The sequence below is a fragment of the Phaeospirillum tilakii genome, from assembly GCF_042683125.1.
Lineage (GTDB): Bacteria > Pseudomonadota > Alphaproteobacteria > Rhodospirillales > Magnetospirillaceae > Phaeospirillum > Phaeospirillum tilakii.
The window spans coordinates 1-42,758 of the sequence record NZ_JBHUIY010000031.1; the positions used below are offsets into that span (position 1 = coordinate 1).

37 protein-coding genes and 1 pseudogene are annotated in these 42,758 nt (G+C 72.2%); 17 read left to right on the plus strand and 21 right to left on the minus strand.

The annotated features are described in order from the left end of the window. The 4 genes and pseudogenes from ACFSNB_RS13960 to ACFSNB_RS13975 all read right to left on the minus strand — a co-directional run. Nucleotides 1-549: pseudogene (locus ACFSNB_RS13960) on the minus strand (hypothetical protein); the annotation flags it as partial. Nucleotides 550-794: 245 nt separating this feature from the next. Next, complete coding sequence (locus ACFSNB_RS13965; protein ID WP_377317602.1) at nt 795-3,179, minus strand: hypothetical protein; 2,385 nt, start codon at nt 3,177-3,179, stop codon at nt 795-797. Nucleotides 3,180-3,225: 46 nt separating this feature from the next. Beyond that, nucleotides 3,226-3,663 carry a ribbon-helix-helix domain-containing protein gene (locus ACFSNB_RS13970; protein ID WP_377317604.1) on the minus strand — a complete coding sequence of 146 codons (438 nt, stop codon included), beginning with the start codon at nt 3,661-3,663 and terminating at the stop codon, nt 3,226-3,228. A gap of 6 nt (nt 3,664-3,669) precedes the next feature. After that, on the minus strand, nt 3,670-4,281 hold the full coding sequence (locus ACFSNB_RS13975) for a GNAT family N-acetyltransferase (protein ID WP_377317606.1): 612 nt from the start codon (nt 4,279-4,281) through the stop codon (nt 3,670-3,672). A 107-nt stretch (nt 4,282-4,388) separates the two neighbouring features. Between ACFSNB_RS13975 and ACFSNB_RS13980 the strand changes: the two genes are divergently transcribed. Then, on the plus strand, nt 4,389-5,330 hold the full coding sequence (locus ACFSNB_RS13980) for a LysR family transcriptional regulator (protein WP_377317608.1): 942 nt from the start codon (nt 4,389-4,391) through the stop codon (nt 5,328-5,330). Between the two features lie 200 nt (nt 5,331-5,530). Beyond that, complete coding sequence (locus tag ACFSNB_RS13985; protein ID WP_377317610.1) at nt 5,531-6,001, plus strand: helix-turn-helix domain-containing protein; 471 nt, start codon at nt 5,531-5,533, stop codon at nt 5,999-6,001. 189 nt (nt 6,002-6,190) lie between these two features. Here ACFSNB_RS13985 and ACFSNB_RS13990 read toward each other — a convergent pair whose 3' ends face one another. From ACFSNB_RS13990 to ACFSNB_RS14005, 4 genes are all read right to left on the minus strand, one after another. Beyond that, nucleotides 6,191-7,321, minus strand: a complete 1,131-nt coding sequence (locus ACFSNB_RS13990) for a CaiB/BaiF CoA transferase family protein (RefSeq protein ID WP_377317612.1) — start codon at nt 7,319-7,321, stop codon at nt 6,191-6,193. Then, entirely contained in the window at nt 7,318-8,478 is a 1,161-nt protein-coding gene (locus ACFSNB_RS13995; protein WP_377317614.1) for an acyl-CoA dehydrogenase family protein, read from the minus strand. Before ACFSNB_RS13995 ends, ACFSNB_RS13990 begins: the two co-directional genes overlap by 4 nt. Then, nucleotides 8,475-9,665 (minus strand): acetyl-CoA C-acyltransferase, encoded by a 1,191-nt coding sequence (locus ACFSNB_RS14000; protein ID WP_377317616.1) that lies wholly within the window; start codon nt 9,663-9,665, stop codon nt 8,475-8,477. The genes ACFSNB_RS13995 and ACFSNB_RS14000 overlap by 4 nt, the downstream gene beginning before the upstream one ends. A 153-nt stretch (nt 9,666-9,818) precedes the next feature. After that, nucleotides 9,819-10,583, minus strand: a complete 765-nt coding sequence (locus ACFSNB_RS14005; RefSeq protein WP_377317671.1) for an SDR family NAD(P)-dependent oxidoreductase — start codon at nt 10,581-10,583, stop codon at nt 9,819-9,821. Nucleotides 10,584-10,806: 223 nt separating this feature from the next. Here ACFSNB_RS14005 and ACFSNB_RS14010 point away from each other — a divergent pair, with 223 nt between their 5' ends. The 4 genes from ACFSNB_RS14010 to ACFSNB_RS14025 all read left to right on the plus strand — a co-directional run bounded on the left by ACFSNB_RS14010 (nt 10,807) and on the right by ACFSNB_RS14025 (nt 14,444). After that, on the plus strand, nt 10,807-11,163 hold the full coding sequence (locus ACFSNB_RS14010) for a CidA/LrgA family protein (protein WP_377317618.1): 357 nt from the start codon (nt 10,807-10,809) through the stop codon (nt 11,161-11,163). Then, nucleotides 11,160-11,888 carry an LrgB family protein gene (locus ACFSNB_RS14015; protein ID WP_377317620.1) on the plus strand — a complete coding sequence of 243 codons (729 nt, stop codon included), beginning with the start codon at nt 11,160-11,162 and terminating at the stop codon, nt 11,886-11,888. The genes ACFSNB_RS14010 and ACFSNB_RS14015 overlap by 4 nt, the downstream gene beginning before the upstream one ends. 70 nt (nt 11,889-11,958) lie before the next feature. Further along, the gene (locus tag ACFSNB_RS14020) at nt 11,959-13,338 is read left to right on the plus strand and encodes an aspartate aminotransferase family protein (protein ID WP_377317622.1); all 1,380 of its coding nucleotides are present in this window, start codon (nt 11,959-11,961) and stop codon (nt 13,336-13,338) included. A 71-nt stretch (nt 13,339-13,409) separates the two neighbouring features. Further along, a complete protein-coding gene (locus ACFSNB_RS14025) occupies nt 13,410-14,444 on the plus strand; it encodes a DMT family transporter (RefSeq protein WP_377317624.1) in 1,035 nt (344 codons plus the stop codon). Between the two features lie 67 nt (nt 14,445-14,511). Here the strand turns inward: ACFSNB_RS14025 and ACFSNB_RS14030 are convergent, their stop codons facing one another. Further along, nucleotides 14,512-14,967 carry a DNA polymerase III subunit chi gene (locus tag ACFSNB_RS14030; protein WP_377317626.1) on the minus strand — a complete coding sequence of 152 codons (456 nt, stop codon included), beginning with the start codon at nt 14,965-14,967 and terminating at the stop codon, nt 14,512-14,514. A gap of 49 nt (nt 14,968-15,016) precedes the next feature. Here ACFSNB_RS14030 and ACFSNB_RS14035 point away from each other — a divergent pair, with 49 nt between their 5' ends. After that, nucleotides 15,017-15,970 carry a glycosyltransferase family 2 protein gene (locus ACFSNB_RS14035; protein WP_377317628.1) on the plus strand — a complete coding sequence of 318 codons (954 nt, stop codon included), beginning with the start codon at nt 15,017-15,019 and terminating at the stop codon, nt 15,968-15,970. Nucleotides 15,971-15,992: 22 nt separating this feature from the next. Here ACFSNB_RS14035 and ACFSNB_RS14040 read toward each other — a convergent pair whose 3' ends face one another. The 4 genes from ACFSNB_RS14040 to ACFSNB_RS14055 form a co-directional block, all read right to left on the minus strand. Next, nucleotides 15,993-16,244 carry a hypothetical protein gene (locus tag ACFSNB_RS14040; RefSeq protein ID WP_377317630.1) on the minus strand — a complete coding sequence of 84 codons (252 nt, stop codon included), beginning with the start codon at nt 16,242-16,244 and terminating at the stop codon, nt 15,993-15,995. 52 nt (nt 16,245-16,296) lie between these two features. Next, complete coding sequence (locus ACFSNB_RS14045) at nt 16,297-18,228, minus strand: hypothetical protein (RefSeq protein ID WP_377317632.1); 1,932 nt, start codon at nt 18,226-18,228, stop codon at nt 16,297-16,299. Next, nucleotides 18,225-19,019, minus strand: coding sequence for an alpha/beta fold hydrolase (locus ACFSNB_RS14050; protein WP_377317634.1), 795 nt, complete (start codon nt 19,017-19,019; stop codon nt 18,225-18,227). Before ACFSNB_RS14050 ends, ACFSNB_RS14045 begins: the two co-directional genes overlap by 4 nt. A 65-nt stretch (nt 19,020-19,084) precedes the next feature. Next, complete coding sequence (locus tag ACFSNB_RS14055) at nt 19,085-20,359, minus strand: autotransporter outer membrane beta-barrel domain-containing protein (protein ID WP_377317635.1); 1,275 nt, start codon at nt 20,357-20,359, stop codon at nt 19,085-19,087. A gap of 247 nt (nt 20,360-20,606) precedes the next feature. On the opposite strand from ACFSNB_RS14055, the gene ACFSNB_RS14060 reads away from it, so the two are divergent. Beyond that, entirely contained in the window at nt 20,607-21,575 is a 969-nt protein-coding gene (locus tag ACFSNB_RS14060; RefSeq protein WP_377317637.1) for a glycosyltransferase family 2 protein, read from the plus strand. After that, nucleotides 21,575-22,546 (plus strand): glycosyltransferase family 2 protein, encoded by a 972-nt coding sequence (locus ACFSNB_RS14065; protein ID WP_377317639.1) that lies wholly within the window; start codon nt 21,575-21,577, stop codon nt 22,544-22,546. The genes ACFSNB_RS14060 and ACFSNB_RS14065 overlap by 1 nt, the downstream gene beginning before the upstream one ends. Before the next feature lie 88 nt (nt 22,547-22,634). Here the strand turns inward: ACFSNB_RS14065 and ACFSNB_RS14070 are convergent, their stop codons facing one another. From ACFSNB_RS14070 to ACFSNB_RS14080, 3 genes are all read right to left on the minus strand, one after another. Then, nucleotides 22,635-23,090 carry a type II toxin-antitoxin system RatA family toxin gene (locus ACFSNB_RS14070; protein ID WP_377317641.1) on the minus strand — a complete coding sequence of 152 codons (456 nt, stop codon included), beginning with the start codon at nt 23,088-23,090 and terminating at the stop codon, nt 22,635-22,637. A gap of 8 nt (nt 23,091-23,098) precedes the next feature. After that, the gene (gene lipA, locus ACFSNB_RS14075) at nt 23,099-24,034 is read right to left on the minus strand and encodes a lipoyl synthase (RefSeq protein ID WP_377317643.1); all 936 of its coding nucleotides are present in this window, start codon (nt 24,032-24,034) and stop codon (nt 23,099-23,101) included. A gap of 167 nt (nt 24,035-24,201) precedes the next feature. Further along, the gene (locus ACFSNB_RS14080; protein WP_377317645.1) at nt 24,202-25,896 is read right to left on the minus strand and encodes a methyl-accepting chemotaxis protein; all 1,695 of its coding nucleotides are present in this window, start codon (nt 25,894-25,896) and stop codon (nt 24,202-24,204) included. 503 nt (nt 25,897-26,399) lie between these two features. Here ACFSNB_RS14080 and ACFSNB_RS14085 point away from each other — a divergent pair. The 7 genes from ACFSNB_RS14085 (at nt 26,400) to ACFSNB_RS14115 (ending at nt 31,925) form a co-directional block, all read left to right on the plus strand. Next, on the plus strand, nt 26,400-27,365 hold the full coding sequence (locus ACFSNB_RS14085; RefSeq protein WP_377317647.1) for an SLAC1 anion channel family protein: 966 nt from the start codon (nt 26,400-26,402) through the stop codon (nt 27,363-27,365). A 154-nt stretch (nt 27,366-27,519) separates the two neighbouring features. Next, a complete protein-coding gene (gene petA / locus ACFSNB_RS14090; protein WP_377317649.1) occupies nt 27,520-28,062 on the plus strand; it encodes a ubiquinol-cytochrome c reductase iron-sulfur subunit in 543 nt (180 codons plus the stop codon). Nucleotides 28,063-28,167: 105 nt separating this feature from the next. Continuing rightward, complete coding sequence (locus tag ACFSNB_RS14095) at nt 28,168-28,629, plus strand: copper chaperone PCu(A)C (RefSeq protein ID WP_377317651.1); 462 nt, start codon at nt 28,168-28,170, stop codon at nt 28,627-28,629. A gap of 176 nt (nt 28,630-28,805) precedes the next feature. Continuing rightward, entirely contained in the window at nt 28,806-29,774 is a 969-nt protein-coding gene (locus ACFSNB_RS14100) for a Ppx/GppA phosphatase family protein (protein WP_377317653.1), read from the plus strand. Then, entirely contained in the window at nt 29,774-30,529 is a 756-nt protein-coding gene (locus tag ACFSNB_RS14105; protein ID WP_417629372.1) for an RlmE family RNA methyltransferase, read from the plus strand. Before ACFSNB_RS14100 ends, ACFSNB_RS14105 begins: the two co-directional genes overlap by 1 nt. Before the next feature lie 53 nt (nt 30,530-30,582). Then, nucleotides 30,583-30,831, plus strand: a complete 249-nt coding sequence (locus tag ACFSNB_RS14110) for a hypothetical protein (protein ID WP_377317655.1) — start codon at nt 30,583-30,585, stop codon at nt 30,829-30,831. Between the two features lie 59 nt (nt 30,832-30,890). Continuing rightward, nucleotides 30,891-31,925, plus strand: a complete 1,035-nt coding sequence (locus tag ACFSNB_RS14115; protein WP_377317657.1) for a zinc-binding alcohol dehydrogenase family protein — start codon at nt 30,891-30,893, stop codon at nt 31,923-31,925. 187 nt (nt 31,926-32,112) lie between these two features. Here the strand turns inward: ACFSNB_RS14115 and ACFSNB_RS14120 are convergent, their stop codons facing one another. After that, nucleotides 32,113-33,027, minus strand: a complete 915-nt coding sequence (locus ACFSNB_RS14120; protein ID WP_377317659.1) for a LysR family transcriptional regulator — start codon at nt 33,025-33,027, stop codon at nt 32,113-32,115. A gap of 131 nt (nt 33,028-33,158) precedes the next feature. Here ACFSNB_RS14120 and ACFSNB_RS14125 point away from each other — a divergent pair, with 131 nt between their 5' ends. Further along, nucleotides 33,159-34,154, plus strand: coding sequence for an aldo/keto reductase (locus ACFSNB_RS14125; RefSeq protein WP_377317661.1), 996 nt, complete (start codon nt 33,159-33,161; stop codon nt 34,152-34,154). Between the two features lie 187 nt (nt 34,155-34,341). On the opposite strand, the gene ACFSNB_RS14130 is transcribed toward ACFSNB_RS14125, so the two are convergent. The 4 genes from ACFSNB_RS14130 to ACFSNB_RS14145 form a co-directional block, all read right to left on the minus strand. After that, nucleotides 34,342-35,967, minus strand: coding sequence for a sigma 54-interacting transcriptional regulator (locus ACFSNB_RS14130; protein WP_377317663.1), 1,626 nt, complete (start codon nt 35,965-35,967; stop codon nt 34,342-34,344). Between the two features lie 235 nt (nt 35,968-36,202). Then, a complete protein-coding gene (locus ACFSNB_RS14135) occupies nt 36,203-36,991 on the minus strand; it encodes an SDR family NAD(P)-dependent oxidoreductase (RefSeq protein WP_377317665.1) in 789 nt (262 codons plus the stop codon). 41 nt (nt 36,992-37,032) lie between these two features. After that, nucleotides 37,033-39,312 carry a cyclic nucleotide-binding domain-containing protein gene (locus tag ACFSNB_RS14140; protein WP_377317667.1) on the minus strand — a complete coding sequence of 760 codons (2,280 nt, stop codon included), beginning with the start codon at nt 39,310-39,312 and terminating at the stop codon, nt 37,033-37,035. Next, the coding region (locus ACFSNB_RS14145; RefSeq protein WP_377317669.1) for a CHAT domain-containing tetratricopeptide repeat protein at nt 39,312-42,758 on the minus strand (3,447 nt) is incomplete at its 5' end. The genes ACFSNB_RS14140 and ACFSNB_RS14145, both read right to left, overlap by 1 nt.

The following is a 42,758-nucleotide window of genomic DNA, read 5'->3' on the forward strand; positions in this document are numbered from 1 at the left end:
GGCCCGCGCCGCCGGCGCGGGCGCGGGCGCGGCCGGCGGCGGCGCCCCCGCCCCGGTGGCGAGCAGGGCCTGGAGGGCGGCGGCGTCGCGCAGATCGAGCAGGCCGGGGCCGAGATCGCGCAGCAGCGCCACCGGCAGCGGGGCGTAATGCGGCACCAGCGGCACCTGCCATTCATGCAGCAGATAGGCCGAGATCGCCTGATAGAGCCCGCCCGCCCGGCTGGTCGGATCATCGGGATCGCCGCCCAGCGCGCTGCGGAAATGGCGCTTGGCGTGGGTGCGGACGATCATCGCGACGATGTCCTGCAACGAGCGGCCGCAGCGCAGCGGCACCCGCTCGTCATTGACCGGACGGCCCTGGCCATCGACCAGCAGGTCGCGGAAACGCTGCGGATTCTGGCGGAAGACCCGCAGGCAGCCTTCCAGCAGCGACGAATCGTCCATCACCGTGTCGTAGAACCGCTCCTGGCCGATCGCGGCCAGCGCCGGATCGAGATCGATCAGCGCCGCCGCCGCCGGACCCTTGAGGGTCTGGTTGATGAAACGCACCGCGGCTCGATGTTCGGAAACTGTCTGCGACGGCGCCGATAGAGAATGCGTCATGCCGATCCCGCCCCTGGAGCGCGCGGCGACCCGATCGGCCCACCGCCACCACCCGTCACTCCGATCCAGTCTTTAGATATAGGGGATCATCGCCGCAGCCGCAAACGTCAAGTCTTGCCAAGTTGTTACGGCGGAAAACACTTTTCGGCACCATAGCGCGACCGGCCGCAATCCTTCGTACATAAGGCGGTTCAGTCGGTCGCCGGAGGCGACACCGCGACGGCCCGCGCCATCGCCGCCAGCAGCTGGGACGGGGCCAGCGGACGGCCGAGCGCCCCGACCCAGCCGTCCCCGGCCTGCAACACCGCCCGTCGCGGCGGCGGCGTCGCCTCGTCGTCGATCAGCAGCAGCGGCGCCGGCCCGAGCGCGGCCAGCTGGTCGGGCGCCAGCACGGCGGCGGCGGCGATGGCGAGATCGAACGGCGCCCGGCTGAGATTGGCCTTGGCCACCGCCGCGATCGCCTCGCGCCCGCCCGGCACCCGCACCACCGCCGCCCCGGCCTGCTCCGCCACCTGGGCCACCAGCCGGCGCTCGTCGGCATCGGCGGCGACCACCAGCACCCGCGCCCCCATCAGCCGGCCGGCCTCGGCCGGGGCAGCGGCCCCCGGATCGGGCGCGGCCGGCGGCAGCGGCCACAGCGGCAGCAGGCACCAGGACAGGCAGCCGACCCCGCCGGTGGCGGCGGGATCGGCGCTGGCCTCGAACCGGCCGCCAAGACGGCAGGCGAGCTGGCGGGCGACCTCGATCGCCAGATCGGGGCCGGCCTCGGCCGTGGCCGGCGGCCGGCCCTCCCCCACCACCCACAGCCGCAGCAGCGGCGCCTCGTCCGGCCCCAGCCGTTCCGCCGCCAGCCGCACCCGGCCCCCGCCGGCGGCGGCATGGTCGATCAGCAGGCAGACCAGCCGCGACAGCCGGGCCGGATCGAGCAGGCAGCGGCGCGGCAGGCCGGGATCGGCCCAGGCGGTCAGCCGGGCCGGATCGGCCCCCGCCCCGGCCCGCGCCACCGCCAGCGCCGAGACGATCACCGCCTCGGGCTCGGCGGCGACCCGATCGATCACCGCCTCGCCCCGGTCGAGCCGGCAGCAATCGAGCGCGGCCTCGATCCGCTCCAGCAGCGGCCAGGCCGGCTCGCCCCGCTGCAACGGCCCGCGCAGGGCGAGGATCAGGGCCAGCAGCAGCGCCGAGCGGTCGCGCGCCGCCGCCTCGGCCGCCGCCCGCTCGGCGGTCAAGGCGGCAAGGTCGGCGTCGCGGGTCGCGATCTCGGCGCGGGCACGGGCCAGCAGGCGTTCGAAGCTGCGGGCGATGCCGGCCTCGACGCTGTCGGGCACCAGCCCGTCGGGCAGCCCCTGCCCCTCGGCCGCCGCCGCCTCGACCCGGGCCAGCACCTCCTCCAGCAGGTGGCGGCTGGCCGCGGCGACGCGGCTGGCCTCCTCGGCCCGCTGGTCGGCGACGCGGCGCTGTTCGATCCCCTGGCGGCGGACCGCCTCCAGGGCGCGGGCCAGCGCCGCCACCTCGTCGTCACCGTCGAGCGCGATCGGGCCGTCGCCCTCGCCGGCCAGCCCCGCCTCGATCCGCGCCCGCAGCCCGACCAGCGGACGGCGAACGGCGGAATCGAGCCCGCGCACCAGCCAGCCGCCCAGCCCGAGCAGCAGCACCAGCCCGGCCCCGCCCACCGCCAGCACCAGCGCCAGCCGGTCGCCGATCCGCGCGGACAGCGCCGCCTCGCGGGCGCGGCCGCGCTCGATCAGCCGGTCGGCCGCCTGGGCCAGCGCCGCCTGCCCCGGCCCCAGTTCCTGCGCCAGCAGGCGGCGCCGCTCGGCCTGATCGGCGGCCAGCGCCTCGACCCCCGCCGCCAGCTCGGCGGCCCGGGCGCGCAGGGTGGCCAGCCCGTCGCGCTCGACCTCGCGGTTCAGCCGGGGGGCCAGCGGCGCGAACGAGGCGACCAGCCGGGCCAGCCGCTCGCGGGCGGCCTCGGCGCGCCCGGGCCGGCCGTCGCGGGCCAGCGCGTCGATCGCGGTCAGGGCGGCGACGAAGGCCTGATGCGACGGGCCGACCGCCTCGGCCAGACTGGCCCCGCCCGGCATCGCCGCCTCCAGCAGGGCATAGCGGCCGGACATCTCGTCCAGCACCGGGCCGATCCGGCTTTCCAGCAGCCCGGCGATGTCGGCATCGACCCGCCTCACCGCCTGAAACGCGGCGAGGAAGCGGCGGGCGGCGGCCTGCATCGCCGCCACCTCCTCGTCGGGCGCCGCCTCGCTGCCGGCGACGTCGCTGATCGCCACCAGCAGATCCTCGCCGGCGCGGGTGGTCTGCTTCAGCAGATCCTCGTCGGGCACCACCAGATATTGATGGATCTCGGCCTCGACCCGGCCGGCGCGCAGCGACAGCTCGGACAGGGCGGCGGTGCGGGTGCGTTCCTGCCACAGCGCCGCCCGCCCGGCCGCATCGAGTTCCAGCACCACGCCGCCCAGCCCGCCCAGCGCCAGCGCCAGCGTCAGGACGCCGGCCAGCGGCAGCCGTCGGCGCCAGACGCTCGGCAGGGCTCGGATCAGACGATCGGGGCGCGGCACATTCATGCCGGAATGGTGACCCATCCGTGGCCGGCAGGGCAACGCGGGAAAATCATCGCTCGCCCTCTTCCGGCGGCACCGCCGCCTCGACCGCGCTGGCGAGCAGGAACACCCGGATCGCCGAGGCCAGCCCGCCGACCGGATGGCGCCGCCGGGCGGTGCGGCACAGATCGTCGATCGAGCCGCCGGTGCGCGCCGCCAGCCGTTCCAGCGCCTGCCAGAATTCCGGCTCGAGCTTGACGCTGGTGCGGCGGCCGTCGAGACGGATGTTGCGGCAGATCAGCCCGGGCGGCGGACTGGCCGGCGGCGGGTCGCCGCCGGCACCGTAGCTGGCCGGGTCGGCGATCCGGGCATCGAGGCTGCTGATCGCCACCTCGAGAATCGCCGCCAGCGGCCCATTGTCCATCCGCGACGCCTGATCGGCCAGCCGGCGCAATTCGATCCTGAGATTGATGTCGGCGACCAGCCCGACCGCGGCGTCCCAGCCCATCGCCGCCTATTCCGCCGCGGTGAGGTGGGCGGCGGCGGCGCGGACCTTGCTGAAGTCCCACTTGCCCTCGGGCTGGACGATCAGGGCCTCGAAATCGGGATCGCCGAACGCGCCGCCTTCGACCGCGCCGAGATCGGGGCGCCGGGGCAGGTCATGGATGATCGGCACCAGGGTGCCGCGATACATCTCGACCGCCTCGCCCGAGGGACGGCCGCCGAACCGCTTCCAGAAATTGACCGTCTCCAGCCGGGCCCGGCCGGCGACCTGGCGATAGCCCTTCTGCCGGGCCAGCTCCAGCGCGGCGCGGGCCAGCGCCGCCAGCACCTGATAGGAGCGGTAGCGGCGGCGGATGCCGACCCGCTCCAGCAGGGCGAAATCGGCGAACCAGCGCAGGCGGATCACCCCGGCCGGGTCGCCATCGACGAAGGCGAGCAGGTGGGTCGAAACATAATCGTTTCCGTTGAATTCATCGAAATAGGTGATGTTGTCCTCTTCGGCCAGAAACACCGCGGCCCGGATCGCCATCGCCATCGCGTGCTCGTCCGGGGTGCGGACGAGGCGGATCTCGATCGACCGGTTGTGGGGAGCAGATACATCCTTTAGGGGCAGGGCGCTCATGATTGCGTCTCCATGCAAGAAATCCAATGGCCGCCATCTTGCGGCGGTCCGCGCCGACATGGTATGCCGTGAAATGTCGATACCGCGTTGCTGACGGCCGGGACCGGATGTCCTCCTTTCGCCTGCATGACTGGAATGACGCGCGCCTGCTGATCGCCTGCGCCGAATGCGGCAGTTTTGCCCGCGCCGGGGCGCTGCTCGGCATCGACCAGAGCACGGTCAGCCGGCGGGTCTCGGCGCTGGAGGCGGCCATCGGCCGGCCGCTGTTCAACCGGCGCCGTTCGGGAGCGTCGCCGACCCCGGCCGGGCAGGCCCTGCTTGAGCGCGCCCGGCAGATGGAGGCGGCGGCCTCCCAGTTCGAGACCGCGCTGCGCGGCCTGTCGACCCTGCCGGCCTCGCGGGTGACGGTGGCGGCCAGCGAGGGGCTGCTGACCTACACCCTGATCTCGGCCCTGCTCGGCCACGCCAAGGCCGAACTGCCGCTCGACCGCGCCCTGATCCGCTCCCCGCTGCCCGACCTGACCTTCACCACCGCCGCCGATCAGGCCGACATCGCCGTGCTGGCGACCTCGCCCGGCGACCTGCCCCGGGTCAAGGGGGCGATGCGGGTGCGCCGGGTGGGGACGATGCGCTTCATCCCGGTGGCGGCGCGCGATTATCTCAACCGCCAGCCGCCGCCCGGGGATTTCGAGCAATTGATCGAACATCCCCTGCTCGACATCGGCTTCTACCGCCTGCTGCGCGGGCTCGACGACTGGAACGGCCTGATCGCCCGCCGGCGCGAGCGCGGCGCCCTGGTCCCGGTCGCGCCGACCACGCCCCGGCTGCAACAGCCGCTGCTGGCCGGCGAGGGCATCTCGCTGCTGCCCGATTATTCGACCCTGTACGAGCCCAATCTGGTGCCGGTCGACCTGACCGCCTGCCCGTCGCTCGGCGCCTCGCTGTGGCTGGTGTCGCACGAGGACAGCCTGCGCGAGCCGGCGGTGCGCGACCTCTACGACCTGATGGCGACGATGTTCCTCTCCTCCTCCTGGTATCGCGATCGCTGACCGTCCCCCCGCCCGCGACCCCGGCCGTCCGGCGATCCCGTGTTGGCGGGTACGGCTCCCCCCTGGCGTCAGCGTCCCCGCCCTCCCCTAGCCGGTTGATTGCATACCCAGGCATGCATTTGCATACAAAAAACAGTTGCGCCGCCTCCCCCCCGGCCTAAAATGCAACCCGGATCTTAGAATCGTTCAGGGGATTTGTTTTGCTGAAGAAAAACGTGTCGACGCGGGGTCGTCTGGAGAGCGGGGCCCCGAACCCGGTGGACGTGCATGTCGGCGCCCGCATGCGGCTGCGCCGCACGTTGCTGGGGATGAGCCAGGAAAAGCTGGGCGAGGCGATCGGCCTGACCTTCCAGCAGGTCCAGAAGTACGAGCGCGGCGCCAACCGCATCGGCGCCTCCCGTCTGTTCGATCTGGCCCGGGTGCTCGACGTGCCGGTGTCGTATTTCTTCGACGACATGTCCGACGCGGTGCAGAATCTGAGCCCGGTCAACGTGATCAAGGGGTCGAGCGGCCTGTCCGAGGAACCGGCGCCGTTCGAGACCGACCCGATGACCAAGCGCGAGACCCTGGAGCTGGTGCGCGCCTATTACAGCATCACCGATCCGCAGGTGCGCAAGCGGGTCTATGAACTGGCCAAGGCGCTGGCCGCCGTCAGCGACGACCAGGCCTGATCCCGTCCGGCCGGAGCGAGGCCCCGGCCTCTCTTTTGGTCGAAAAGGGGAGGTTTGGGCGTCCGCCCGGCTCATACCGGCCGCCCTTTGAACGGATCCGTTCGGCGGCCGGCCAGCCCGCGCGGCGCTTGAGCGTCACCCGTCTCGGCCTGACCTGACCCAGCGGGTCAGGTCATTGGCCGGGCGGCATCAAGCTGAAGCCGCGCCGAGCAGCCGCTCGATCTCGGCAGCGCTGAAACCGGCCTCGGCCAGCACCGCGCTTCCGTCGCCACCGGGATCCCCCGGCGGGGCCCCGGCGCGGGCCGGAGTGCGGCTGAAGCGCGGCGCCGGCGCCGGCATCACCATCCCGTCCTGTTCGACGAAACTGCCCCGGGCGCGATTGTGGGGGTGCAACGGCGCCTCGTCGAGGTCGAGCACCGGGGCGACGCAGGCATCGCTGCCCTCGACCCGTTCCAGCCATTCGCCGCGCGGCCGGGTCGCCAGCCAGGCGGCGAGGCGGTCCCGCGCCGCCGGCCAGTCGGCCTTGGCGATGGGCGGCGCCAGCGCCGGATCGTCGAGGCCGATGCGATCGAGGAACAGGCGGAGGAACCGTTCCTCCAGCGGGCCGATCGCCAGCCATTTGCCGTCGGCGCAGCGATAGGTGCCGTAGAACGGATAGCCGCCATCGATCAGATTGTCGGTCCGCGCCCCGCTCCACAGGCCGTTGCCCTTGAGGCCATAGACCATCGCCATCATCAGGGCGGCGCCGTCGGTCATCGCCGCGTCGATCACCTGCCCCCGGCCGGAACGGGACGCCTCCCACAGCGCCGCGACCAGCCCGAACGCCAGCACCATCCCGCCGCCGCCGAGATCGGCGACCAGATTGAGCGGCACCACCGGCGCCCCGGCCGGGCCGATCGCATGCAGCGCCCCCGACAGGGCGGTGTAGGTGATGTCGTGGCCGGCGCGCTCGGCCAGCGGCCCGGTCTGGCCCCAACCGGTCATCCGTCCATAGACCAGCCGGGGATTGCGGGCGAGGCAGAGATCCGGGCCGAGCCCGAGCCGCTCCATCACCCCGGGGCGGAAGCCCTCGATCAGGGCATCGGCGCCGTCGATCAGCCGCAGCGCCGCCGCCACCGCCTCCGGCCGCTTGAGGTCGAGCGCCAGCGAACGCCGGCCCCGGGTCAGCGGGTCGCGGCGCTGGCCGAGCGGGTCCTCGGCCCCCGGCCGGTCGATCCGCACCACCTCGGCGCCGCAATCGGCCAGCAGCATCGCGCAGAACGGGGCCGGGCCGAGTCCGGCGAACTCGATCACCCGGAGGCCGGTCAGGGGCCCGCTCATGGCCGCAGACTCCGGGCGATCAGCATCCGCTGGATCTCGCTGGCGCCCTCGTAGATCTGGGTGACGCGGACGTCGCGGCAGATCCGCTCGACCGGGAAATCGGCGAGATAGCCATAGCCGCCCATCGCCTGCATCGCCGCCGAACAGACCGCCTCGGCGGTTTCCGAGGCGAACAGCTTGGCCATCGACGCCTCGGTCAGGCAGGGCAGCCCGGCATCGCGCAGCCGGGCGGCGTGATGGACCATCAGCCGCGCCGCCACCAGCCGGGTGGCGGCGTCGGCGAGGCGGAAGCCGACCGCCTGATGCTCGATCACCGGCCGGCCGAAACTCTCCCGCTCGGCGGCATAGGCGCAGGCGACCTGGAGCGCCGCCCGCGCCATCCCCACCGCCTGGGCGGCGATGCCGATCCGGCCGCCTTCGAGATTGGCCAGGGCGATCCTGTAGCCCTCGCCCTCGGCCCCCAGCCGCAGATCCGCCGGCAGGCGCAAATCGTCGAACTGGACCTGACAGGTATCGGAGGCATGCTGGCCCATCTTGTCCTCGACCCGCGCCACCTGATAGCCGGGGCTGTCGGTGGGGACGATGAAGGCGGAAATGCCCTTCTTGCCGGCGGCGGGATCGGTCACCGCGAAGGCGATCAGCAGGTCGGCGGAGCGGCCCGAGGTGACGAACTGCTTGGTGCCGGACAGAACGTAATGGTCGCCGTCGCGCACCGCCCGGGTGCGGATCGCGGCGGCATCGGAGCCCGCCCCCGGCTCGGTCAAAGCGAAGCCGCCGAGCAGACGCCCCGCCGCCATTTCCGGCAGGAAGCGGCGCCGCTGCGCCGCGTCGCCATAGGCGAGGATCGGCCGGCAGGCGACCGAATTATGGACGCTCATCACCGTCGAGACCGCGCCGTCGCCGGCGGCGATCTCCTCGATCGCCAGCACGTAGGCCAGCGTGCTGGCCCCCGCCCCGCCCCATTCCTCCGGCAGCATCATGCCGAGGAAGCCGAGATCGCCCATCTCGGCCAGCAGGGCGCGCGGGATGCTGCCGGCCCGGTCGCGTTCGGCGGCGGTGGGGGCCAGCCGGTCGCGGGCGAAGGCGCGGGCGGTGTCGCGGATCAGCGCCTCTTCCGGCCCGATCAGCTCGGCCCCGGCCTGATCGGGCCCGCTCACGCCACCAGCTCCACCGCCAGGGCGGTGGCCTCGCCGCCGCCGATGCACAAGGCGGCGACGCCGCGCTTGAGCCCATGGCGTTGCAAGGCCGCCAGCAGGGTGACGATGATCCGCGCCCCCGAGGCGCCGAGCGGATGGCCCAGCGCGCAGGCGCCGCCATGGATGTTGACCCGGTCAGGGGCGAGGCCGAGGGCGCGGATCGCCGCCAGCGTCACCACCGCGAACGCCTCGTTGATCTCGAACAGATCGACCTCGGCCGCCCGCCAGCCGACCCGGTCGAGCAGGGTCCGCACCGCCCCGATCGGCGCCAGCGGGAACAGGGCCGGCCGGTCGGCGTGGGTGGCGTGGCCGTGGATCACCGCCAGCGGGGCCAGCCCCTGCTTTTCTGCCGCGCTGCGCCGCATCAGCACCAAGGCCGCCGCCCCGTCGGAAATCGAGCTGGCATTGGCGGCGGTGACGGTGCCGCCCTCGCGGAAGGCCGGGCGCAGGGTCCGGATCTTGTCGAGGTTGGCCTTGCCCGGCTGCTCGTCGGTGGCGACCACCCGCTCGCTCCTGCCGGCCTTGACCGTCAGCGGGACGATCTCGGCGGCGAAGGCGCCGGCGGCGATCGCCGTCTGGGCCCGGGTCAGCGAGGTCACCGCCCATTCGTCCTGGGCCTCGCGGCCGATCCCCTCGGCGGCGGCGCAATCCTCGGCGTAGGTCCCCATCAGCCGGCCCGGCTCGTAGGCGTCCTCCAGCCCGTCGAGGAACATGTGGTCGAGCACCCGCCCATGCCCCATCCGCAGCCCGCCGCGCGCCTTGTCGAGCAGATAGGGGGCGTTGCTCATGCTCTCGAACCCGCCGGCCACCACCCGCGCGGCGCTGCCGACCCGGATCAGGTCATGGGCCAGCATCACCGTCTTCATCCCCGAGCCGCACATCTTGTTGAGGGTGGTGCAGCCGGCGGCGGCCGGCAGCCCGGCCGCCAGCGCCGCCTGCCGCGCCGGGGCCTGCCCCTGCCCGGCCGGCAGCACGCAGCCCATCAGCACCTCGTCCACCGCCTCGGCCGCCAGCCCGGAGCGGGCCAGCGCGGCGCCGATCGCCGCCGCCCCCAGCGCCGGGGCCGCCAGCGGGGCGAGGTCGCCCTGAAACCCGCCCAAGGCGGTCCGCGCCGCGCCGACGATCACCACCGGATCAGAGTCACCCATGCCATGCCTCCCTGTTGTTTTTTTCGCGGGCTCTGCCCGCACCCGCCAGGAGCCGGCGGCTCCTGGACCTGCTTCGGTGGGCGTTGCCCCTCCCATCGAGGGGATCCAGGGGCCTCGCGGCCCTTGGCGGGTGCGGGCGGAGCCCGCCTCTTGTTACGTCCCGCCCATCCGCACCGCGCCGTCGAGGCGGATGGTGGTGCCGTTGAGCATCGGATTGACGATGATGGCGTGGCACAGCTCGGCGAATTCGTCCGGCTGGCCGAGGCGGCGCGGGAACGGCGGCTGGGCGGCGAGCGATTGCTGGACCGCCTCGGGCATCGCCTCGACCATCGGGGTGGCGAAGATGCCGGGGGCGACGCTCATCACCCGGATGCCGAAGCGGGCCAGCTCGCGCGCCGCCGGCAGGGTCAGGCCGATCACCCCGGCCTTCGAGGCGGCATAGGCGGTCTGGCCGATCTGGCCGTCGCTGGCGGCGATCGAGGCGGTGTTGACGATCACCCCGCGCTCGCCATCCGCTTCCGCCGGCTGTTCGGCGATGGCGGCGGCGGCGAGGCGCATCATGTTGAAGCTGCCGATCAGGTTGATCCCGACCACCCGGGCGAAACTGTCGAGCCGGTGCGGCCCGTCACGGCCGACCACCTTCTCGGCCGGGCAGATGCCGGCGCAGTTGATCAGCCCGCGCAGCGGCCCGGGCTGGGCGCCGGCCAGCGCCACCGCCCCGGCGGCGGCGGCCTCATCGGTGACGTCGGTCCGGTGGAAACAGGCCCGGGGGCCGAGTGTTTCGGCCAGCGCCGCGCCGGAAGCGGCAATGTCGGCGATCACCACCCGGCCGCCCTCGGCCACCAGCCGCCGCGCCACCGCCGCGCCCAGGCCCGAGCCGCCGCCGGCGACGATGAACGTGTTTCCCTCGATCCGCATCATCACGCCCTTCCGTTGCAACCGGCGGCAGGGTAAAGCGGGATGGCGGCAGGGTCGATGTCGGCAACGGCCAAACCCCGTGAGCGTTTTTGTCAAAAAGCGGGCGCGGGGGGCGCCGGCGCCGCAACCGCCCCGGCGGATCAAGCCGCTTGACCCCCGGGAACCGGCGAGGGAGAATCCGCCGATCCGCCCCCCCCTTCCCTCCTCCGACGAAGGCGGAACGATGCTCGGTTCCATCACCCTGATCCTGGTCTGCCAACTGGCGGGCGAGGCGATCGTCCATCTGTTCGATTGGCCGCTGCCCGGGCCGGTGCTGGGAATGCTGCTGCTGTTCCTGGTGCTGCTGGTCCGGGGCCGGGTCGACAAGCCGCTCGATCGGGTCACCCGGGGCATCCTGTCCAATCTCGGCCTGCTGTTCGTTCCGGTCGCGGTGGGGGTGATGACCCAGACCGATGCCCTGGCGGCCGAGGCCATCCCGATCGCCGTCGCCGTGCTGGCCAGCACGGTGGTGACGATGCTGGTCACCGGCTGGGTGATGCAGGCGCTCGACCGCCGTGGCCGCAAGGATCCGCCGTCATGAGTTTCGATCCCGCCGCCGCCTGGGCCGCCCTGGTCGGCTCGCCGATCTTCGGCCTCGGCCTGACCCTGCTGGTCTATCAGGCGGCGATGGCGCTGTACGAGCGCACCGGCCGCCATCCGGTGCTCAATCCGGTGCTGCTGACCATGCTGGTGATCATCGGCCTGCTGCTGCTCGCCGGGATCTCCTACGACACCTATTTCACCGGGGCGCGGATGGTCTATCTGCTGCTCGGACCGGCGACGGTGGCGCTGGCGGTGCCGCTTTACCGCCAATTGCCGGCGCTGCTGCGCGCCTGGCCGGCGGTGCTGGCCGGGATCCTGGCCGGCTCGGCGGTGGCGATGGCCAGCGCGGTGCTGATCGCGCGCGGGCTTGGCGCCAGCCGGCTGACCCAGTTGAGCCTCGCCCCCAAATCGGTCACCACCCCGATCGCGATGGCGGTGTCCGAGCATATCGGCGGCCATCCGGCGCTGACCGCGGTGCTGGTGGTGCTGACCGGGGTGTTCGGGGCGATGGCCGGCGGCTGGATCCTCGACCTTGCCCGCATTCGCGCCCCGGCGGCGCGCGGGCTGGCGCTCGGCACCGCCGCCCACGCCTTCGGCACCACCCGCGCCTTGCAGGAAGGCGAGACCCAGGGAGCCTTCTCCGGCCTCGCCATCGGTCTGGCCGGTCTGGTCACCGCCCTGCTCACCCCTCTGGCGGTCGGATGGCTGGTCAGCGGAAAATGACGCCCGCCCGCCATCGAATCGCCCCAATCCGGCCTATGGTCGGTCCTTCTGTCCTGACGATGGAGCGATGATGTCCTCCCTGTCCCACAACCGTACCCTGTCCGAGCGCGACCGCGACGCCGTGCTGCATCCCTACACCAACCCGATCCGCCACCAGGAGACCGGGCCGCTGGTGATCAGCCGTGGCGAGGGGGTGCGGGTGTTTGACGACAGCGGCAAGGATTACATCGAGGGTCTGGCCGGGCTGTGGTGTACCGCGCTGGGCTGGGGCGAGGAACGGCTGGTCGCCGCCGCCAGCGAGCAGATGCGGCGGCTGCCGTTCTATCACCTGTTCGGCCACAAGGCCCACGACCCGGCGATCGAGCTGTGCGAGCGGCTGCTGGCGCTGGCTCCGGTGCCGATGAGCAAGGTGTTCCTGACCGGCTCGGGCTCCGAAGCCAACGACACCGCCCTCAAGCTGATCCGCTACCGCGCCAACGCGCTGGGCCAGCCGCAGAAGAAGAAGGTGATCGCCCGCGACCGCGCCTATCACGGCGTCACCCTCGCCACCTCGTCGCTGACCGGGCTGGCGGTCAACCACCGCTCGTTCGACCTGCCCGACCCCGCCGTGCTGCGCGCCGCCTGTCCGCATCATTACCGCAACGCCCGCCCGGGCGAGAGCGAGGAGGATTTTTCCACCCGCCTCGCCGCCGAGCTGGAGGCGCTGATCCTGGCCGAGGGGCCGGACACTGTCGCCGCCTTCTTCGCCGAGCCGGTGATGGGCGCCGGCGGGGTGATCGTGCCGCCGGCCGGCTATTTCGCCAAGATCCAGGCGGTGCTCGACAAATACGACGTGCTGCTGGTCGCCGACGAGGTGATCTGCGGCTTCGGCCGTACCGGGAAGATGTTCGGCACCGAGACCTTCGGGCTGCGCCCCGACATCATCACCGTCGCCAAGGGGCTGTCCTCGGGCTATCTGCCGATCTCGGCGGTGCTGCTGTCGGAAAAGATGGTCGCGCCGATCGTCGCCGAGGCCGGGCGGATCGGCACGCTCGGGCATGGCTTCACCTATGGCGGCCATCCGGTGTCGGCGGCGGTGGCGGTCGAGACCCTCAAGATCTACGCCGAGCGCGACATCCTCGCCCATGTCGGCCGGGTCGGGCCGCGTCTCCAGGACGGGCTGCGCGGCTTCGCCAACCATCCGCTGGTCGGCGAGGTGCGCGGCGTGGGCCTGATCGGCGCGGTTGAACTGGTCGCCGACAAGGCCACCAAGGCCGCGTTCGATCCCGCCCGTGGCGTCGGCGCCGCCCTGGTCGCCCGCGCCCAGCAGCACGGCCTGATCCTGCGCGCGATGGGTGATGCCGTCGCCTTCGCCCCGCCGCTGGTGATCAGCGAGGATGAAATCGCCGAGATGCTGACCCGGTTCGCCCGCGCCCTGGCCGATGTCACCGCCGAGGTGATCAAAATATAAAAAACGCGCGGGCGCTGCCCGCACCCGCCAAGGGCCGCAAGGCCCTTGGAACCCTTCGATGGTCGGGAGAGATGAGCCAGCAGCCCGGGATCCTCGCCGCCCTTGCCGCCGCCCTGTTGTTCGGCATCGGCACGCCCCTCGCCAAGCTGATGGTCGGGGAGGTCGATCCCTGGTTGTTGGCGGGGATGCTCTATCTGGGGTCGGGGCTCGGGTTGGGGGCGGTCGCGGCGATCGGGCGGCGGGAGCGGGGCGACATCGCCCGGGGCGACCGGGGCTGGCTGGCCGGGGCGATCCTGGCCGGCGGTGTCGCCGGGCCGGTGCTGATGATGTATGGGCTGCACGCGGCCGGGGCGGCCAGTTCAGCCTTGCTGCTGAATGCCGAAGGGGTGTTGACCGCCCTGATCGCCTGGGGGGTCTTCCGCGAGAATGCCGGCCGCCGGGTGGTGCTGGGAATGGCCGCCATCGTCGCCGGGGCGGTGCTGCTGTCCTGGCCGGGCGGACAGGTCGAGGCCTCGGCCGGGGCCGGGCTGATCCTCGCCGCCTGTCTGTGCTGGGCGATCGACAACAACCTGACCCGCAAGGTGGCGCTGGCCGATCCGGTCCGGATCGCCGCCCTGAAGGGGCTGGCGGCCGGGCTCACCAATGTCGGATTGGCGCTCGGCCTCGGCGCGCCGCTGCCGGCGCCGACGACGGCATTGCTGGCCGGCGGCCTCGGTTTCGTCGCCTACGGCCTCAGTCTGGTCGCCTTCGTCGTCGCCCTGCGCGAACTGGGCACCGCCCGTACCGGCGCCTATTTCTCGACCGCCCCGTTCGTCGGCGCCGCCCTGGCGGTGCTGGCGCTGGGCGAGCCGCTGACCCTGCCGCTGGCCCTGGCCGGCTTGCTGATGGCGTTTGGTGTCTGGCTGCACCTGACCGAGCGCCACGACCACGAGCACCGCCACGAGCCGATCGCCCACCGCCACGCCCACGTCCACGACGACCACCACCGCCACGACCACGACGCCCCGGTGCCGGACACCCCCCATATCCACTGGCACCGCCACGCGGCGATGACCCACCGCCACCCGCATTTCCCCGACGCGCACCACCGCCACGACCATCCATGACCGGGTGAAGGGCCGGTGGCCCTTCGCGGGATCGCCAAGGGGCGCGCCCCTTGGCCCGCGTCAGCGATCAGGTACTGGCCTTCTCGACCCACCCCCCCTGCTCGCTCTGCTGATAATAGCTCAGCGCGTGCCCCTCATCCTTCCACCGCTTCCAGCGCCGCCGCGCCGCCGCCACCGCCTCGGGGTCGGTGCCGTCGAACAGATCGAGACAGCGGTCATAGGCCTCGACCCGCTCCGGCTCGACGCCGTCGCAGGCGACCAGGATGGTGGCGCCGTTGGGATTTTCCTCGCGCGCGGTCAGCCAGACCGGCTGCTGCTCGGCCGCGCCGTCGCGCTCGCTGCCATGGGGCAGCCACGAATCCGCCTGATAGGTCCACAGCCGGTCGTTGAGCGCCTCGACCCGCTCGGCCGAGCCAGCCAGCACCACCACGCGCTGACCGGCGGCCAGCGCCTTTTCCAGCAGCCGCGGCAAGGCCTGATCGAGCGGCCAGCGGGTCAGGTGGTAGAAGCCGATCCGGGTCATGCGCAAACACTTAGCATGGCCCGAACGCCGCCGCTATACTGCCCCCGCCATGCGCGTCGCCGTGATCATCCCCAGCTACAAGGTCGCCCGCCATCTCGAAGCGGTGTTGGCCACCCTGCCACCCACGATCGACCATATCCTGGTGGTCGATGATTGCTGTCCCCAGGGCTCGGGCGACATCGCCGCCGCCCGCGCCGTCGGCGATCCCCGCATCGAGGTGCTGCGCCATCCGGTCAATCGCGGCGTCGGCGGGGCGATGGTCACCGGCTACCGCCGCGCCCTCGAACTGGGCTGCGACATCACCCTCAAGATCGACGGCGACGGCCAGATGGACCCGGCCGAGATCCCCCGCCTGATCGCGCCGCTGGTCGAGGACCGCGCCGATTACGCCAAGGGCAACCGCTTCCGCCACCTCCACGCCCTCAAGGCGATGCCGGTGGCCCGGCTGATCGGCAATTCGGCGCTGTCGTTCCTGGTCAAGGCCGCCTCGGGGCAATGGGGGGTGATGGACCCGACCAACGGCTACACCGCGATCCACCGCCGCGCCCTGGCCGAGCTGGAGCTGGAGCGGCTGGCGCCGCGCTATTTCTTCGAAAGCGACATGCTGATCGAACTGGGCATCGCCGGCCGCGCCGTCGAGGACGTGGCGATCCCGGCCCGTTATGGCGACGAGGTGTCGTCGCTGTCGATCGCCCGGGTGCTGGTCGAGTTCCCGCCGCTGCTGCTGAAGGGCTTCCTGCGCCGGCTGCTGATCCGCCACTTCGTCGCCGACTTCACCCTGGTGGCGGTCTATCTGCTGGTCGGGCTGCCGCTGCTGCTGTTCGGGGTCGGGCTCGGCGCCGAGCAATGGCTGCGCTCGATCGAAACCGGGGTGACGCGCTCGGCCGGCACGGTGATGCTGGCGGCGATGCCGACCATCCTCGGCTTCCAGTTGCTGTTGCAGGCGATCGCCCTCGACGTCCAGGCCGCCCCCCGGCCGCGCGCCGGACGCGGCGGCGACTGAAGGGCGGGGCCGGCGGCCGCCCTCAGCGGGAGGTGGCGGGCGGCGGCACCGGCGCGGGCTCCGGCGGGACCGGCGCCGATGGGGCGGCCTCGCCCGGCTTGGCCGGCGACGGCGCGGCCGCCTTGGCGGCGGCATCCGCGGGAGCGGTGCCGATGCTGCGGCTCATTTCCGACGACACCACCGGCGCCACCACCGCCCCGACCGGAGTCTGGGCCGAGGCCAGCGCCGGCAGCAGCAGCGCGCAGCACCCGGCCAGGAAAACTTGCGGCTTCAACACGGGCTTTCTCCTTGACAGCGGATCCGTGTCCTTACGATAGCATTTCCAGCTAGGGTTGTCCGAGCCGCTTTTTCACCGCCGGATCGATCGGCAGGAAGCGCTCGATGCCGCGATCGAGCGCGGCGCGCAGCAGACGGAAGCCCTCGGCCGCGCTGGCCGGATCCTGGCGCAGCAGCAGCGCCAGCCCGCGAAAATGCAGCCCGACCGGATCGCCCGGATCGGCCGCCAGCAGGCGGTCGGCCAGCGCCAGCACCGCGTCGCCCCGCCCGACCGCCAGCAGCAGGCTGAAGGTGGGAATGGCGAGGTCGCCCCGCCCCGGCGCCAGCACCAGCAGCCGGTCGAGCCAGCGCCGCCCCATCGCCGCCTGCCCCGGCGCGGCGGCGAAGCCGAGTTCGCCGGTGACCTGGATCTGGGCCAGCGCGGTCAGGCCGGTTTCCAGCAGCGGCACGGTCAGGGTGGTGGCGGCGCGGCGGTCGATCTCGGCCAGCATCGCCCCCACCGCCGCCGCCAGCGGCGGGGTCGGCTCGGTGCGGGCGCGGCGGGCGAAGCGGGCCAGCGCGTCGCGGATCGCCTCGGCCGCGGCGAGATCGGAACCGCGGAAATCGGCCGGCGGCGCCAGCGCCAGCGGGGGCTGGGCCTGCCACCCCGCCCGCACCGCATCGAGCGCCCGGCCCTGCTGCCACAATTGCACCGCCGCAGCACCCAGCGCCAGGGCCAGCCCGAGCGCCGCCAGCGCGATCCCCCGGCCCGGCCACGGCCCCGCCCCCCGTCCCAGCCACGCCGTGTCGTCGGCCAGCGCCGCCAGCGCCAGCGCCAGCAGCGGCACCGACAGGCACAGCGGGAACCACAGCCCGGACAGCGCCGCCAGCGCGCAGCCGAACGCGGTGGCCTCGACCCGGCGCGACGGCCGGGCGAACAGCGGAATCGCCAGGAACCCGGCCAGGGTCAGCAGCAGCCCGGGCAGGCCGGCGGCGTAGACCGCCTCCATCGCCCAATCGTGGCTGTGGAAATAATCGCTCTTGAGGAAGATCCAGCCCGGATCCCACAGCCGCTCGCCGGCGACGGTGAGCCAGCCGCGCAGGGCGTCCTGGGTCCGCCCCCAGCCATGGCCGAGCAGCGGCGCCGGATCGGCCCGCAGCGCCGCCTGCATCACCCGGCTGACCAGCAGGCGGTCGCGCAGCGATTCGACCCGCGTCACCGCCGGCAGCAGATGCAGCAGCGACCAGGGCAGCAGGGCGGCGATCGCCACCAGCGCGGCGCCGAGACGCGGGGTCAGCACCGCCGCCAGCCCGGGGCGGGAGCGCACCAGCACCACCGTGATCGCCCCGGCCAGCAGCAGCGCCAGCGCGGCGATGCTGCGCGACACCAGCGCCAGCGCCAGCGCCACCGCCAGCAGCGCCAGTTCGAGCCGGTGGGATTCGCCCGGATGGCGCCGGGCCAGCAGCGGCAGCGCCAGCCCGAGCCAGCCGTAATAGGCGGCGACGAAGATCAGCAGATGGCCGCCGTCGCCATGCGCCAGCCCCCACCAGTCCCAGGCCTTGAGCGCGGCGACGGCCAGCCCCAGCCCCAGCGCCAGCAGGGTCAGCCCGCGCCAGGAGCGGCGATGGCGCGCCACCAGCCGGGCGCAGGCGATCAGCGCGGCGGCGTCGAGGAACCACAGCGCGCCGAACCCCGATTGCGGCGCGCCGAACAGGCTGAGCAGCGGCAGCGGGGTCAGCGGCGCCACCGCCGCCGACCACAGCCCGAGCGCCAGCGGCGCGGCGACGTAGGGATGGGCCACCCGGCGCAGGCCGCGCACCGGCTCCGCCGCCAGCGCCAGCGCCACCGCCAGCGCCGCCAGCGCGCCGACGCCATGGAAGCCGATCACCAGCGGCTCGGCCTTGTCCCACTGGCCGAGGGCGAAGGGCGGCAGCGAGGCCAGCGGCAGCGCCAGCCCGAGCCCCAGCGCCAGCAGACCGAGCCCGAGCGCGGCGCGGCTCACCGCGCCGCCTCCACCCCCGAAAGCAGCGCCGACCAGTGGCGCTCCCAGCCGCGATGATGCCCCTGGCCCGGCACCATCACCAGGGCGGGACGGCGGTCGGCGGGGAAACGGGCGAGATAGGACTGGGCCACCGCGCGCGGCACCACCTCATCCTCGGCGCCGGCGAAATGTACCTGGGGCACCCCGGCCAGCGCGGCAACGAAATCGGCCGGATCAAGCGAGAACGTCAACGGGGTCACCTCCTGCGCGCGGACCCAGGCCGCGACGTCGAGCACCCCGGCCACGGTGATCACCCGGGCGATGCCGGGCCGCCGCGCCGCCGCCAGCAGGGCGACGGTGCCGCCGCCGGAATAGCCGACCAGCCGCACCTCGGCCGCCCCCGACCGCCGCTGGAACTGCTCGATCGCCGCCAGGGTGGCCTCGATCACCTCGGGAGCGTAGCGGGCCTCGCTCCAATAGGCCGGGTCGCAGCCGCGCCGGGCCGCCCCGGCGACATATTGGCAGGGTCGGGCGAGATAGACCAGATTGGGCGCCGGATCGGCCAGGGCGAGATCAAGCGCCACCGCCCGGCGCGGGGTGGGATCGTCCGACAGCCGGTAGCGGTTGACCCAGGCGTAGCCGTCGCCCTCGATGTAGACCGTCAGCGGCGCGCCGGGCCGCCAGTGGGCCGGGGCCAGGGCGAACAGGGTGAACGGGCCGGCGGCAACCTGCTCGGGCTGCCAGCCGCGCCGGGCCGCCGCCGCCAGCGAATCCTCGCGCGCGGTGGCGCAGCCGGCGAGCAGCAACAGCATCGCCACAACGAGAAGGGACGCCGCGCGGCGTCCCTTCCCCGTGGTCGCGGCCGAGACGGCCGAGGTCACATATCCCACCGCAGGCGGGCGATCACCGCCCAGACGTCGAGGTCCTGGCGGAACATCGAATTGTTGTCGACCTCGAGGCTGCCGGTGATGCCGCCGCGATTGACCTCGACGCCGAGGCCGCCGACCGCGCCGCCGTCATCGACGCTGGACATCAGGGTGGAGGTCTTCAACACCGCGCCGGGGCGGAGGAAGTCCCATTCGCCGATCAGCTTGACGTAGGGCAGCACGCCGTCGCCGAGGTCGTAGCCGACCTTGCTGCCGCCGCTGAAGCGGCCGAGGCGGACCGAGATGTTGCCGACCTCGGACCCGTCGCTTTCGCGGTGGCCGTCCTGATGCTCCGAAGTGTAGAGCAGCGACAGGCGGGGCTGGAACCGCCAGTTGCCGACCGCGTAGCCGCCGGTCAGGTTGCCGCTGCCCATCACCCGGTAGCCGGAGAAGCTGGCGGTGGCCGCGCCCCAGTTGCGCGAGGTGTCGTAATCGAGCCAGGTGTAGGCCACCGAGGCGTCGAGCACCCAGGTCGGGGTCAGGTTGACCGCGACATAGGGGGCGACGGTGATGCCGCCGGCCTTGTAGGTGCCGTTGTTGAACTGGGTGTCGATATCGACCGCCTCGTAGCCGGCGGCGAGACCGACCAGATAGCGGTCGCCGAAGCGATGGTCGATGCCGAGCAGGCCGTTGCCGACCTGCCCCTTCATTTCGAGGAACTGCTCGGTCTTGTCGACATGGGCCCACAGCACCTGGCCCCACAGCCCGGTATCCGACGGCTCGGCGCCGCCGGCCACGCCCATCGCCCGGGTATTGAAGCTGCCGCTGGGGCCACGCGAGGAGCCGCCGCCCTGGCCGCCGCCCTGACCACCCCCCTGGCCGCCTTCCCCGCCGGGGGCGAAGCCGCCGCTGCCGCCACTGCCGCCGGTCCCCCCGGTGCCGCCACCGCCGGTGCCGAAGCCGCCGCTGCCGCCGGTGCCGCCGCCGCCGAAGCCGCCGCTGCCGCCCGCGCCGCCGCCGCCGAACCCACCGCTGCCGCCGCTGCCGAACCCGCCGCTGCCGACGCCGCCACCGAAGCCGCCGCTGCCGCCAACCCCGCCGAAGGTGATCCCGCCGGTGGCCGCGCCGCTGATGATCGTCGCGGTCTGGGTCGCCGCGACCGAGGCGGCGACCGTGGCGGTGACCGTGTTCGACTGGCTGCCGCTGTTGGAAACGTCGGACGCCGCCAGCGCGGCCTGTCCGGGAACCACCAAGGCGCCAATCAAAACAATTCGTTGCATGTTCATCGGGGCTGTTCCATCAAATCGGCGGGGGCGACCACCACCTTCACTGAACGCTTTCCTGTTGTCTGTCAACCCATTCACATCCATGGCGCGCAAGGATCGATCACGCAACCTCCAGGCGTTGCCAATATGTCACGGCGCGCGCATAGTCCTCCCCGCGACCAATATCCGCTGGCGGCAATCCCGCCCCGGCCATTACTTCCGGCCGAGGCCACGACACTTTCGGCAGTCCGACAGATCCCGGGATAGTATGACTCAAGATGATGATCACACCAACGGTTACAGGTCCAACGGTCAGAATCCGGCCGGGGAGGACGCCTTCACCGTCGGGGTGGTCAGTTACCGCACCGGGCCGGTGCTGGACTCCTGCCTCGCCGCGCTGCGGACCGCCGCCGGGGTGGCCGAGATCCTGGTGGTGGACAACGGCAACCCGCCCGGGGCGGCGGCCCGGCTCGACCGTCTCGCCGCCGCCGAGCCGCGTCTGCGGCTGATCCGCCCCGGCCGCAATCTCGGCTTCGCCGCCGGCTGCAACCTGATCGCGGCCCAGGCGCGCGGCCGGCTGCTGGCGCTGGTCAATCCCGACCTGATCGTCCCGGCCACCACCTTCGAGCGCCTGCGCGCCTGCCTCGACGCCGACCCGGCGGTGTGGCTGTGCGGCGCCCGCCTGCTCAATCCCGACGGCAGCGAGCAGCGCGGCGGCCGGCGCGAGGTGCTGACCCCCTGGCGCGCCCTGGTCGAGACGCTGCGGCTCGACCGGCTCGCCCCCCACCATCCCCATTTCCGCCGCCTGCACCGGCTCGACGGCGCCCCGCCCGAGACCAGCGTGGCGGTGCCGGTGATCTCGGGGGCGCTGATGGCGATCCGGCGCGACCGTTTCCTCGCCCTCGGCGGCATGGACGAGGCGATGTTCCTCCATCTCGAGGACGTCGATTTCTGCCTGCGGGTGCTGTCCGCCGGCGGACAGGTGCTGTATTGCGGCGGCGTGCCGGTCCATCACCACCGCAGCAGCAGCGACGTCGCCCGCTGCTTCGTCGAGTGGCACAAGACCCGCAGTTCGATCCGCTATTTCGACAAGCATTTCCGCGCGACCTATCCCGGCTGGAGCCTGCGCCTGATCGCCCTGCTGCTGCTGGGGCGCTTTGTCCTGGTCGCCGGCCGCGCCCTGCCGGCCGATCTCGGCCGCTGGCTGCGCCGCCTCGGCGGCGGAGAACGGCGCTGATGGCCCCCTGGGTCCGGGTGGTGATCGTCACCCACAATCCCGGCGCACGGCTGGCCTTCTGCCTCGCCGCCCTCGCCGCCCAGACCGATCCGGATTTCGAGGTGGTGGTGATCGACAACGCCTCGACCGACGGCAGCGCCGGGCTGGCGCTGCCCGATCCCCGCTTCCGCCGCCTTGCCGCCGGCGCCAATCTCGGCTTCGCCGCCGGGGTCAATCTCGGCGCCCGCGACGCCGTCCCCCCCTGGTTGGCCAGCCTCAACCCTGATACGGTTCCGGCGCCGGACTGGCTGGAGCGGCTGGCGGCGGCGACCCGGCGCCATCCCGCCGCCGCCGCCTTCGGCTCGACCCAGCTGCGCGAGGCCGCCCCCGACCGGCTCGACGGCGGCGGCGATTGCTATTCGATCTTCGGGCTGGCGTGGCGCGGCGGCTTCGACCGGCCGGCGGCGCTGGCCGAGGCCGACCGCGCGGTGTTCTCCCCCTGCGCCGCCGCCGCGCTCTATCGCCGCGACGCCTTCGCCGCCGCCGGCGGCTTCGCCGAGGATTTCTTCTGCTATCTGGAGGATGTCGATCTCGGCTTCCGCCTGCGCCAGCGCGGCCACGCGGTGATCCAGGTCGCCGACGCCCGGGTGATCCATGCCGGCTCGGCCAGCAGCGGCCGCCACAGCCGCTTCACCCTGTTCCACGCCACCCGCAACGGGCTGTGGCTGATGGCGCGCTGCCTGCCGCTGCCGTTGCTGGGGCTGGCGCTGCCGCTTTATCTGCTGGCCCAGCTGGCGCTGATGGGCCGCACCCCCGAACCGGGCGCCCGCCTCGCCGGGCTGGCCGCCGGGCTGGCCGCCCTGCCCCGTCTCGGCCCGCAGCGCCGGGCGGTGCGGCGGGCCAACCGTCTGTCGCTTGGCGCCACCGCGGCCCTGCTGGTCTGGGATCCCCGCCGGGTCCTGCGTCGCGACATCGTCGCGGTGCGGGGCTGACCGTTCCGATGGGAAGGGGGGGGGAGCCTTGTTGGGCTTTCGCCCAAACCCAACCGGGGCGATGCCCCGGACCCCCTTGGTTTTTATCTCAGGCGGTGTGGACGGCGAGGCCGTGGCCGTAGAGCTGGCTGGCGCGGCGTTCGAACGCCGCCACCATCAGCCGCACCGCCTCGTTGAACAGCGCCCCGATCAGCGACTGCAACAGCTTGGAGCGGAACTCGAAATCGACGAAGAAATCGATCTCGGTGGTGCCGTCCGGCATCGGGTTGAACACCCAGTGATTGTTGAGGTGATGGAACGGGCCCTCGGTATAGGTGACATCGACCCGCTGGCCGGGGGTCAGGGTGACCTTCGAGGTGAAGCGTTCCCGCACCATCTTGAAGCCGATCACCAGATCGGCGAAGAACACGTCGCCGTCGCGGCGGCGAATGCGCGAGGCGACGCACCAGGGCAGGAATTCGGGATAGCGCTCGACATCGGCGACCATCTCGAACAGCTGCTCCGGCGAATAGGGCAGGATACGCTTTTCGGCATGAGTGGGCATGGGATCCTCTATCTTCCCGCCCCACGGCGCGCGGCGCGCAGGGCTTCGAAATCGCGGTCGGCATGGTGCGAGGACCGGGTCAGCGGCGTCGCCGCCACCATCGCGAAGCCCCGGGCCCGCGCCTGGGCGGCGTAATCCTCGAATCCCTCGGGCGAAACGTAATCGCGCACCGGGGCGTGCTTGGGGCTGGGCTGGAGATACTGACCGATGGTCAGCGCCGACACCCCGGCGGCGCGCAGGTCGTCCATCACCTGCAACACCTCGTCACGGCTTTCGCCCAGTCCGACCATCAGCCCGGATTTGGTGATGATCCCGGGCGCGGTCTCGGTCACCCGCTGCAACAGCCTGAGCGAGGTGAAATAGCGCGCCCCCGGCCGGATCGACGGATAGAGCCGGGGCACCGTCTCGATATTGTGATTGAACAGATCGGGAGCGGCGGCGATCAGCGCAAGCGGAGCGTCGCCCTTGTCGCGAAAATCGGGGGTCAGCACCTCGATGGTGCAGTCGGGCGCGGCGGCGCGGATCGCGCCGATGCAGGCGACGAACTGGCCGGCGCCGCCGTCGGGCAGGTCGTCGCGATCGACCGAGGTGATCACGACATGGCGCAGCCCCATCGCCGCCACCGTCGCCGCCAGCCGGGCCGGCTCGTCGGGATCGACCGCCTCGGGCCGGCCGGTGCGAACGTTGCAGAAGGCGCAGCCCCGGGTGCAGATCTCGCCCAGAATCAGAAAGGCGGCGTGGCGCCGCCCCCAGCACTCGCCGACATTGGGGCAGGCCGCCTCCTCGCACACCGTGTGCAGGTGCTGGGCCCGCATCAGGCGGGAGATCTCGACCGCCTCGGCCGAAACCGGGGCGCGCACCCGGATCCAGTCCGGCTTGGGGGGGCTCGGCTGGTCGGCGCGATGGGCCTTCTCGGGATGGCGAGGCGACGGGGGCGCGTTCATCCCCTCGATATCATCCCTGGCCGCGCCCGGGTCAAGAAAAGAGTGGCCCGGCGATCAAACGCGGCGGAACGGGCCGGCCGGCCCGCGCGGGATGGCCCGGGAAGCGCGCTCCCGGGCCGGCCGGCCCCTCCTCCCGCCCCGCCGTCCGGCGGCGCGGATCTCCCCCGTCAGGCGGCGCGGATCTCGTCGAGGAAGGCGCGCACCTCGCGGTCGAGCGTGTCGCTTTCGCCCTTCAGCCCGTCGGCGGCGGTGAGCACGTCATGGGCCATCCGCTCGGTGCGGGCGGCGGCGGTGGCGACCTCGGCGATGGTGGTGGCGACCTCGCGGGTGCCCTGGGCGACCTGATCGACGTTGCGGGCGATTTCCGCCGTCGCCGCGCCCTGCTGCTCGACCGCCCCGGCCAGACTGGCGGTCAACTGGTTGATCCGGCCCAGATTGGCGACGAAGCCGGCCAGCGCCGCCGCCGCGCTCTGGGTCTCCTGCTGGACCGAGGCGATCTGCTGGCCGATCTCCTCGGTGGCGCGGCCGGTCTGGCCGGCCAGGGTCTTGACCTCGTGGGCGACCACCGCGAAGCCCTTGCCGGCCTCGCCCGCCCGCGCGCTTTCGATGGTGGCGTTGAGGGCCAACAGGTTGGTCTGGCTGGAGATGTCGCCGATCATCCGCACCACCGAGCCGATCTGCGCCGTGCTTTCGGTCAGGCCGGCGATGCGGCCGTTGGCGGCCTCGGCCTCGCTCGCCGCCTCCTGGGAGAATTGGGCGGTGTCGCGCACCTGCCGGGTGATCTCGTTGATCGAGGCGGCCAGTTCGCTGCCGGCGCTGGAGACGGTCTCGACGCTGGCGGTGGCCTGTTCGGTCGCCGCCGACACCGAGGCGCTGCGGCGCTGGGTCTGCTCGGCGGTGGCGGCCAGGGCCTGGGCCGAGGCGCGCAGGGTCTCGCTCGACCGGGCGATCGCCGACACCACCCCCTGGACGTGATCGTCGAACCGGGCCGCCAGCGCCAGCATCTCGGCCCGGCGGCGTTCGGCGGCCTGGGCCTCGGCGGCCTGCTGCGCGGCGCGCAGCGCCTCGTTCTCTTCCATCCGGGCGCGGAAGAACTCGACGCTGCGGGCGATGTCGCCGATCTCGTCGCCGCGCCGCACCGCCGGCACCTCGACCGCCAGATTGCCCGACACCACCGCGCCCATCGCCGTCAGCACCCGGCGCAGCGGGGCGACGATGCCGAAGCGGGCCACGGTCAGGCCGGCGGCGATGCCGAGCAGCAGCGCCAGCCCGCCGACCAGCAGATTGACGGTGATCGCCCGCTCGGCCTCGGCCAGGGTCTGGGCGCCGATGCGGTCGCCCTTGCTGTCGGTGTAGGCGATGTAATCATGCACCACCCGGTTCAGTTCGTCGGCCACCGCCCGGCTGTCGGCGACCGAGCGGTAGATCTCGGCCTGCTCGACGTCGATGTGGGCGGCACGGCGGGGCGAGGCGGTGTCGAGGGTGTGGTCGATCTCGCCCCAGTAGCGGGTCAATTGTCCCTTGATCTGGGCCAGCAGGCGGGCCGACTCGCCCTCGGCCCGTTCGGCTTCGAGTGCGCGCAGGGTGGCCTCGGCCTCGCCGCGATAGCGGGCGACCGAGGCGGCGACCTGGTCGTAATCGGCGGGATTGGCGGCAAGGCGGTATTCGGCGCGATTGAGCGCCAGCACCGCTTCGTTGAGGCGGGCGACCTGACGGATCTCGCCGGCGGTGCGGTTGATCGCCCCGCTGTTGTCGGCCCCCTGGCGCAGCCACAGGCTCGACAATGTCGCGTTGACGGCCAACGCCAGCCCCAACAGGGCGACGATGACCATAATTTTGCCGCTGATTTTTATATTCTGCATGAGCTGTCCTCGGATCTCCTCGGCAACCCCCCTCCTGCTGCGGCCGATGATAGCGGGTGGCACCGGTCGCGGCCCATATGGATTAGGATAGCGCCTCTTAGATTCATTATAGCCATAAGTCCTACTTGAGATTGATGATATCCACATTATTTTCATCTTTTGGGCGACAAAATTCCCCCGTTCCCAGCCGCAACTTTTCGATAAGATCCTCCCCCTTCGCTCTTACATTGAGGGAAGGGACCAGGAGGCGGGCTCCGCCCACACCCGCCAAGGGCCTGCGGCCCTTGGATCCCCTTCCTGATCCTTCGCGAAGCCAATGCCTGCGCCCAGGCTGACAGGCCGATCCGCGCCCGACCATCGACGGGATCCAAGGGCCTTGCGGCCCTTGGCGGGTGCGGGCAGCGCCTGCTTTTTCCCTTTTCCGGGACCGGATCGGTGAGTTTCTTGCATATTAATTTTTCCTAACATACCGTCACCGTCCCCAAGCTGCCAGAAGGACCGCCATGACCACCGCCGCCCCACCCGCCCGCCTGGGCGCCTTTCCGGTATCGTTCTTTTCGATGGTGATGGGGCTGTCCGGCCTGACCATCGTCGCCCACCGCGCCGCCACCGGGCTGGGCGGCGGCGCGGTGGTGGGGCAGGCGCTGTTCGGGCTGACCCTTGCTTTGTTCCTGCTGCTGGCCGGGCTGTATCTGGCCAAGATGGTCCGCCATTTCGACGCGGTGGCGGCGGAATGGCGCCATCCGGTGCGGATCAGCTTCTTCCCCACCATCACCATCGGCCTGATCCTGCTCGGCACCGCGGCCCAGCCGGTCGATCCGCTGCTCGCCCGCCTGCTGTGGAGCGCCGGCGCCGGCGGCCATCTGGTGATGACCCTGGCGGTGATGCGCAGCTGGATCGGCTACACCCATTACGACATCACCCATTTCAACCCGGCCTGGTTCATCCCGGTGGTCGGCAACATCCTGGTGCCGATCGCCGGGATCCATCTTGCCCCGGCCGACCTGTCGTGGTTCTTCTTCGCCATCGGCCTGCTGTTCTGGCTGGTGCTGATGACCATCGCCTTCTACCGGCTGATCTTCCATCCGCCGCTGCCGGGCAAGCTGGTGCCGACCCTGTTCATCCTGCTGGCGCCGCCCTCGGCCGGCTTCCTCGCCTGGGTGGCGATCAATGACGGCGCGATCGACCCGTTCGCCCGCCTGCTCTATTTCGGCGCGCTGTTCCTGTTCCTGCTGCTGCTGACCCAGCTGCCGACCTTCACCCGCCAGCGTTTCACCCTGTCCTGGTGGGCCTACAGCTTCCCGCTGGCCGCCTTCGCTGCCGCGACCCTGACGATGGGCAGCCTGCATGAGACCTACCGCCTCGCCGGGCTGGGGCTGGCCGCCGTCCTGGCGGTGCTGATCGCCGGGCTGACCCTGCGCACCCTGGTCGCGGTGACGCGGGGCGAAATCTGCCAGCCCGAATCCTGACCCGACCCGTCCGAAGGTTTTAACCACAATAAAAGTGGGGAATACGCACTAACCACCAGGGCATACAAAATAGCGTCGATTGACAATTGTTATGGAAGGCGCGGGGGCCGGGCCGTTTCAATGGCGCGATTGTCGATGGATGGAGCCAGTGGACATGAGCGAGCCTCTCCCCCCCTCTTCCTGTGCCTGCAACCGGCGGGATTTTCTCACCACCACCACCGCCGGCCTCGGCGCCGCCGGGCTGGCGGCGGCGGCGGTGCCGCTGATCGGCAGCATGAATCCGGCCGCCGACACCCAGGCGGTCGGCACGGTCGATGTCGATCTCTCCAAGATCGCCGTCGGCGGCGCGCTGACGGTGACGTGGCGCGGCCGCCCGGTGTTCATCCGCCACCGCACCGAGGAGGAGATCGCCCGCGCCCGCGCCGACGACGCGGTCAGCCTGCGCGACCAGCAGACCGATTCCGCCCGGGTGCAGCGGCCGGAATGGCTGGTGGTGATCGGCATCTGCACCCATCTCGGCTGCATTCCGCTCGGCCAGAAGGCGGGCGAGCCGCGCGGCGAGTTCGGCGGCTGGTTCTGCCCCTGCCACGGCTCGCAGTACGACACCTCGGGCCGCGCCCGCAAGGGACCGGCCCCGCGCAACCTCGACGTGCCGCCCTACCATTTCCTCGACGACGGCACGATCCGGCTGGGCTGAGCCGGGCGGGCGGAGCGAGCGAGGGAAGCCGCGACGAAATCGCTTGTCGATTGCGCCGGCGGCCGGGACACTGGGGGCATCCGATCCCCTGCCCCGGAGCGCGCGATGTTTCACCGCCGGCTGCCCCTTCCCGCCCTGGCCCTGTTCGCCCTGCTGCTCGCCCCGGCCGCCCAGGCCGGCGAGATCGAGGCCGTTGCCCCCACCCTGCGGCTGCCGCCGCTCGACGGCGGCAACGGCGCCCTGTTCCTGACCCTGGTCAATCACGGCCCGGCCGACCGGCTGATCGCCGCCGCGATCCCCGGCACCCGGGTGACCGAACTGCACACCCACCGCCGCGACGGCGACGTGATGCGGATGCGCCGGGTCGAGGCGATCGAGCTGCCCGCCGACGGCCGCGCCGAGCTGCGCCCGGGCGGCGACCACATCATGGCGATCGGCCTGTCGCCGCTGCCCTCGCCGGGCGCGACGGTGACGGTGACGCTGACCTTCGCCCAGGCCGGCACGCTGACGGTCGAGGCGGTGGCGGCCTCCCCCGCCCCGGCGCACCACGGACACGACGGTCAGTAGGCGGCCGGAACGCGAAGGACCGGGAAAGGGATCCCAGGACCCCCGCCCCTTGGCGGGCGTGGGCGGCGCCCACCTTGTTAATTCAACGGCGCTGTTCCCCCGCGCGGGCTTTCCGGATTAAGATCGCCCTCCCCTTCCCGCCCGGCCGGTTCACGGCGGGCCAAATTCTCAGGATCATGTCCAGCGACGCCATTTACGCCGCCCTCGACCTTGGCACCAACAATTGCCGCATGCTGGTGGCCCGACGCTGCGGCGACGGTTTTCGGGTGATCGACGCCTTTTCGCGGGTCACCCGCCTGGGCGAGGGTCTGGCCCACACCGGCCTGCTGTCGGAAGCGGCGATGGACCGCACCCTCGACGCGCTGGAAGCCTGCGCCGAGAAGATTCACCGCAACCGCGCCGGCCGCGCCCGGCTGGTGGCGACCGAGGCCTGTCGCCGCGCCGCCAACGGCGCCGAATTCACCGCCCGGGTCGCGGCCCGCACCGGGCTTGCCCCCGACATCATCTCGGCGCAGGAGGAGGCGGCGCTGGCGCTGGCCGGCTGCGCCTCGCTGCTCGACCCCCGGGCGCCGTGGGCGCTGGTGTTCGACATCGGCGGCGGCTCGACCGAGCTGGTATGGGTGCGCCACGGCCAGCACGGCCGCAGGGTGCATGGGGTGCGCTCGGTGCCGGCCGGGGTGGTCACCCTGTCCGAGCAGAAAGGCGCCGCCCTGACCGATCCGGCCGGCTACGAGGCGGCGGTGGCCGAGATCGCCGCCGCCTTCGCCCCGTTCGAGCGGGAACACGGCATCGCCGAACGGATGAACGGCGGCGAGCCGGTGCAGATGCTCGGCACCTCGGGCACCGTCACCACCCTGGCGGCGTTCTTCCTCGGGCTCGACCGCTATGACCGCGCCCGGGTGGACGGGCTCGACCTTGCCTTCGCCGACATCGCCGGGATCACCCGCGCTTTGGCGGCGATGAGCCCGGCCGAGCGCGCCGCCCATCCCTGCATCGGCCCCGAGCGGGCCGATCTGGTGGTGGCCGGCTGCGCGATCCTGGAGGCGGTGTGCCGGTTGTGGCCGCTGGGGCGGCTGCGGGTGGCGGATCGCGGGGTGCGCGAAGGCATCCTGCTCGGCATGATGCGTGAAGACGAGGCGAAGTGATGGCGGCGACCAAGGGTAAAAGCGGCGGCAGCAAGCGGACCGGGGCGGCCCCCGGCGGCGGCGGGCGGTCGATGACGGTGACGGTCAAGACCGCCAAGCGGCGCAAGCTGTCCTCGACGCTGTGGCTGCAACGCCAGTTGAACGATCCCTATGTCCAGGAGGCCAAGCGCCAGGGCTACCGCTCGCGCGCCGCCTTCAAGCTGGTCCAGCTCGACGAGCGGTTCCACCTGCTGCGCCCGGGCACCCGGGTGGTCGATCTCGGCGCCGCCCCCGGCGGCTGGACCCAGGTGGCGGTGGCCAAGGTCCGCGCCGGCCAGCCCAAGGGCGGCCGGGTGGTGGGGATGGACATCCTCGAATGGGATCCGGTGCCGGGCGCCACCACCCTTCAGGGCGATTTCCTCGCCGACGACGCCCCCGACCGCCTGAAGGAGGCGCTGGGCGGCCCGGCCGATCTGGTGCTGTCGGACATGGCGGCGCCGACCACCGGCCATCCCTCGACCGACCATCTGCGCATCATCGCCCTGGTCGAGGCGGCGCTGATGTTCGCGGGCGAGGTGCTGGCCCCGGGCGGGGCGTTCGTCGCCAAGGTGTTCCAGGGCGGCACCGAAAAGACCCTGCTCGATCAGCTGAAGCGGTCGTTCACCACCGTCCGCCACGCCAAGCCGCCGGCCAGCCGGGCGGAATCCGCCGAGACCTACGTGGTGGCCCAGGGCTTTCGCGGCGATGCCTCGCAGGGCGACCCCAGCGGAAAGTAGGGTTGTTATCCGATCCGGCGATCCGTATCATGGCTGCCATGACGGTTTGTAACTTGCCACCATCCTGTCAGAAAAAATTCGCCAGCACGACCAATTGTCTGCGCTGCGGTCTGGTGGTCGACGCCCTGGTTCTGCTCGGCGACATCGCGTTCTGTCCGCTTGACCGCACCTGTCGTCATCATGCCGATTGCGCGCTGGAGGCGGCCCGTCATGCCGAGGGCCTGCCCCAGGGCAGCCGGCTGAAGTCCCGTCTGCTCGGCCGGGCGGGGCCGGTGGACGGCATCGTGCCACAGGAGTCCTGAGCGCCGGGCCCCCGCCTTGTTTCGGCCCGGTCGCCGCCTCGCCTGTTGGAGACGCCGCGATGAAGGCCGTTGCCTACACCCGCTCCCTCCCCATCGCCGACCCGACCAGCCTGATCGATCTCGACCTGCCCGACCCGCCGCCGCCGACGGGGCGTGACCTGCTGGTGCGGATCCGCGCCGTCTCGGTCAACCGGATCGACACCAAGGTACGCCGCCGCAACGACCCCCAGGGCGCGCCGGAGCTGCTGGGCTGGGACGCCGCCGGCATCGTCGCCGCCGCCGGTCCCGAGGCGCGGCTGTTCCATCCCGGCGACCCGGTGTTCTATGCCGGCGCGATCAACCGCCCCGGCTGCAATGCCGAGCTGCATCTGGTCGATGAGCGGATCGTCGGCCCCAAGCCGGCCTGTCTGTCGTTCGAGGAGGCGGCGGCGCTGCCGCTGACCGCGCTGACCGCCTACGAACTGATGTTCCACCGGATGGGGATCCCGCGCGACCCGACCAGCCGGGGCACAGTGCTGATCGTCGGCGCCGGCGGCGGGGTCGGCTCGGTCGCCACCCAACTGGCCCGGGCGATGACCGGGCTGACGGTGATCGGCACCGCCTCGCGGCCGAAAAGCCGCGACTGGGTGCGGGCGATGGGGGCCCATCACGTCGTCGATCACACCGGCGATCTGGTCGCCCAGGTCAAGGCGCTGGTGCCCGGCGGGGTCGATGGGGTGCTGGGCCTGACCGCCACCGCCCAGCATTTCCCGGCGCTGGTCGAATTGTGCGCCCCCCAGGCCCGGATCGGGGTGATCGACGATCCCGACGGCCCGCTCGACATCGCCCTGATGAAGCGCAAGAGCCTGTCGCTGCATTGGGAACTGGTCTTCACCCGCTCGCTGTACGACACCCCGGACATCGAGCGCCAGCACCGGGTGCTGACCTCGATCGCCACCCTGGTCGAGGCCGGACGGCTGCGCAGCACCCTGACCCGGATCCTCGGCCCGCTCGACGCCGCCACCCTGCGCCAGGCCCACGAGATGCTGGAAAGCGGCCGCACCGTCGGCAAGCTGGTCCTCACCGTCGGCTCGGCGCTCGACCATTTCCCGTAACGGCATCTATCCCCGTTGTTGTTGCGATCAACAGGACCAACAACAACGGGGGACGGGCGCAGTGGGGATGACGGGGAGAGTTTCCCCAGAATCCGTGGGCAAACCTGTGGAAAACCGCGTGACTTGCGGGGTTTCCCTCGGCGGAACGCCACCGCCCACTTTTTAGGCAAATTACCCTGATCAAGAATCAGGCAGGGGAAAACCGCCCCTCGCCCCGGTAGCGCAGCGCCTCGACCAGGGCGGCGAAGGCCGGGGTCGGCTGGCGGCTGCGCGGGTAATAGAGGTGGTAGCCGGGAAAAGGCGGGCACCAATCCGCCAGCACCCGCACCAGCCGGCCGTCGGCGCAATCGGCGGCGACCATGTCCTCGGGCAGATAGCCGAGGCCGAACCCGGCCCGCGCCGCCGCCAGGATCGGGGCGAGGCTGTTGAACACCAGCCGCCCGCCGCCGCGCACCCGCAGCGGCCGGCCGTCCCGCTCGAACTCCCAGGCATAGAGGCCGCCATAGGTCGGCAGGCGCAGATTGACGCAGTCATGGCCGGCGAGGTCCTGGGGAATCTCCGGCGGCGGGCGGGGGACGAAATAGGCCGGGGCGCCGACCACCGCCATCCGCATCACCGGCCCGATCGGCACCGCGATCATGTCGCGGTCGATCTGTTCGCCGAACCGCACCCCGGCATCGAACCGGCCGGCGACGATGTCGGTCAGGCCGTAATCGATCTCGAGTTCGACCGCCACCTCGGGAAAGGCCGGCAGGAAGCGGGTCAGCGCCGGCCACAGCAGCGATTCGGCGGCGTGCTCGCCGGTGGTGATGCGGATGGTGCCGGCCGGGCGGGCCTTCAACGCCGACAGCGCCGCCAGTTCGGCCTCGATCTCGTCGAAACAGGGGCCAAGGGTGCGCAGCAGCCGTTCGCCCGCCTCGGTCGGGGCGACGCTGCGGGTGGTGCGGGTCAGCAGCCGCAGCCCCAGCCGCGCCTCCAGCCCCCGCAGGGTGTGGCTCAGCGCCGAGGGCGATACCCCGAGCTGCGCCGCCGCCCGGGTGAAACTGCGTTCGCGCGCCACCGCCAGGAACACGCGCAGATCATCGATGCCGGCCCGGTTCATTGCTGAATTCCCCTCACAAGCGCATGCCGTTCTTGCCCTCTACTCCCTCTCCGGGGCCGGAGCTAGGCTTTTGCGGAGCCCGGGATGGCGCTTCCGCCGCCCCGCGCCCGCCCCGATCCGGAGGACAGACGATGCAGACACGCCTTCTCGGCCGCAGCGGCCTTGCCGTTTCCGCGCTTGGGCTCGGTTGCATGGGGATGAGCTTTATGTACGGCCCGCCCGCCGACCGCGCCGCGATGATCGCCCTGCTGCGCCGGGCGGTGGAGCGGGGCGTGACCTTCTTCGACACCGCCGAGGTCTATGGCCCGTTCACCAACGAGGATCTGCTGGGCGAGGCGCTGGCGCCGCTGCGCGACCGGGTGGTGATCGCCACCAAGTTCGGCTTCCGCCTCGACCCCACCGGCCGGGAACGCTGGAGCGGGCTCGATTCCCGCCCCGAGCACATCCGCGCCGTGGCCGAGGCCTCGCTGAAGCGGCTACGCAGCGAGGTGATCGACCTGTTCTACCAGCACCGGGTCGATCCGGCGGTGCCGATCGAGGAGGTGGCCGGCACGGTCGGCGAGCTGATCCGCGAAGGCAAGGTGCGCCATTTCGGCCTGTCCGAGGCCGCCCCCGCCACCATCCGCCGCGCCCACGCGGTGCAGGCGGTGACGGCGGTGCAGAGCGAATATTCGCTGTGGTGGCGCCAGCCCGAGGCGGAGTTGCTGCCGACGCTGGAGGAACTGGGGATCGGCTTCGTCCCCTACAGCCCGCTCGGACGCGGCTTCCTCACCGGGGCGATCGACGCCGCCACCCCGTTCGGCGAAGGTGATTTCCGCGCCCAGCTGCCTCGCTTCACCGCCGAGGCGCGGACGGCCAACCTCGCCCTGGTCGAACGGCTGGGGGCGATCGGCCGCCGGCTCGGCGCCAGCCCGGCCCAGATCGCCCTGGCCTGGCTGCTGGCGCAAAAGCCCTGGATCGTGCCGATCCCCGGCACCCGCAAGCCGGAACGGCTGGAGGAGAACATCGCCGCCGCCGCGCTGACCCTGTCGGCCGCCGATCAGGCCGAAATCGCCGCGGCCCTCGCCGCGATCCCGGTCGAGGGCGACCGCTACCCCGCCCAGCTTGAGGCGCTGACCGGGCGCTGAGCCCCGCCGGCAGGATTCGGGATGTGGGCTCCGCCCACGCCCGCCAAGGGCCGCAAGGCCCTTGGAACCCTTTCCTTGCCCTTCGCGCGGCGAACACCCCCGCCCAAGCTGACAGGCCGGTCCGCGCCCGACCATCAATGGGTTCCAAGGGCCTTGCGGCCCTTGGCGGGTGCGGGCAGAGCCCGCCTCAGTCGCGGCGCGGGGCGTCGGCGGCGCGGAAGGTCTTGTAATTGAGGTTGTGGCGTTCCATCCGCACCCCCAGCATGCGGCGGGTCAGGCCGAGTTCCTTGGCCGCCTCGCCGACATTGCCGTTGCTGGTCTTCAGCGCCTCGACGATCATTTCGTATTCGACGGCGCGGATCTTGGATTCGAGGCTGGCGCCGAAGCCGGTACCGCTTTCCTTCGGGGTCTGGAGCGAGGGCGGCAGGTCGTAGCTGTGGATCACCCCCTCCTCGGCCAGGATCACCGAGCGTTCGATCACGTTTTCCAGTTCGCGCACGTTGCCGGGCCAGTGATAGGCCATCAGCATGTCGATCGCCGGGGTCGAGATCCGCTTGATGTCGCGGCCGTTCTCCTTGGAAAAGGCGGTGACGAAATGGTCGGCCAGGGTGATCACGTCGCTGCCGCGCTCGCGCAGCGGCGGGATGGTGATCGGGAACACGTTGAGGCGGTAATACAGATCCTCGCGGAAGGTGCCCTCGGCCACCATCTCGCCCAGGTCGCGGTTGGTGGCGGCGATGATGCGCAGATCGACCTTGACCGGCTTGGCGCCCCCGACCCGTTCGAAGGTGCGGTCCTGCAACACCCGCAGCAGCTTGGCCTGCATCGTCAGGCTCAGCTCGCCCACCTCGTCGAGGAAGATGGTGCCGCCGTCGGCCTGCTCGAAATAGCCCTTGTGCAGGTTGAGCGCGCCGGTGAACGAGCCCTTTTCGTGACCGAACAGCTCGCTTTCGGCCAGGCTTTCCGGCAAGGCGGCGCAATTGGCCTTGATGAACGGGCCTTCCGCGCTCTGGCTGTTGTAGTGGATCGCGTTGGCGACCAGTTCCTTGCCGACCCCGCTTTCGCCCAGGATCAGCACGGTGGCCTTGGTGGCGGCGACCTTGCCGATCAGGTCATAAACCGCCTGCATCGGCTTGGAATTGCCGATGATGTTGGACGGCTTGAAGCGGCGCTTCAACGCGTTCTTGAGGCGGCGGTTCTCGTTCTCCAGCCGGACCTTGTCGATCTTCTCGATCAGGTACAGCTCGACCGCCGGGGCGATCAGCGAAGCGATCATCGCCACCAGTTCGACATCCTGCTTGAGCAGGCGCTGGTTGATGTAGACCCGCTCGCCGCAGATGGTGCCGAGCACCTTGCGCCCCAGGCTGATCGGCACCGCGAAGAAGGCGGTGCGGGCGCGGCTGCGGTCGGGATGGGACTGGGTGCGGTCGAGGAAATCCGGGCTTTCGCGCAGATGCGGCACCACGATCGCCTTGCCGGTCTCGACCACCTTGCCGGTGATGCCCTCGCCCGGGGCATAGACCCCGCGCGCCTTCTGCTCCTCGGTCAGGCCGAAGCTCTCATGGATGAAGATCGTCGCCGAGGAACGGTCGTACAGCATCAGCATCCCGCGCTGCATCCTGAGCCGATTGCGCATCACGTCGAGAATCGACTCGATCACTTCCGGCAGCTCAGCGTTGCGGGCGATCGCCGTGTTGATCTGGAACAGGATCGGCAGGATGTTGACCCGGCATTCGCCGGTGAAACAGTGGGTGAACTCGTCCGCGAAATCGAGAATGTCGAGATCGAGGGTGACGGCATCTTCCATCGGCATGGCGGTCTTCCAGGCAACCCCACGGGGGGAACCTTTGCACGACGCGGGCCAGGCCGCCATCCGACCCCGCCAACCGGCCGCGCCGCCGCTCCACCGCGAGGGAGTGCGCGCCCTTGCCGCCAAAAGCGGCGAGACCCGGGGAAGCGGGGGGTCAAAGCGTCATCACCCCCGGGTGCTATGTCCCAAAATTGTAAAATTTTCCCGCCGCTTCCCCCAATAGACGGCATGGCCTATGTCATTCGGCGGCATCCTTGGCCGGCAGCCAGCGGCCGATCCGGTCGATCAGGGCGTCGGGCAGCGCGGCGGCCAGCCAGGCCAGCGCCGCCAGCGGGGCGGGAAAGGCGATCCGGCCCCGCCCGCGCGCCAGCTCGCGGCGGATGTGGGCGGCGGCGCGCTCGGCCGACCAGCGCCACGGCATCGGGAAACGGTTGCGGTCGGTCATCGGGGTGGCGACGAAGCCGGGGCAGATCACCGACACCCCCACCCCGTCGCCGGCCAGCGCCCCGCGCAGCCCCTCGCCCCACACCCGCACCATCGCCTTGGTGGCGCAATAGGCCGGGGCGCCGCCCAGGCCGCGAAAGCCGGCCAGCGAACTGACCAGCGCGATCTGGCCGCGCCGGCGCGGCCGCATCAGCTCGATCGCCGGCAGCACGGTGTTGACCACCCCGTCGCCATTGATCGCGAACAAGGCGCGGGTCTGGGCGTCGCTTTCGCCGAGGCCGCCGGTGCCGGCGGAAATGCCGGCATTGGCGATCACCAGATCGAGCGGCGCCACCTGATCGCAGGCGACGATCCAGCCGGCCAGCGCGGGGGCGGCGGTGACGTCGCCGACCTGGATCCGGGCATGGGCTCCGGCGGCGCGGCACGCCCCGGCCACCGCCGCCAGCCGCGCTTCATCGCGCCCGCCGAGGAACAGGGTGACCCCCGGCGCGGCATAGGCCCGGGCCAGCGCCGCCCCCAGCCCGGACGAGGCCCCGGTGATCAGGATCGACCGGGGCGTGGCACAAGGATGGGCTGACGGCATGATTCGTTTCTCCTACACCCCGCCCCGACCGGCGGACACGGTCAGATCGACGGCTCGACCCCGAGCGACGGCGGCAGGGTGCGCTGGCGGCGCTGATGCAGTTCGAGCAGCTTCCAGCGCGCCATCGGGATCGAGCGCACCAGATCGCCCGGCAGCAGCAGCAATTCGGTCGCCTCCGCCGCCACCAGGGTGCCGGGCGAGGGCTGGCGGAACAGCACCTCGGATTCGTTGAACGGCTCGCCCACCCCGCCGCGCTCGACCACCACCCCGCCCAGGCGGCGGACCAGCCCGCCCTGGCGCACCAGCAGCAATTGATCGCGGCCGGCGGTGGCGATCCCCTCGACCGGAGCGAGCCGGCAGGGCTTGGCCGCCTCGGCCAGCCGGGTCACCGTCAGGTTCGACAGGTTCTCGCCGAACAGCCAGGTATGGCCGAAGAAGTCGCGCAGCTCGGCCAGCCGGGTGATCCGCCCGGTCATCTGGTTGCGGGCGACGAAGCTGCGATAGAGCGGGGCCGGGATGCGCAGGGCGCGGACGAAGCTCAGCGCGCGGTAGGTCTCGGGCGCGGCGGCCCCGGACAAAGCGACGGATTCCCCCACCATCGCCCCGGCCGACAGGATCGAGCTGTGATCGCTGTCGGGCTCGATCGTCTCGACCAGCCCGGTCAGCAGCAGATGGAGCGCCTCGCCGCGCGCGCCGCGCCGCAGCAGGATGGTTTCCGGGTTGAAGGTCACCACCGGGTGATTGAGCAGGATGCGGAGCTGATGCTCGGGCACCCCGGGAAAGGCGGCGGCGAGGAAGTCGCGCGCGGCGCGCGGCGATTCGTCCTGGTGGGCCGGGATCAGCACATCGACCGTGCCGAACGGCGCGCCCGAGCCGATGCTCTTCTGCTCGCGGGTCAAGGGCAGCGCGGTGTGGGCCAGCACGATCTTGCCCGAGCGGTCGTCGCGGAAATCCTCGGCATTGCCATGGATCAGCCCGCCGCCGATGTCGAGCTTCTTGACGTCGGCCGGGATCAGGTAATCGGCGCGGACCTGGCTCATCGTCTCGCTGGAGATGCCGTGGCGGCTTTCGTCGTCATCGACCATCTGCGCCAGCACGTCGAGCGAGACGATGTCGGCGAGGTGGGCATAGCTGCGATAGCCGTCCTCCCACGGGGTGCGGAAATGGAACACCGCCGTCTCGACCGGATGGGGCGAGAACAGCGGCAGCACCTCCATCCCCTCGATCGGGTTCCACGCCCCCAGCGTCAGGTCGTGCACCTCGAAGAAGGCGCCGAACGAGTCCTCGTCGAGCCCGGTCAGCGCCGCCAGCTTCTTGGCCACCGAGGCCCGCACCGCCGGCACCGCGAAATATTTGATGCGGTGGTCGGCGCGGAACAGGGTGGTCAGGCCGCAGAAATGATCGTCGTGGCAATGGGTGTGGAAGATCCCGGCCACCTCGGCGACGCCGATCCCCAGCGCCTGGAGCGAGGAATCGATGTTGGGGCCGGCATCGATCAGATAGACCCGCCCCTGGACCATCAGGATGGTCGCCACCGTCGGCCGTTCGGCGTCCCAGCCGTCGCCCTCGCCGCAATGCACCACCGAGAAATAGCCGCGTTCGAGGTCGTGATAGCCGAGCCGGTAGGGAGTCTGGTAGGTCCGGCCGCCGCCGAGGGTCAGATCGACCAGCGCGGTCTCGCCGCGCCAGGAGAATTCAAACCGGTTGAGCGCGACCCGGCGCAGCCCGACCCCGCCCGGCAGCACCACCGGGGCGTCGCCCAGCGGGCAGGTGTCGATCAGTTCCGAGGTGGGCCGGATCGCCCCGAAGGCGAAGCGCAGCTTGATCCGCATCCATTCCTGGGCAGTGTCGGGCGGCACCCCGGCCGCCAGCATCTCCTCGACCGACAGCAGGCCGTAATTGCCGCGCGCGACGTAATCGAGCTGGGCGGCGAGCTGGCCGGGCAGGCCGATCAGCAGCGGGCGGTCGCCGCGATTGTTGGGATGGCCGGGCAGGATCATCCCCTGGCGGTACAGCATCTGGAGGATCGGGAATTCGGCCAGATTGCAGAAGGCGCCGTTCTGCAACGGCATGTCCGACAGCAGGATGGCGTTGGGGCCGGTCTCGAACCGCACCCCGCCGCGCTCGGTCTCGAGGATCAGGCCGCGCTTGATCAGATGCTTGACGCTGTCGGCCGGGCAGCCGCACAGCACCCTGAGATCGGCCTCGGCCACCTCGACCCACCAGATGCCGGGGGCGACCGACACCACCCGCAGCGCCCCGCCCGGGATGGCGCCGCCGGGGGGCGGAAGGGCGGGACGGCGGCGGGAGCCGGCGGCCATCAGCCCCCCACCATCATGAAGGCCGACCAGACATAGGGGGCGCTCCATTCCGGCGTGCGCAGCATTTCGAGCTGGGCGGCGCGCAGCGCCTCGGCCGGAGGCTGCCCGGCCAGCAGCCGCTTGTACAGGGCCGCCATCAGGGTCTGGGTGCCGGCGTCGCTGACCTGCCACAGCGACGACACCACCGCCTGGGCCCCGGCCTCCTGGAAGGCGCGGCGCAGGCCGTAGACCCCCTCGCCCTCATGGACCTCGCCCAGACCGGTCTCGCAGGCCGACAGGATCGCCAGCCGGGTGCCGGAGAGGTCGAGCCCCAGCACCTCGAGCGCGGTCAGCACCCCGTCATTGTCGGTGTCGATCTCGCCCAGGCGGCGAGCATTGGCGTTGATCCCGGCAAAGGCCAGCCCGGAGCGCAGCAGCGGATCGTCGCCGGGCGGCGGCGGCTCGAACTCGCCCGAACGCTGCGCCTTCAGCAGACGCTGGCGCAGCCCGTCATCGGGCTTGAGGAAGAAGCCGTGGGTGGCGATGTGCAGCAGTTCGGGCGGCGAGTCGAGCCCGCGCAGGCTGGCCTCCTCCGCCTCGGCGCCGGAGCGGACCCGGGTCGGCCGGCCCTCGGCCTCGACCGTGCGCTCGATCACCGCCCCCTCGCGCGCCGCGCCGGGCAGCGGGTCGAAATGCAGCCCGCGCAATCCGGCGGCGCCGCGCAGCCCGGCCTCGACCGGCCGGGCGGCGCGGCCGGCGGCGGCCGCCTCCGCCGCCGCTTCGGGCGCCGGCTGGGTCGCGGCGTTGTAATCGGGGCCGGCATCGATCACCACCGGCCCGGTCGCCAGCGGCAGCGGCCGCATCAGCAGGTCGCGGCTGGAGGTCAGCAGGCGCAGATCGACCCGCTCGACCAGATAATGGCGGTCCTCGCCGACCAGGGCGGCGAACGGCAGCAGGTTGAGCTGGCCGTCGGGCACCAGATAGACCCGGCCGCGCCCGCCCAGCGCCGCCGCCAGCGGGGTCCACACCAGCCGGGCCACCGCCTGACCGGCATCGAGCTGGTCGTCGAGTTCGGCCTCCTCGTCCTGGATCGCGGCGCGGTAGCGGGCGACGGCGCGGTCGATCGCGGCGGCGTCGCCGAGGCGGACCAGGGTGAACACCGGCCCGCTTGCTTCCTTGCGCAGCACCGCCGCCGCCAGCGCCCGCCCGCCGGCCGGATCGGTGTAGGCGACGTAATCGACCAATGCCGCCTGATCGGGCAGCGCCGCCACCAGTTCGTCGAGGGTGGCCGGGGCAATGGTGCGGCGCAGGCGCTGGCTGGCCCGGCCCAGTTCGCCCTGAAGGGCGGAAATCCGCTCGGCGATCGCGGCCAGGGCGGCGGCATGGGCGGCGGCGTCCTGGTCGGGCGCCGGCCCGGCCAGGGTGCGGGCGGCGAGATCCTTGCGCGCGGCGGCCAGGGCGGCGGCGATGCGGTCGAGCGCCGGGTCGCGGGCCAGCCGGGCGATCTGCGCCGTCTCCGACGCCACCTGCAACAGCAGCCCCTTGCGCGCCAGCCCGACCTCGGCCAGCTCGCGCCCGCCCTCGGCCGGGTCGAGCCGGGTCAGCAGGGCGACATAGGCCGAATATTCCGGCGCCTGGAGCCGCAGATAGCCCTCGCGCGCCGCCTCGCCGGTGACCGGCAGCATCCGGTCGAGGAAGGCGGTGCGGCGCTGGAACGCCAGCCGGCGGGTGGCGTGGGCCGCCTCCAGCGCCCCCAGGGCTTCCTCGGCCCCGGCGAGGCTGGCCAGGGTCTCGAAGGTGTAGGGATGGAGCGGCCCCAGCACCGCCTCGTCGCCGGCCAGGGTCTGACGCAGCAGCGCCGCCGCCTCGGCCGGCTTGCCGGCGGCGCGGCGGGCGGCAGCCAGATCGTGCATCGAGCGCAGGGTGTCGGGATGGCGCTCGCCCAGGCTGGCGCGGCGCAACGTCAGCGCCGCGCGCAGCAGCGGCTCGGCCGCCGCGACATCGCCCTGGGCCAGCCGGGCCCGGCCGCGATTGTTGAGCGCCTTCAGCGTGTCGCGCGCCTGCGGCCCCAGCGTCTGGGCCCAGCCCTGATGGACCCGGTCGAACAACGGCGCCGCCTCGGCCGGCGCCCCCTTCAGCATCAGCAGGTAGGCGAGGTTGTTGAGGGCGGCGAGGCTGTCGGGATGGGCCGGGCCGAGCGTCTCGGCGAAGCCCGAGGCCGCCGCCCGCTCCAGCGGCTCGGCCTTGTCGAACAGGCCCTGGCCCTCATGCAGCAGGGCCAGATTGTTGAGCGCGGTCAGGGTGGTCGGATGCAGCGCGCCGAACACGGCGCGGGCACCGTCGAGCCCGGCCCGCAGCACCGGCTCGGCCCGATCGTACAGCCCTTCCTGCTCCAGCAGCTCGCCCAGATTGTCGGCGGCGACCAGGGTGGCGGGATGGCCCTCGCCCAGCCGGTCGCGATAGCCCTGCCACACCCGCGCGAACTCGGCCTCGGCCTCGGTCAGCCGGCCGAGCTGGCGCAGCACCTGGGCCAGGGTCGAGCGGGCGGCGAGGCTGTCGGGCGCGTCGGCGCCGTCGCGGGCGATCCGCGCCGCCAGCACGGCGCGGGCCTCGGCCTCGGCCCCCGCCTCGCCGGCGGCGGCGTCGAGTTCGGCCAGATCGGCGCGGGCGGAAAGCGCCAGCCCCTCGGCCGCGCCCTGCCCCGCCTTGGCCACCCCCTCGAACAGGGCGCGGGCGGCGTCGGTCTGGGCCAGCCGGCGCGCCACCTCGCCCGCCTCCAGCCGGGTCGCCAGCGCCGCCGGGGCGTCGGCCGGCAGGGCCAGCGCCTCGATCGCGCGGGCGCGGTCGAGCAGCGCGGCGGCGGCGGCGAAGGCGCCCTGCTGGCGCCGGGTGCGGGCCTCAAGCGACAGGCAATGGGCGTATTGCTCATGCGCCGCGCCGTAATCGGCGGCGATCGCCTCGCACAGCGGGGCGAGCCCGTCCCGCGCCAGCGCCGGCCGGCCGAGATCGAGCCGCGCCCCGGCCAGGGCGAAGGCCAGGCTCAGCGTCTGGGGATGGGTCGGGCCGAGCGCCTGGGCGGCGGCGGCGGCGCCCTGCTCCAGCAGCGCCGCCGCCTCGCCCAGCCGCAATTGCTCGCGCAGCAGCGCCGCCAGCGGCGGATAGAGCGCCAGGGTGTCGGGATGGCCGGGGCCGAGCACGGCGCCGCTGCGGGCGATCGCCTCGCGATAGAGGCCGTCCGCCCCGGCGACATTGCCGGCGGCGCGCTCGGCGGCGGCGAGGTCGCCCAGGCTGATCAGGGTGGCGCGGTGGTCGGGACCGAGATTGTCGCGCGCCAGCGCCAGCGCCTGCCGGGCCAGCGCCAGGGCACGGGGGGCGTCGCCGGCCCGGGCCGCCTCGGCCCCCTGGCGGCGCGAGCCGGCCCAGAAGCCGGCGGCGCGACGCTGCTCGGGGTCGACCGCCTCGGCGGC

Coding starts and splice junctions, on each gene's coding strand:
- ACFSNB_RS13965 (WP_377317602.1), bottom strand. CDS start 3,179: ATGAATGTGCCGCGCCCCGATCGTCTGATCCGAGCCCTGCCGAGCGTC.
- ACFSNB_RS13970 (WP_377317604.1), bottom strand. CDS start 3,663: ATGGGCTGGGACGCCGCGGTCGGGCTGGTCGCCGACATCAATCTCAGG.
- ACFSNB_RS13975 (WP_377317606.1), bottom strand. CDS start 4,281: ATGAGCGCCCTGCCCCTAAAGGATGTATCTGCTCCCCACAACCGGTCG.
- ACFSNB_RS13980 (WP_377317608.1), top strand. CDS start 4,389: ATGTCCTCCTTTCGCCTGCATGACTGGAATGACGCGCGCCTGCTGATC.
- ACFSNB_RS13990 (WP_377317612.1), bottom strand. CDS start 7,321: ATGAGCGGGCCCCTGACCGGCCTCCGGGTGATCGAGTTCGCCGGACTC.
- ACFSNB_RS14000 (WP_377317616.1), bottom strand. CDS start 9,665: ATGGGTGACTCTGATCCGGTGGTGATCGTCGGCGCGGCGCGGACCGCC.
- ACFSNB_RS14005 (WP_377317671.1), bottom strand. CDS start 10,583: ATGCGGATCGAGGGAAACACGTTCATCGTCGCCGGCGGCGGCTCGGGC.
- ACFSNB_RS14010 (WP_377317618.1), top strand. CDS start 10,807: ATGCTCGGTTCCATCACCCTGATCCTGGTCTGCCAACTGGCGGGCGAG.
- ACFSNB_RS14015 (WP_377317620.1), top strand. CDS start 11,160: ATGAGTTTCGATCCCGCCGCCGCCTGGGCCGCCCTGGTCGGCTCGCCG.
- ACFSNB_RS14020 (WP_377317622.1), top strand. CDS start 11,959: ATGTCCTCCCTGTCCCACAACCGTACCCTGTCCGAGCGCGACCGCGAC.
- ACFSNB_RS14025 (WP_377317624.1), top strand. CDS start 13,410: ATGAGCCAGCAGCCCGGGATCCTCGCCGCCCTTGCCGCCGCCCTGTTG.
- ACFSNB_RS14030 (WP_377317626.1), bottom strand. CDS start 14,967: ATGACCCGGATCGGCTTCTACCACCTGACCCGCTGGCCGCTCGATCAG.
- ACFSNB_RS14035 (WP_377317628.1), top strand. CDS start 15,017: ATGCGCGTCGCCGTGATCATCCCCAGCTACAAGGTCGCCCGCCATCTC.
- ACFSNB_RS14050 (WP_377317634.1), bottom strand. CDS start 19,019: ATGCTGTTGCTGCTCGCCGGCTGCGCCACCGCGCGCGAGGATTCGCTG.
- ACFSNB_RS14055 (WP_377317635.1), bottom strand. CDS start 20,359: ATGAACATGCAACGAATTGTTTTGATTGGCGCCTTGGTGGTTCCCGGA.
- ACFSNB_RS14060 (WP_377317637.1), top strand. CDS start 20,607: ATGACTCAAGATGATGATCACACCAACGGTTACAGGTCCAACGGTCAG.
- ACFSNB_RS14065 (WP_377317639.1), top strand. CDS start 21,575: ATGGCCCCCTGGGTCCGGGTGGTGATCGTCACCCACAATCCCGGCGCA.
- ACFSNB_RS14070 (WP_377317641.1), bottom strand. CDS start 23,090: ATGCCCACTCATGCCGAAAAGCGTATCCTGCCCTATTCGCCGGAGCAG.
- lipA (WP_377317643.1), bottom strand. CDS start 24,034: ATGAACGCGCCCCCGTCGCCTCGCCATCCCGAGAAGGCCCATCGCGCC.
- ACFSNB_RS14080 (WP_377317645.1), bottom strand. CDS start 25,896: ATGCAGAATATAAAAATCAGCGGCAAAATTATGGTCATCGTCGCCCTG.
- ACFSNB_RS14085 (WP_377317647.1), top strand. CDS start 26,400: ATGACCACCGCCGCCCCACCCGCCCGCCTGGGCGCCTTTCCGGTATCG.
- petA (WP_377317649.1), top strand. CDS start 27,520: ATGAGCGAGCCTCTCCCCCCCTCTTCCTGTGCCTGCAACCGGCGGGAT.
- ACFSNB_RS14095 (WP_377317651.1), top strand. CDS start 28,168: ATGTTTCACCGCCGGCTGCCCCTTCCCGCCCTGGCCCTGTTCGCCCTG.
- ACFSNB_RS14100 (WP_377317653.1), top strand. CDS start 28,806: ATGTCCAGCGACGCCATTTACGCCGCCCTCGACCTTGGCACCAACAAT.
- ACFSNB_RS14105 (WP_417629372.1), top strand. CDS start 29,774: ATGGCGGCGACCAAGGGTAAAAGCGGCGGCAGCAAGCGGACCGGGGCG.
- ACFSNB_RS14115 (WP_377317657.1), top strand. CDS start 30,891: ATGAAGGCCGTTGCCTACACCCGCTCCCTCCCCATCGCCGACCCGACC.
- ACFSNB_RS14120 (WP_377317659.1), bottom strand. CDS start 33,027: ATGAACCGGGCCGGCATCGATGATCTGCGCGTGTTCCTGGCGGTGGCG.
- ACFSNB_RS14125 (WP_377317661.1), top strand. CDS start 33,159: ATGCAGACACGCCTTCTCGGCCGCAGCGGCCTTGCCGTTTCCGCGCTT.
- ACFSNB_RS14130 (WP_377317663.1), bottom strand. CDS start 35,967: ATGCCGATGGAAGATGCCGTCACCCTCGATCTCGACATTCTCGATTTC.
- ACFSNB_RS14135 (WP_377317665.1), bottom strand. CDS start 36,991: ATGCCGTCAGCCCATCCTTGTGCCACGCCCCGGTCGATCCTGATCACC.
- ACFSNB_RS14140 (WP_377317667.1), bottom strand. CDS start 39,312: ATGGCCGCCGGCTCCCGCCGCCGTCCCGCCCTTCCGCCCCCCGGCGGC.